We start from the raw sequence: 57,417 nt of genomic DNA, 5'->3' as shown, positions 1-57,417 counted from the left end.
AGCATACTAATGCCTAGGAACAGCGTGTTTCGAAAATCAGCCCAAAACGTTGGATCCGTGAGTACATTGCGATAATTCTCCAGGCCAATGAACGGACGATTTCCAATCAGGTTAAAATCTTGCATACTAATGACGACTGAATGCACGAGCGGGTAGTACGTAAACAACATGAAATAGGCGATTGTAGGCAACAACATCGCATATAGCGGAATGCCGCGTTTCCACTTCAACAAACGACGCTGGCGGACACCTGCGTGTTTTCTTGACGGATGGAGTAGCCCTGTGCTAGCCAAAATGATCGTCCTCGCTTTCAAAAATGGCATTCATTACTGGTCGATATAATGTTTCTGTAGCAATGCCGCATGCATTTGTTGCACTGCAGCCTGTGGCGTCAGCTTGCCAAGAATAGCCTCATCCCCATATTGCCAAACGATATCCTGCGCATTGGTCCAATTCGAGTTGATGAGCGGTTGATAGCCATATTTCTCGCCAATTTCTCTCGCGTTCGCATATCCCTTTTGCAATTGAGGGAATGGGTTTTTCCAGTAAGAACTAATCGGATCTGGGTCACCGTGGTCCATATTTTCACTTGAACCCGCGGAGGTGAGTTTGTATTTCCCGTTTTGCATGGTGTAATCGATTCCCTTCACACCAAGCGACCCAAGCACTTCACCGGGCTGGGTATTCCACCACTCTAAGAATTTGAAAGCCAACGCTTTGTCAGGGGCATTGGAGGGGATGGCGAACAAACTTGTATCGCCCATGGACACGAGTGTCTTGCCATTCGAATCTTCGGCGCCAGGCAATGCTTCTGCATCAAAGGTCGATGCAGCGCCTTGCGTTTTCGCTAAGTTATTCAACATCGGCACCCAAGCATCCCAATACACAAACATGCCAACGCGGTTAGACAGGAAGAGGTTTCGCTCATCTGCCGTGCTATTCGTCACGAAGTTGGGATCCAACAGCTTGTCCTCATATAGTTTGTGCAACCACGCATATACAGGGATTGCAGCAGATGTGGCGTAAGGGACAGTCAATTTCCCATTCTGCATGACATAGCCTTCTTTCAGGCCAACTGCGCTCATAAATGGCTCAATGTCATACAGGGAAGATAGCGTTAAACCATAGGCGTTCTTTTTCTCTTTAAATGTCTGAAAGACATTCAAGTATTGATTGAGTGTTTTGGGTTGTGAGAGTCCCAATTGTTTCAGCCAATCCTCACGTACGATAGGCATGAGTGCGCCTTGATATTTGACTGGCACACCGTAAATGCCTTTCCCGTTTGGACTGGAGAGTTTGATATCGTTCCACTCATACTGCGGTACAACTTTAGGGTCGCCCAACACAGATGAATTTTGAATTTGACTTTGTAAGTTCTCCACTTCACCATTTTTGGCGAGTTCTGCGAGCGTGCTGCCTTCGGTGTATACGACATCAATCTTTTGTCCAGATGAAAGCATGGTCATCAATTGCTGGTCATAGTTGCTTCCCGTTGTGCTGATCAACTGAACTTTACAATGCAGCGCTTGTCCAATCTCATTGGCAAACGCAGTGTTTTCCTGCGGCGTCTTTCCACCAACGACACCTGTCGCAATGGTCAACGTAGGTTCAGTCTTTGTGGAAGCCGCACCAGTCGTTGTTGAAGCGTCACCAGCTGTTGTGTTTCCAGTCTGCGAAGTACCGCACCCGGCGATCATCGTGATCGTTAAAGCGGATGCGGATAGCACAGTATATACGCGACGTTTTGTTTTCATCGGAATCATGCTCCTTTTATAGATGGATGATTGTGGAGTTGAGATTGCGGCACGATTGCCGAACGACTAAATTCGACAAAATAGTTTGATGGACAATCGGCGCAGAATTGTCTTGAATTCGGCGAATCAGTAAATTGGCTGCTTCCCTGCCAAGCTCTTCTGCATTGAGAGACACGCCGGACAATGGAGGATGAAATTCTGGCGAGAAAACTGAATCATCACTAAATGCAAACACCGAGATATCGTTTGGGATAGACAGCCCAAGTTCTGCTGCTGCGCGATATACACCGAGCGCCACTTTGTCCGTATCCGTTACGACTGCGGAAAACGAAACGCCTTTGGTCACGAGTTCGCGAATGCTTCTAAATCCGTAATCAAGTGACGGTGTGGATGGATTTTTGAAGATATGCAGCTTCGGTTTGAGGGCAATTCCAGCTTGTATCAACGCCTTTTCATATCCCCGTTTGCGATCAACCGAAACGGTTCGCTGCTGTGAAGTATTCAAGAACAAAATGTCTCGATGACCGAGTTCAAGCAGATAACTTGTTACTTGTTCCGCCGTTGTTTCATTGTCGTTGTCGACATAGCACAACCGATGCCGCAATGCTTCCGGTGGTCGCCCCACGACAACAGCAGGTGGATCTAATTCCGTTCTTTGCATCAAGCGAGCGTCATTGTGTTCCGGATCGAGAAATATTTCCCCATCCACAGGGTTTGTTGTCATGTACTTTGGCATCTCCTGATAATCGGTGGCCAAGGTATTGACGAGTAACCGATACCCATGCTCAAAACAGGTTTGCAGCACCCCGTTAATCAACGACAAGTGAAATTTACTAAACTTCGTATTCTCCCCCGGCATACGTAAACCAATAATGCTCGTTTGTTTCATGGATAGTGTTCTAGCCCAATAATTGGGTTTGAAATTTAACGCTTGCGCCGCTTTTAGAACCCGCTCCGCGACCTCCTTGCGCACACCACGTTTTTGTGTGAAGACGTTGGATACTGTCCCTTTCGATACGCCAGCTAAACGTGCGACATCATCAATGTTTGCCATGTTCATTCCCCTATTCCGAAAAAGATATTAAACCAGTTTAATTAATAAAAAATGATGATTGCGTTTAGACTCTGTAAAGGATTGCTAAATTGTTTGTTAAACCGGTCTAATCACTGCCACTGTTCTACACGCAGGGATACATGAATATTTTGACTTATGATGTGGCTCACAAAATAAAGGGACGGATACTTCATGGCGGGGGATATCATGAATATCGTTATATTTCACAATGGTTCTATATTGGGTAAATACATCATTGAGGCCTGGTACAAAAAACACGACCAAACAAATGAATTCGATTTGGTGCACAACTGTTCACTTGATGATCTGGAAGCATGCCGCGCAGACCTTGTCATTTTGGCTTCAGATATGCCTTCTAAATTCGAGCACTCGGTATGGGGAAAGTGCAGAGATTTAAAACTCAGCGCCTTATCTGTGCTTGGCAGGGGATCAACGGTTCTCTTAGGGCCGCTGGAGACGCCAGAAGTACCTGGCTGCGCGACTTGTCTACAATTGCGGTGGGAAAATACTTTCCAACGCAGTCTTCTGAATTCCTTTTTTGGGCAATCAGTCAGCAGTATCGAAGAACCCCAACATATGCCTCTGACGCTGTCTCAATCAGATCTATTAACATTGGGGGATATCGTAACCGATGAGATACAATCGCTGATTTCTGCATCCCCTCACGCGCCAAACGCCAAAGGAAAAGGTGGTGTGTACGAACAGGAGGAAGGCATCGAGTGGATACCACTTGTCCCCAGTCACGATTGTCCTCGATGTAACCTTATGCCAGATGACGATCCCGCTCTTGCCCAATTGCAGTTCGCTTCACACATCATGAACGATGTGGAGGCATTGAGAGTGGGAACTGTGGATTTTGCATATCTAGCATCACTGTACGTCAATACCAAAGCAGGCTATATTTCGGCCACAGATGAATTTTGGAGTGACGACCATTATGTCGAGGCAGGCGCATATATTTATACCCCTGCTGGCACCGAAATGGTTGGGCATGGATCTGGCTTGTCCACCAGCGATGCGAAACAATCCGCAATACTTGAAGTGTTGGAGCGCAGTTGCGGATATCAGGCGGTCAATCGACGGCCTACCGTCTTTGGCAAGTATTCGGAGTTCAACGGCATCGCCGTTCATCCGTCACAGTTCGGTTTGCACAGCCATGCGTTGTTTCAGTCGTCCAATGGCAACTATGAACCTTTTGAGGAAGAGAACAAATATTCATGGGTTTGGGCATACTCGACGAAGTTCAATCAATCTGTTCTCATTCCAGAGCAGATCGCCTATTATGGACCAACAGCTGATGAAAAGCGGTTCATCAAGGAGACGTCCAATGGATGCGCCATAGGAGGAACGCTGGAAGAAGCTGTCCTGCATGGCATCTTCGAAGTGCTCGAACGAGATGGATTTCTGAACATGTGGTACGCAAAGATGCCGCTGCCCGAGCTCAAACTGGGCAGTCATTGCCCAGCTAGAATATCTGAAGTCTATCATCGTTTGGTGGATGATGGATTCGAAGTTCGCCTGTTTAATATTTCTCATGATTTAAGCATCCCGGCCATTTGTGCTGTGGCCATTAACGAGGAGAACGACTATCCGAAAGTGGTCAGCGGATCGGCGTGCCATTTAAATCCCTACCAAGCCGTCTATGGCGCACTCCGCGAATTAACTGTTCAAGTGCTCAGCCTGCAGCGCTCGTCAGAAGATCGGCGTAAAGAGGCCGCTGCCATGTTCTTGGATTCGAAAAAAATCAAGCATATTCTCGATCACGTTGTGGTTGCCGCTTTGCCCGAGGCTTACCCGCGTTGGGAATTTCTTTTGGATCAAAAGAATCAAGGGCCGATTCAATCAGTCGAAGAAGTCTACATCGATGTGGCTCAACAATACCAAATCGCTTCACGAGACATTCGCCCGATTCTCAATTCGGTACTTGAAGATTTACACGGGCGAGGATTTGATGTGATTGCGCTGAATCAAACGAGTGTTGAAGTATCTTACGGCGGATTGCATGCAGTGAAAGTTTTCATACCTGGAATGACGCCGATTACGTTTGGCTATGGCTGTCAAAGAGTTCGAGGACTCTCAAGAATTTTCGAATTGCCGTATCGAATGGGTTATTCCTCACGGGTGCTGACGGAAAAAGACCTGAATCCGGATTGCCATCCGCTATCGTAAAACACGGTCCTGCCTCCGATGTCAATAAAAAAGGGCGTCCGCGTAGGACGCCTGTGTTCGACTGTTTGTTGCACGTTTCTACAGGTTAGTACGATCCCGCACAGCTGCAGCTGGATGCTGCACCATAACCAACAGCTGGCACAAGCAAGAAGAACAGAACGAAGATAATCAAGAACACGACAGCCCAACGAGTATACCCGCCAAATGCTCCGTACATAAAGCTTCCCTCCTAATGTTGTTGGTCTCTGTTTAGATTTATGACTGGAGGTCTGTCCCAACGAAGGTCATATGCCCTAGGCCATTCGCCCATTTTGGCTGATGAACGACAAAGCTGCCTGCGGGCAATCTCACTTTATCGCCGCCGTGCAAGCGCCATGTAGCAGACACCTGCGCCTACATCGGCAATGGCGATGACAACGCCCATCGGTGTCGCGGCGTGACTACCGCCAAGACCGACCAGAGGCGCTGCCACTGCCCCCAGAATCAGTTGCGGCACACCCAACAAAGCCGCAGCACTGCCGGCCGCTTTCCCTTGATTTTGCATCGCCAATGAAGAACTGGTTGTCGCGACGACCCCCACACTGGATACAAGCACAAACAATGGCGGCAATATCGCGAATAGCCCCTCCCCAAGGAGAATCATCAGCAACAGTGCAAGCCCGCCGAGCGCCGCCAGCGTCAAACCGATGATCAGCAACTTCGTCTCACCGACGCGCGCTGCCAGCCGGCCGCTGATTTGGCTGGCGATGATGATGCCAAGGCCATTGATGGCGAAGCAGACACTGAACATCTGCGGCGATACACCAAAGATATTCTGCAGGACAAATGGAGAACCGGATATGTAGCCAAACATGGCCGCCATGACCAACCCTTGCGACAAGGCATACCCCATAAATGTACGATCCGCCAAGAGACCGCCAAAGGTAAACAACGTCCCTTTGACGCCGCCGGTCGCCCGTCGCTCCTCTGGCAAACTTTCTGGCAGTCCAAATAGCACGCCGATCAGCATGGCGACGCCAAGAATACCCAAAACGATAAATACGCCGCGCCAAGAGGTCACGCGCAGCAACTGGCCGCCGAAAACAGGCGCCAAAATGGGCGCAACGCCATTGATGAGCATCAGTAGAGAAAAGAAGCGCGTCATCTCAGTGCCGGAGTACATATCGCGCACGACGGCGCGTGAAATCACAATCCCAGCAGCTCCAGCTGTGCCCTGAATCAAGCGCAATACAATCAGCCACCAAATCGAGGGCACAAAAGCGCATAACACTGAAGAAATCGCATAGATGCCCAAGCCGACAATCAATGGGGAACGTCGGCCAAATCGGTCGCTTAACGGCCCCGCGAACAGCTGACCGAGGGCCAACCCGAGCAGGCAGCAAGTCAAGCTCAGCTGCGCCAGAGAGGTGTTTGTCTGCAACGCTGTGGTCAAGGCTGGCAAAGACGGCAAGTACATATCGATGGACAACGGCGCAAGCGCACTCAGCGCCCCAAGAATGATGGCGATGCGAAGGCGACGGGACGAACTGATTTGTTCGGCTTCCGTTTCATCTGTGTATGTCAAAAGAGGCCACCTGCCCTAAAAATAAAGTCGGTATTTTTGCATGTGCCAGCCACGAAGACGCATGCGTGTTCAATCACTCTATTATCAGCTATCTACTGAACCGCTTCAACTTCCACGTCCTTCTTAACGAACTTCGAAAATGAAGTGATGCATCCGTGCAATAAACGTGTATAATGCCAAGGGGACTTGTGAAAATCCATCATGTGGACTTGTTCACATGTCCCCCAGGAGGTGAGTCTCATGCGTAAACGCAAACGACAAATGCGCATCTCATATATCACCGATTGCTCAAGCTAAGGCCTACCGGCTTTAGCTTTTTCATTTTTAACGCAACGGCGTGCAAACACGTAAGGAGGAGTTGGGCAAATGACAAGGTATCGGCGGGTTTTATTGAAATTGAGCGGTGCGGCTGTCGCCGGAGACGGGGAATTCGGCTTCGAACAGCAGCGATTGACGCACATTTCCAACGAGATCAACGCGTTGGTGGAACTTGGCATGGAGATTGTCATCGTCATTGGCGGCGGCAACATCTTCAGGGGAAACACCGCCGAAACCTGGGGCATTGAGCGTGCCGAAGCCGACAGCATTGGCACACTGGCCACCGTGCTCAACAGCCTGATGCTCCGCGGTGTCCTGCGCGCATCGACCAGCCGTGATGTGCGGGTGATGACTGCAGTGCCGATGAACACCATCGCAGAACCGTACATTCGTCTGCGCGCCATTCACCATTTGGAAAAAGGCCATATCGTCATTTTGGCTGGCGGCAATGGGCAACCTTACGTGACCACCGATTATCCATCCGTTCAACGCGCCATCGAGATTCGCTGTGACGCCGTTCTCGCAGCCAAACATGGCGTCGATGGCGTCTATGACCAAGATCCCAGACAAAACCCCGCCGCCAAGCGCTATACGCATTTGAACTATGAGGACGCGATTTCCCAAGGCCTTCGCGTGATGGATCAGTCTTCCATTCTGCTGGCAAGAGACTTTCATCTGCCCGTTCACGTATTTGACTTCAATCAAGCTGGCGCAATGACCAACATCTGTCTCGGCGAAGAAGCAGATGTTGGCACGTTGGTATACGCGGGGAAGACCAATCTGTATGAGGACTAAATGAACGCAGGTGCTAGAAGCGCATCCCTGTGGCTTGTTAGGGATGCGCTTCATCTGCTTGATAAAAGTGGAGTAAATCCGCTGTCACTTTGATGAGCCGCTGGCGCAACAAATCTGGCGCAACCACACGGATACTCCGTCCATACGGAATTAGCATATGTGGCAAATACGCCTCCACCGTGTGCTGTTCCAAGATGAAACGCGCTTGTTTGGCGGTTCTTTCGACGAGATAATGCGCCAGCCACCAATGTTGGCTCAACAAATCAATGCAATCCGCATCCCCAACGATATGTACTTGCATCAATGCTTCTGCTTTGTTGGCTGACGGCAGCATACTTTCCAAAAAAAAATCGCTGGCTGAGAAACCCGCCGGACGTGCGAAGTTCACATCGGTCTGTGCTAATGCGCAAATACGGTCGACACGGAAATTGCGCATCTCTGACCGCAAGTGACAGTAAGCGATCAGATACCACCTGTCCCGCCAGTGCACGAGACCGTACGGATCCACCTGGCGCTTCACAGCCGTTTCTTCCTTGTTCTTTACATACTCGATGACGAGTGTACAGCCATCGGCAACCGCTTGTTCTAACGTTGGCAGCCACGCTTCTGCTGCAGAGTGGTCCGCAGTCGAGATGACCGTCAGTCCCACCGTGTGCCGCGTCAAATCTGCCAGTTGTTCCGGCGTCATCTGATGGTTGATTTTGCCCAGCGCGCGCTCAAGCGCCTGAGTGAACGGATAACCTGCCTGCTTTGCGAACAATGCGGCATGGGACAGCGACTTCTGCTCTTCCAAATCAAAAAACAACGGCGCGCCATGAAACGTCTCTGGCAAACTGTAGCCGCCAGCATGCCCAGCTTCCGCCACAATGGGAACGCCACTGGCGCACAGTGTGTCAATATAGCGATACACCGTGCGCACACTCGTCTCCAGACGATCAGCCAGTTCCTCAGCTGTGATTTTTTGGCGTGATCGCAACAGCCAAATGATGGCCAACAGATTATCCATTTTTGCCATGCAACACCCGCCCCATCTTCCGCACCCTCAAATGACTCGAACGACGTTCGAAGCAGAGTTCGCGGTAAATTGACTGTTGTACAGTTCCGCGTAAAAGCCGCCTTTTGCAAGCAGTGCGTGATGATTCCCCTGTTCTACGACTTTGCCGTGGTTCATCACCAAAATGAGATCCGCTTCGCGAATGGTCGACAGCCGATGGGCAATGACAAAACTGGTTCGCCCGCTCATCAACTCGTTCATCGCTTTCTGAATCAACACTTCCGTTCGGGTATCGACGCTGCTGGTTGCCTCATCGAGAATCAGAATGGACGGATTGCTCAAAATGGCGCGCGCAATGGTCAACAACTGCTTTTGGCCTTGCGAAATATTGGACGCCTCTTCGTTCAAGATGGTGTTGTAACCGTCAGGCAACGTGCGGATAAACCGATCCGCATAGGCGGATTTCGCCGCCTGTATCACTTCTTCCTCACTTGCGCCCTCGCGGCCATATGCGATGTTATCCATGATGGTGCCGTTGAACAGCCATGTATCCTGCAGCACCATGCCAAAGAGGCTGCGCAGGTTACTCCGTTTCAAATGGGTGATGTCCTTGCCGTCAATGGTAATTTTACCGCCATTCAATTCGTAAAAGCGCATCAGCAGATTGACAAGTGTGGTTTTACCAGCGCCCGTCGGCCCGACAATGGCGATGGTCTGGCCCGCTTTGACATCAATGTTCATATCCTCAATCAAAGGCGCATCGCTTTTGTAGCCAAACTGCACATGCTCAAACTGGACTTCGCCCTTTGGCGTTTCAATAACCGTGGCATCTTTTGGCTCAGCAACCTCTTCCATTTCATCGAGCAATTCAAACACCCGTTCTGCGGATGCAATGGTGGATTGCACGATATTGGAAATGCTCGACAACTGGGTGATCGGCTGCGAAAATTGCCGCGCATATTGAATGAACGCTTGAATATCGCCAATTTCAATCGCTCGCTTCATCACGAGCAAACCGCCGATCACGCTCACCAATAGATAGCCGATGTTGCCGATAAAGTTCATCAGCGGCATAATCAACCCAGAAACATATTGCGACTTCCAAGCAAACCCGTAGAGTTGTTCATTGATCTCTTTAAATTGGTTAATGGATTTCTTCTCATGCCCGTACACCTTCACAATCTTGTGGCCAGTGTACATTTCCTCTACATGCGCATTCAATTTCCCCAAGGATCGCTGTTGCCCTTTAAAGAACACCTGTGATTTTTTCGCGATCACTCTTGTCACAATGATGCTGAGCGGCAACGTCAACACGACGACAAGCGTCATCAGTGGACTGATGGTCAGCATCATGACGATGACGCCGACAAATGTCACCACTGCGCTGATGAGTTGCGCCAAACTCTGTTGCAACGTGTTGCTGATATTATCGAAATCATTGATGAAGCGACTCAATATATCCCCGTTGGGACGCCCGTCATAAAACTTCAGTGGCAGGCGTGAGAGCTTATCATTGACTTGTTTGCGCAATTCGTAAACCGTTTTTTGCGCCACACCCGCCATGACATACTGTTGCACATATGTGAACAAAGAACTGAAGATATACAGAATCGCCAGGACGAGGAGAATATGCAAAATCGCGCCGAACTGCATGCCATGCCCTGTCGCGCCATTAAACAGGATTGTGGTGGCTTTGCCCATCAAGTCAGGAGCGACGATGCCGAACACCGTACTCAAAATCGTGGCCAACAAGACCGCCAGCAAGCGATATTTGTGTGGCTTCAAATAATGTGTGAGCCGGTACAACGTCCCCTTGAAGTCCTTCGCCTTTTGCACCGGCATGTTGCCTCTGCCAAAGTTCCCTCTACCCATTGGCATGGCTGGACGCATTTGCGGTTCCTCTTTGCGTTTGTCGCTCATGCCGTCACCTCCTGTGAAAGCTGCGAGGATACGATTTCCTGATACACGCTGCAAGTATCCATCAGCGAGTGATGATTGCCGATGCCTGCGATACGCCCCTCGTCGAGCACAATGATTCGGTCAGCGTCCATGACCGTGCTCACCCGCTGCGCCACGACCAATACTGTGGACTCCCGCACTTCCGGTCTCAACGCAGCTTGCAATTTTGCCTCTGTCTTAAAATCAAGCGCGGAAAAGCTGTCGTCAAAAATGTAGATCTCGGGTCTTCGCACCAATGCGCGGGCAATGGAAAGGCGCTGCTTTTGCCCACCGGAGACGTTCATGCCGCCTTGCTCGATGACAGAATCAAACCCGTCCTTCATCTCCATGATAAACTCCGTAGCCTGCGCAATGTCCGCAGCATGCGCCACTTCTTCATCCGACGCAAATTCCTTGCCATAGCGGATGTTCTCGGCAACCGTCCCGGAAAAAAGGACTGCCTTTTGCGGCACATAACCGATTTTCGCCCGCAAATCCGCCTGCGACATCTCGCGAATATCGACGCCATCCACCAAAATCTGGCCAGAATCCACCTCATAAAACCGTGGGATGAGACTGGTCAATGTGGTCTTGCCCGAACCCGTTCCGCCAATGATGGCGGTCATTTCGCCAGGATTGACGCTGAACGAGATGTTCGACAGCGCAGGGTGCTCCGCACCAGGATAACTGAACGTGACATTTTGGAACTCGATGCAGCCCCTCATTTCGTCCGCCTCTCTCAACACTGCAGCGTCTTGAATCTCCGGCGTCATCTCCAGCACTTCGTTAATTCTGGTTGCTGAAGCCATTGCGCGTGGAATCATGAAGAACATCATGGACACCATCATGATGGCAAACAAAATCTGCGAGACATATTGAATGAATGCCATCAGCGTACCCACTTGCATGTCGTGAGCATTGATGCGCATGCCGCCAAACCAAATGATGGCGATGGTCGAAAAGTTGATGATAAGCATCATGATTGGCGTGAGCGACGCCATCGTCTTGTTGACCTTTGTCGCTGTGCCAGTGAGATCGAAATTGGCTTCATCAAAGCGCTGTTGCTCGTAATCCACGCGGTTGAAAGAGCGAATCACGCGTATACCGGTCAAATTTTCGCGCAGTACGCGGTTCAATTTGTCGATTTTCTGCTGCATCGTTTTAAACAGCCTGAATGCCTTGCGGTACACGACAAAGATGGAAAAACCAAGCACAGGCATGACGATGACGACGATGATGGAGAGGCGCAAATCCGTATAAAATGCCATGATGATGCCGCCAATCGCCGTCAATGGCGCGCGAATCATCATCCGCAACATCATGTTGACCAATTGCTGCACCTGAGTGATGTCATTGGTCGTTCTGGTGATGAGCGAGGAGGTCCCCACTTTGTCAAATTCGTGCAACGTAAAGTTCTCCACGTGGATGAACACTTCATTGCGCAGCGTTTTGCCAAAACGAGCAGAGACGATGGAAGACAACAGTCCGGCGATGACCGAACAAAGCACCGCCCCTAATGACACAGCCAGCATAACAGCCCCAATTTTCAGAATATAGGGGATGTTGCCCTTGATAATACCAATGTCCACGATGTCTGACATGAGGCGAGGCAAATACACGGTGGACATACACTGCAGGAAAATCAGCACCAAAATCATCGTGATGGAAAATCCATAAGGTCGGAGAAATCTAAACAATTTTCTCATGCATCAATCATCTCCAAAAGAACGTAACTGGCGTTCACTGTAGTACTGGCACACCTTGGCAAGCAATTCGGCCAGTTGATTGCTGTCTTCCTCTCCCAAATACGAGATCAACCCGTCGAGCGTGTCAGAAAGCTCCTTGTGCGCCTGCTGAATGGTCTTTTCGCCTTCGTCCGTCAGTTTCACGCGAATCACACGTCTGTCTGCTTCATCCATTTTGCGTTCCACCAGGCCGCTTTCCTCAAGCCCCTTGATGAGCTGTGTAATCGTCGGCGCGGCGACATTGAGATGGTGACTGATGTCTGAAACCTTGACGCCGGTCACGTCTGCCTCTTCGCCTCTTTTGATGCAAAAAAGCACCCTCACATCGCTGGGTTTCCGTCCAGATGACGCACCTCCGTGCAATTTTACGCGCTTAAAGCGCATAAACGAGTGAAACAGCTTCTGCACAGTTGGATTTTCGCTTGTAAATATGTTCCTCACCTCATTACGAAGTACGCCGCAAGGGCCTACACTCCTGATTTCTCCATCTAGCAGCCAAGCCATGAAAATGCCGGTCCATCAAGGCGCCACATGGTTCGACGCAAAGGGGATCAATTCATTTTCAGGCCAGGATAGTTATGTTCTTTATTTATTAGGCAAACTAAATATTATGCAGTTTTCGTGCGATTGTCAATCAGGTATAAACGGTAGAGATCGATCCGGCGGTTTTTACTGCCCAAGAGGAGGTCAAAGAGAACTCGCATGATGGGGAAAACAGGGGCGGCCTCCAGGATAAAGCTGAGGCTGCCCATCTTTACATCAGGGACGCACAGATGTGCCATCGGGCGCACGCAGCATGGTCCATTCCGGCAATCGCAGATGACACGGATACTTCGCCGCTTTTTCTTCGTCAATATCGACACCGATGCCCGGTTCGTCATTCAGATACACATAGCCATTCCGGACTTCCGGACTCCCTGGGAAAACTTCCCGCATTTCGTCAGAGTACGGCGACCATTCTTGAATGCCGAAATTGGGCGAACTGAGATCCAAATGGACATTGGCGGCATGCCCGATGGGCGAGAGATCGCCAGGTCCATGCCAAGCCGTGCGCACACCAAAGGTTTCCCCCAGCGCAGCCAATTTGATGGCTGGCGTGATGCCGCCAATCTGACTTAGGTGCACGCGGATAAAGTCGATCAACCGCTCGGACATCAGCGGTTTCCACTCCAGCGGATGGACAAACAGCTCACCCATCGCAATGGGAATGGCGCATTGCTGACGAATGATGCGGAACCACTCTATTTGCTCTGGCGGCAAAGGATCTTCCAGGAAGAACAGACGATATGGCTCCAACTGCTTTGCGAGGCGCACTGCCTCAATCGGCGCGACGCGTTCATGGATATCGTGGAGCAACTCCAGGTCGAAACCCAGTTTGTCGCGCAGGTGATCAAACAGGCGCGGCACGCTGCGAGCGTAGGCGTCGGGATCGAAATAAACGCCTGGCAGCGCGTTTTCAGGCGATTGCCTCGTATGCTTTACCCCGGTTGCGCCATAACCGCCCATCTGACAGCGGATATACTGGTATCCTTGCTCGGCGAAACGGCGCACATTCTCTTCGACTTCCGCCACATCGCGGCCGTCTGCATGGCGATACACGGGCGCGGCTTCGCGACATTTGCCGCCCAGCAATTGATAGACCGGCATGTTGGCCAATTTCCCTTTGATGTCCCACAAAGCCATGTCCACACCGGACAGCGCGTTGTTGAGAACGGGCCCGTTGCGCCAATAGGAACTGGACATCGACGATTGCCAGATGTCTTCAATTCTTTGTGGATCCCGACCGACGAGCAGCGGCTTCATGTACTCCTCCACTACAGTCTTCACGGCCAAAGGCCGCTGGGTAAACGTGGCGCAGCCAACGCCGTACAGTCCAGGCTCCGAGGTCTCCACTTTGACAACGACCAAGTCGATGCCGTCCGGCGCTGTCAGGATTGGTTTTACGTCTCGTATTGTCAGATTTGCCATGTCGCTTATCCCCGCTTTTCTCATTGAATGGATTCGTGTTTATCCAAATGACAGTCTAGAAAAAGACTTGGCGGCCATCGACCAACGCCCGCGTCAGCGGCAGATTCATGCCGCCGTCCACACGCAGGTTGGCCCCCGTGATATATTCGGCTTCATCACTGGCCAGCCACGCCACCGCCTTCGCCACATCGAAAACGCGACCGGCGCGGCGCAGCGGAATGCAGGCTTCCACTTGCTCAACGCGTTTGGCGTATTCCCCCGTCGGCTCGGCTCGAAGCGTCAATCCCGGTGAAACCGCATTGACGCGAATGCCGTACGGCGCCAATTCATAGGCCATGCTTTCTGTGGTGCGCACCAAAGCAGCTTTCATCGGTCCATATACGCTGTCGCCATCATTCGCCCGCTCATGATGGACAGAGGCTATATTGACAATACTACCCTTGGTGCCGTTTTGAATCATCACTTGCGCCGCGCGTTGGGCGCAAAGATATGGCGCCAGAAAATCCGTCTGATACACGCGCGTCAGTTGATCGAACGTCGTGGTTTGAAATGGTTGAAAAATCGTGATACCCGCATTGTTGACGACCACATCCAGACGCCCCATTTGCGCAAAGGCGTTATCGACCAACTGTGCTGGCACATCTTTGTCCATCAAATCGCCAATGAGTACGCTTACACGCCGCCCCGATTGACGAACCTGTTGTTCGATTGCATCCAAGCCCTCATGCGTCTGGCGGTCATGCAAAACAATATCATACCCCCGCTCTGCAAATGCGAGCGCGATGCCACTGCCGATGCCGCGGCCAGAACCCGTGATGAAAACCACTTTTGTCTGTTCCTGCAAGTCACTTTCCCTCCCCTGTGTCACAAGCCTCTATCATTCCTATGCTGCTTGTCAGACAAGTCTGCCATAAACATGGCTGCGTTAAATTGAGGATTGGGATCGAACGTTCATTTTCACAATGCTGCTGGCGCAAGACGCATTACGTATGGCGGTCTAAGTATGCTTGAATTTCGCGTTTGCCCTTCAACTTGAGTGCGATTTCACATCATTGGGCAGCCAAACCGTGAAGGTCGTCCCTCTCCCCAATTCGCTTTCGCAGGCGATGGTTCCTCCATGCTGTGCGACGATGGATTTGGTGATGGCCAGTCCCAAGCCCGCACCGCCTTGTTGGCGCGACCGAGCAGCATCCGCGCGATAAAACCGCTCAAACAATTTATCCTTGTGTTCCGGCGCAATGCCATGTCCGTTGTCGCGGACGGTCAAATACACACCTTCGGCTTGCACCAGCGATACACCAATCCGTCCAGTCTCTGGACTGGTGTGTTGCACGGCATTTTGAAACAGGTTGAACAACACCTGCTTCATTTTATCCCGGTCAAACCGCGCGTGAACCACGTCCAACACAAGGACCACCTCCCGGTCACCCGCGAGCAAACGGAGCTGATCTTCCATTTGCGCAATCACGAGGTCCATCCGCGCCTCCGTCAATTCCAACGCCTGTTCCCTGTCCAACTTGGCCAGCAACAGCAGATCTTCTACCAATTTCGTCAGCCGTTCCGATTCGCCAAGCATGCTTTTTAAAGCGCTTTGCAGTTGATCCGCGGGCACATTGTCCTGACGCAGCAGCACTTCAATGAATCCACGGATAGAAGTCAAGGGCGTGCGCAGTTCGTGTGAGGCGTCCGCCACAAATTGCCGTAGCCGATGCTTGGCAGCGCGTTCTGCTGCAAAAGATACCGACAGTCTTTCCAGCATGGAATTGAACGAATTGGCAAGCAAGGCGATTTCACTTTGCGCTTTGTCCGGCACGACACGCTCATCCATATTGCCTGCGTCCACCCTTCTGACCGAGTCATACATCTGCGAAAGGGGAACGAGTGTGCGCCGCAGCGTGGATGAAAACGTGAGCAGACCAACCATCAATGCGATGAGTGCCAGCACCACAAAGATGAGCAACTGCCGCATGAGCACGTGCTGCAACTGGCGGAGATCTGTACTGACTTGCACAATGCCAGCGGGCTGGCCATGCGGTCCGACAGGGGCGAGCACCACAAGTTCCTTGTGCCCATTGTCCCCGCGCACAATCTGATATTGCCCGCCATGCTGACCATACGTCAGCGCCGCCTCGTAGGTCTGTTGCGATAGGTGGGGAACCGCTTCGTCGCCCTGCGGCTGAATGAGGACATGTAAGTTGCCTTGCTGATCGATAAAAGATACGGTCGATCCGGGCGTGGCAAAGACAAACGGCGGCAAGCGGTTGGGACCAGATTGTGTCCACATCTGAAACGGCATCGTCCCCACCTGATTCCGGATGGTTTGCGCTGTGTTTTGATAGAGAAACCGACTCATCAAGACGTACTGAAATACGCCAATCAACAGGAACAGGCCTGCGAGAATCAGCAGGGATCTGGACAAGAGCTGATAGCGCAGCGACTTTGGCGCCATCCAACTGCGGAGCGTGCGGAAATGGAATCGGCTCATGGCAGATCTATCCGATACCCAGCGCCGCGAATGGTGCGAATCAACACATGGTCGTCATCTTCCAGCTTGTCGCGCAATGTGCTGACGTACACCTCAACCACGTTCTCCTGGCCGCCAAAGTCGTATCCCCAAACTTCATCTAGGATTTTGCTTTTACTCAAGACGATCCCATGATTGATAACCAAGTATCGCAGTAAATCATACTCAGTATTCGACAATGACAGCATGCTGTCATTGAAGAGAATTTCCTTGCGCTGGTCATTGATGCGAAAAGGGCCAATGGTGACTTCGTTCAACAAGTGCGGAAATTGATTCCGCAATCTCGCTTCAATCCGCGCCAACAGTTCCTGAAAGCTGAACGGCTTGACGACGTAGTCGTCCGCCCCCAGCTTGAGGCCTTTCACGCGGTCGTCAATCTCATCCCTCGCCGTCAGCATAATGACGGACGTATGCGCCATTTTCTTGATCATGCTGCACACTTCAAATCCGTCCATGCCAGGCATCATCACGTCCAAAATCGCGATATGATGATGGAATTCCCGCACCAGATTCACTGCCGTAAGCCCATCTGAAGCCGTCATGACTTGATAGCCTTCATTGCGCAGCCCTAACTCCAGAAACTGCAGGATGCTTGCCTCATCATCCACAAGTAGAATTTTAATATCGCCGGGCCGCATTGCTTCACGTCCATTTCAAGGTTTCAAGATTCTGCAGATCCGTCAGGGCATCTGGCTTTGATCAGTGGTCCAGTCAACCAGGCATGTCGAGTCGCTAACCGCTTAAATGTACTGTGTCTTGGTGTCAAAAATCGCTGGGTCTAGCCGATTCCAAGGTTCAAATGTCGTCGTGAGCGCATACCGTTGGCCAGTTTTGGCCGATTCATACGCGCCAAACATGATTTCGTGCACATGCAACTGCTGTTGCGCCGAACACTTGGGCTGATGCCCTGTCCGCAAACAGTTTACAAAGTGACCCATGATGTCATCTTCCGGTCCGAAGTCTGGCCGTTTGTGCGGAACATAGCACTGTGAAACGCCGCGCCAGGTCACTTCGTCCGCATCGTCGATGGGGCGTTCTGGAGAATGGACAACCAGATCAAATCCAGCGTCGTTCATCGCGACTGCGCCTTTGCGTCCATACACAATCGTGTTGTTTTGCGCGAAGGAAATGCCCCATAAGGATCGAACGACCGCATGTTGTCCCCCAGCGAATTCCACAATCAATGTCACATTGTCATCGACATCACTCTGAATTTTCTTTCCCTCACCTACAATCCGGTTGGGAATCAACGTGTTGATTTCTGCAGTGACGCTGGTTGCCGGGCCAAGTAAGGCAATCAAGCGGCTGACGGGATAGACAAGACAATCCAACACAGCCCCGCCATGTGAGACAGCTCGGTTGTAATACCAATTGTCGCGCGGCGGTCCAGGAATCGACAGTTGCGCTTCCGCGCCAGTGATTTTGCCGATGACGTCCTCTTTTACATATTCTGTCGCCGCGAGAAACGTCGGATTCAAATCATACGGCAAATTCATCAGGATCAGGCCTTTTTCTGCTGCGAGTTCCACCATCCGCCGACAATCTTCAAAACTGGTCGCCATCGGCTTTTCGTTCAGTACGTGCAGTCCGCGTTCCAAAGCGGCAATGACGACTTCCGCATGGACGGAATGCGGCGTCGTGACGACCACACCGTCCAATTGTTCTTCGTCCATCATCACCTTGTAGTCATCGTACCAACGGGGTACGTCGTATTGACGAGCCTTTTTCTCCGCATTTTCCAGATGACGCGCACACGTCGCGACAAATTTCACATCTTCCAAACGAGACGCCTGTTCAAAAAAACGCTTGCTGATATCTCCGCTGCCTACCATACCAAGACGCAATTGCGATTGCCCCATGTGAAACCGCCTCCATGCCTGTGATTGGATTTGTCCAGACAGTTTAAATATAGCACGCTTTCACACATTACTTCTGAAAATAAAGTCGATGAATTTGCGCGCCGCCCCGATTGGCGCTTTGAGCGCGCGCATTCCTATCCTCTGCCATCCACAGGCTGTTCAAAGCCCAATCGGTCATCCAGAATATAAAGCGGTCTATCCCGCGCCTCGTCGTGCACACGCGCCACATATTGGCCGAGAATGCCGATGGCCACGAGCACCAAACTATTGAAAAACACACAGATGCCGCCAAAGAGCAACATGCCGGAACCCGCGTGGTTAGTGAGCAGCACCATCCCCAGCGCGATCAAAATGAAAGCGGCGCTGGCCAGTGTCAACAGGCTGCCCATGTACATTGCAAATTTGAGCGGTTTTTCCGAGAAGGAAGTCATGGCGTCCGCTGACAGCCGCAACATCCTTTTTAATGGATATTTTGTTTCACCTGCATAGCGGGGTTCACGCACATACTCCACCCCGGTTTGCCGAAAGCCCGCCCATGCCACCATTCCCCGCACAAATCGGCTTTTTTCCCGCAGGCTGTTCATCACATCGCAAACCTTCCGGTCAATGAGGCGAAAGTCGCCCACATCGACGGGAATATCCACATCTGTCATCCAACGCAAAGCGCGGTAAAACAGCAGCGCGCTCCAGCGCTTGAACCATGTCTCCCCACGCCGCACCAGCCGTTTGGCATACACCACTTCATAGCCCTGCCGCCAACGGGCGATCATCTCGATGATCAATTCAGGCGGATCTTGCAAATCCGCATCAATGACAATAACCGCATCGCCGCAGGCGTATTCCATGCCTGCGCTGATGGCGATTTGATGGCCAAAGTTCCGGGAGAAGTTGAGCACTTTGACGTTCGGTTCGTCTTGAATCAACCGCTCCAACAATTCGCGTGATCCGTCCAAACTGCCATCGTTCACAAATATCAACTCGTAAGCTTCACCCAAGGTTTCCATGACGGCCTTGAGGCGCGCATGCGTCACCATCAGCACTTCCGCTTCATTGTACACAGGCACAATCACCGAATACCGAACATCCATCCGGCCGCGCGCAGACTGACCGGACGATGGCTGGGCGCTCAACTGTGGCGGATGATTACGATCCGACGTATTCATACAGCGTTCCTCCTCCTCCCATGTTGTGGCCGCTGGAAGACGTGGTGGCGGTCGTTGATTCCCACGCGCTGGAAGACACCACCTTGCAATGCGCGGTGATCCACTTTGTGATGGCCGACTGTGATCCACCCATACCGCCAGCACCGCCAAAGGCGCTGAACGCTTCGCCCGCATTGCCGTCACCCAGCATGGTTGGCATACCCGTCACAGCTGATTTCTTGCCATTTGCGCTACTTGAATTGCCTTGCGCTGCACTTGTGCGCGCTGACGCGTCAGTCGCCGTGTTTTGGCCCGCCTGTCCGCCGCCGCCAAAGCCGCCGCCGGTTTGCAACAAGAAATATTTGAGTTTGCCGGACTTCGTCAACTGCTCCAACTTTTTCACCGTAATGGCTGGGTCCGATCCGTTAAAGCCGCCCATTGCCATCACGGGCAATCCTGTTGCAATGATGATGGGCGCAGCCGTATCGGCGTTTTGGGTGGCCACCAAGTACGAACCCTGCGAAGCCTTGTAATGCTTCTCCAAATACGCGATAAGCGCGCTGTCACTCGTTCCCGTAGTCTGGTTGGACATGGTCATATTCCCCATGCCGCCTCCGAACGAACTGCTCTGCGGTCCAGCCGCAGGCATCGACGCATTCACGCCATCCAAAATCGGCGTCAGCGCCCAATAACCAGGCGCGACGAGCAGTGACAAAACGCCGAAAATGACGCCTATCCTTTTGAAGTGTTTGCGCTGTCCACGCCAGATGAAAAGCGCGGCCAGCGCCGCAGCGCCAATACTGCCAATCAGCAAGCCCGTGCGCACCGTCGGATAGTTCTTGACAATGCCCCATTCAAATCCCAAATCAACCAGCATCACAACGAGCAAAGCGTAACGCCAAATGCCCTTGCCGCGGAGATCCTTCCACATTTTCACGAGGCCAGCCCCTGTCAAAGCAGCAATCGCTGGCGCCAGCGTGATCAAGTAATACTGGTGGAAGAATCCCGCAATGCTGAAGAACACGACCATCGGCAAGAGCCAAGCGATCCAGAACAACGTCCCCAGTTCTCGCCTTGTCCATGGCCGACGCCAACGAACCCGTCTGAGCAGCGGAATGACGGCCAAAAGCGCGATGGGCAACAACCAACTGATTTGGTCGCTCAACGAACTCTGGAACAACCTAAGGACACCCGGCGTGCCTGTATCGAACATGCCCGAGCTCCCGCCCGAGCTTTGACCGTTGGCAGGGAAACCGCCTTTTCCTTGGCCGAATCTGCCCTGCCACTGGCTGGCGCCACTGCTGCTTTGTCCCTGCCCTTGCCCCAAGCTGCCTTGACCTTTGCCACCGAAGTTCCCTGACGGCCCACCAGTAAAACCGCCTGAACCTTGGCTGTTTGCAGTACCTTTCGCTTTAGAAGCAGTGGACGACTGCGTCTGTGTGCCTCCAGTTGCGCCTTGTGGAGCCGAATTTCCACCTGCGCCAGATTGGAAATTGGGCATTTGCGTTTTTTTCGATCCCGTCTGTGCACTTGGTCCAATGGACATGTTGCCCGTCAATCTGTGCAAGCCGTTATAGCCAAATGCCAGAGAGATCTCACTGTTGTTTTCCGTGCTCCCCACATACGGACGCTCACTGGCGGGGGTGAGATCGACCGCGGCTGCCCAGGAGAAAGACAGCACGACCAACACGGCTGTCATTGCCGCCAAATGACCAATTTTCTTTTTCCAGTTCACTTTCGCGCCGACAATATACACCAGATAGATGGCTGGCAGAATCAAATAGGCCTCCAGCATTTTGATGTTGAAGCCGACGCCTTCAAATACGCCCACCCAAATCAGCCACCGCAACTTGCGCGTCTCCATCGCCTTCAACAGCGACCACGCCGCCAACAGCATGACAAACACAAGCAAGCCGTCTACTTCATTCGTTCTTTGCACGGCGACCGCGATGGGTGTGAGCGCCAGCACCGCCGCGGCAATGATGGCGGCAACCACGCCAAAGATGCGCCGCACCAGATGGTAAAGCAGCGCTACGCTGCACACGCCGGCAATCGCCTGCGGCAAAAGCATCGCCCAGCCATGAAAGCCGAACACTTTGACAAAGAGCGCCTGAATCCAGAAATCGACCGGCGGCTTATCAATGGTGATAAATCCATTGGGATCGAACGAGTTGAAAAAGAAATTATGCCAGTTCATCACCATGCTCTTGATGGCGGCGGCATAGTAGTCGTTGCCGTATCCTTCGCGATTCAACGCATAGACATTGAGAAATGCGGAAACCAGCAAAATGAGGCCGAGCACCACTTGGTTCCACTTCATTTTGAAACGTGCCACACCATTTCCTCCACTCTTCGCACATTGGCCGCCTTGCGCGATGGTTTCGCGGCAGCGGCCTCATTCAGTCAATCAAGTTCATCATCCGTTGCCCATATCATGGGGCAACAACCTGAGACGCGGATGAGACGAAGCTTAGAGATTGCTGAAAATATGTGCGTGGGGGGAATAGGATAGGAGACGAGGGGCTTGGAGCGAGAAGTTGGTTATGCTTGGCGCAGAAATCTCTTAATCAATTCTCTCATTTTGGCCGAGATCGATGGAGAACGCCTTTCTGAAGATGATCTACTCTCGTTTTGTAAGTTGCTGTCGTTGGTAGGACATGTGACCATTGTAAAATTAATCGGCAATTCAATTTGGAACCTGCTTGAGAATCGCCCCGCACTGGAGTCCCTTCGCCTTCATCCGAAACGAGTTCCACATGTCATCGAAGAAGTGTTGCGCTATCGTTGCCCCGTTCACATGGTTGTACGTGTGGCAGCAGAAGATACGGTTTTGGGTGGTCAAAGCGTCAACCTCTTTGCCATCCGAACCGACAAAGGATTCACTGGATCCAACTTGTTTCAGATGGTGAACGTATTACGATTTATGGATTTGTAGAAAAGTCGTAGTGACGTCCTGATATATACAATGTATAGCAATGATCAATTTCGCCCATTGCGTGTCTATTCAAGACGGACACGAAGCGTTATTGGGGCTACGATCCCTATGGCTTTATAAGATGAGTGGAAAGTTCTATCCCGTCGCTTTTTAGGACAGCACGCATATGAGTCGGTTTATTCTGAGAAGCGTCCGCTATCTAAAATGCTTTGGAGTAACTTCCTGCTTTCAAAGTCTTTTGGACGAGGGATTCTACCGTCTTCTTCGTAGTCATCCTTCTCTTGAAGTAATTGGCGAGGGTTCATCACACGGGCAGAAATGCCGTTCAATACAAACATATGCTCTAGTAACGAATCGAACCTCCACTCCCATTCCGGTAAATCGTTCAGTATGATGCTGCCATTCTTCAGACGGCTGACATAAGCAATCTGCAAATCAACAGTCTCTTTTCGAAAATCAGACTGCCGACCGTTGAATGGTTCTCTGACTGGAATCTGTTCATAGCCCGCTTCCTTAAGGGCTTGCTCTATTTTGGCTCGGTGATGTATCCAAGTAACCAGGTCAATATCATCATGAAGCCGAGTAACTCTCCCAAACAGAAAATCTATTGCCCATCCTCCACGCAGCCAGAAATCGTATTGTAGAGAAGAAAAGACAAGACTGATCTCCCTCAACACTTCTAGCTGGGTCATGGTTTGAACATGTAAGTCATGCTCTGACATATAAAAACCTCCTTCACACGCGCTGTCATGAGCTTTGATCATAACAATTTCCTGCATATTCCTCTCTCAATCATCTATTCAGATTTCTATAAGTGGCACTATTGCACACTTTGCTTCCATAGCGCCATAATGGCTTTGAACATCGAACTGAATATTCATACACACGAGGGTTCAATCTTTTTTTCAGTTAATGCCCCCGTTAACTGAAGAAGCTCCTTAGCTTCTAGGTGCTGTAAAAACACGTAATCTGTGCATGTAGAATACCGCAATGGTAATTATTATCAGACCAACACACCAACACTCAAAATGTGTTAAAACTGCTGTGGATTGCAGCCAGCTAAGTGGAGGTCCTGCCCATGCCCTGTCTTTTTGTTTTTCCAACTCAACATAGGTGTTATACCGTAAGCATAAGTAATAGACCCCCTAAAACGCCGTAACACAGGCGACTCAAGCCCATAAACTTTTTGCCACAATCGAAAGTTTATTGTTCAAAAATGCCCCTCCCTAATAAGGTTTCTTTACGTCGGCTTCTTGAATTAACGTCCCATAACTGCAATAACATCTAATAGCAATTTACTGATTTTCATTGAGAGCGGAGACCGCTTGAATGAGCTCCTTCATATCCGTAATGACAGTATCTGCACTAGTGTTCTTACTTTGGACAACTTTGGATTCACAAAACCAAATGGTACGCATCCCAACATTCTTAGCACCGACAATATCTTTGTAATAATCGTTTCCGATCATTACACATTCACAAGGTTGTAATTCCAACTCACGAACAACTCCGCGAAAAAATTCAGGACTTGGCTTGGATGCTCCCAATTCTTTCGATGTAAACAGATGGTGAAAGTATTGCCTGATTCCAACCCGTTCCAACGCTTTTCCCATCAACACCGAATTGGAATCTCCCGCATTAGACGCTAGAAAACAATAAAAATATTTCGAAAAATGACCCAATGCTACGTCCGCACCTGGAATGGCTTCAACCTTTGCCCATGTTACCATGGCTCCGGCTTCATCGGGATAGTCACGCATTACCGTGTCGCCCCAATCCAATACAAGTGCCTTTATTTGCATATACTCACGCCCCCACCTGTCCCATGTGTTCAAGAAAGCTGCAAAACTACAAATTAATGATTATTCAGGAATCACAACTCACTTATTTGATTTCCGATCCCGTTAGCAGATCACCTGTCATATGCCGCAGTGATACACATACATATCGCTCTGATTTAAACGTTCAGACATTGCGATGATTTGTTCAAATACCTTTATGACCTCATCTCTGTCCAGGGATAGGGTTTCATAGCGTCCCGCTGACTCTAACCCAGATTCAGTAATAAATTCGCCAGTCAGTTCCATTTGATTGGGTGCATTTGCGAATAAATCTCGCCAAGCGGTAAAAATGGCCTTCAATGAATGCGAGGATTTCTTATCAAAAAGCGTGACACCATGATAATTGATACCCCGTCCATTCGGATTTCCGTCTAACGCAGGATTCTTACTCGGTATCCAATCCAACGTGTCCAAGATGTATTGAATAACATCATCCTTGATGGTAACCGAGTCGATTACGTTATGGGCGTCCGCCCGATGCCTCCAATAATCTTGTATGTCTGCCGTTCCTTTGATGAGATAAAAATCGTGTTTCAAGCTCAAGACAAATCCCCCTACATCTCATCAATTCATTCTTCAGCTATCCTGTCCGCTACTGCCATAAGGAGTCAGGCTGACACAGTGAATATCTATACACAAATTAATGCCAGAACAATCGACATTAAAACATCCTCATGATATCCCGTCTATAATGGCGATCCTAGTCCCAGTGTTTAAGAGTTTCCGCAAAGTAAACGTCAAAATTTTTGCATCACCATTACCTGCATTTCATCCCTCATTCCGTGTCGCAGCCTGCTCTTGCATTGCGATGCGCAAGTCCGAGTCCAAATCAGTCATGTTCTGCAGCGCCCACGAGAAATAACTCGATGGAACCTCGTCCAACCGAGCTCCTTTGTGCTTTCCAAACGGCATTACCTGAATCGGTATCGGCGATTCCGCGTACTCGATGAGCTTCTCTACCTGGTCTGATTGGCAATGTGTTTCCGATAGTATCCCAACTCCCGATAAAACAGGTGTGCTGTCACTAATGTGTCTCCTGCCGCACTGTGCGCAGCCTCCGCGTCTACGTCAATCCCAAGCCAGTACCTCAGTACCTGATTGCTGTGCCCAGGTGCATCAGGCCACAAATGACGAGCGAGCCGATACGAGCATATCCACGGTCGTCCCGTTTCTGGAGTCATTGAGCGGTCGAATTGTGCGTTGTGTGCGACGATGACGGCATCTTGGGGGTGCTCCATTATCGTTGGCCAAACCTCTTCAAACAATGGCTTATCTGCCACATGTTTGAGGGTTATATGATGCACGGCCGATCCGGTTGGTGGTATATCTCGATTGGGATGAATCAATGTATTGTAAAGTGGCTTAATTCCATTGCGTGATACCTCCACAAGTGAGATATCGACGACTTTATCCGAATTAGGACGATACCTGTGGTTTCTGTATCAAGTGCAACAAACTTCGTGTCTTGAATACGCATGATAAAACCTCATTCCAGTGCTGGATTGCAATTGTTACATTCGGTACATTGAACGAAACTCCTATTCATGGGGCCCTACGAATGGTGCACTCCCAAATATACAAATCATATTTAATTTTACCCCAGAATTAAATAGCCCATATTCGATAAAGTTGTTGAAGAACTCCGTAATATAGATAGGTTGGATGGAAGATTACTCATTACGAATGTATTCTTGGCAGTATTCGCGAGGGAAATATGGTGTATTCCCGGAAGAAAACCCGCAATTTCAGGCCTGATTCATCTGAGAATGATAATTCTAAGAGCAGTTTAAAAGAACGACAAAACAACCACAGAAGAGGACGACTCCTAAGAAACATATCCATGCATTGAATTCAGTTATGTTTCGTTCAAGCTAATCCCCTGAAAACTCGGACAAACATAAAATGCCGAAACCCGTTGCAGCACAAGGGTTTCGGCATTTTCATGAATGAAACACAATAGACTTGTGTTTCATTCAAAGACCTCGTGTAGAGAAGGTAAATCGCATCTTTCCGCAAAGTATACTGTTAACGAAGCACTCCATATCGGAACGTGTTATGGAGCTAACGGGACAGGTTAGCGGCAGAAGACAACGAATTTTATGTTTTTATAGGAGGGGTGATGTGTAGTGGGTAATGTTCGAGTCTATCATTACAATGCTTTCAGCACTGAAAAAGATAAGGGTAATCCCGCTGGCGTGGTTTTTGACGGGCATACACTGTCAGAAGAACAGAAGGTCGCAGTAGCTAAGCAAGTAGGATTTAATGAAACTGCATTTGTTCTGGAATCAGACGTCGCTGATTTACGTTTACAATACTTCACGCCTAGTCATGAGATAAATCTATGCGGTCATGCAACGGTGGCAAGTTTGTTTGGGTTACGGTCGAGAAAACTTATAAACGGTCAATACTTAACAGTTGAAACGAATGTAGGAATTTTACCTATGCAGGTGACGTCGACTTCTGATGAATCATTCATGGTGTTAATGAAACAGGCATCACCAGAATTTGTTGAGTTTCAAGGTTCTCTCGATAAGCTTGCTGATTCAATCGGGATTACAAGGGAAGACATCGACGAGAACTTACCCGTCGTCTTTGGCAGTACAGGTATTTGGACTTTATTGATTCCTATAAAGAAGCTCGAATCATTCTCAAGAATGACTCCGCATAATGAACAGTTTCCAAGTGTACTTGTACAAATGCCACGAATGTCAGTTCATCCGTTTTGCTTGGAAACGCACGACCCAAAAGCCCACATGCATGCACGCCACTTTTCATCTCCGTATTCAGGAACAGTTGAAGACCCTGTTACTGGTACAGCCTCAGGAGTCATGGGAGCTTACTATAGCAGATATATAAAAAGTGATTCTGAACAAGTGAATCTTGTAGTTGAACAAGGTCACGAAATCGGGAGAAATGGATATGTTTTTGTAAGCATCGGTTCTCAAGGAAATGACATACAGATTTCTGGGTCAGGCGTTTACGTTACCGAATATGATATTGAAATTTGAATGCGTTCTCGTTAAACAAACGGGGGCGTTAAATTCAAGAAGTCGACGTAAAACACGTTAATGGACCGTTAATTCAAGTCAGCTTAGTTAGAGGTGATTTGACTGTGGGGATTCGCTTTGGCAGGAATACCATCGCATTATTGGCAGTGATCTGTATCATTGTTGGGTATTTTATTTGGGGAAAACTCTCTCAGGATGTCATAGAAACAACTAACAATAAGCTGCAAACGGGTTTGTATAAAGCAATGGTCTATGTTGATTTACACGGCAAGAGGACTTATCAATCACAAGGCCGGTATTATTATCTTGACATTAATGAGCCTTCAAACTTATCTATGCTTAATGAGCGCTTTTCAAACTACATAAAGTCACACGACGCATCAGTTAAAGAGCTCAAAAGTGTATCATTCCGTATCACCAATTCAGAGTCCTTAAATGGGTTTGCTACCGTGACAGTGAAAATGTTACCAGGAGTCGTAAAGACTGTAGAATTAAATGATGGCATTACGTTATTCCACTTTAAAAAGGCTACGTAAAAAAGGTTAACGGACTGGAAAATAACCAACGAACATAGACAAGTATTAGGGTTTTGGGCATACCATGGAATTAAACCAGTTGATTGTACTAGGGCAAAAGGCCGAGGAATTTTCCCCTCGGCCTTTTGCTTACGAATGAAACTAAATATCCTTGAGTTTCTTTCAGAGACTTCGTTTAGAACAGGTAAATCGCATCTTTCCGCAAAGTTATACTGTTAACGAAGCACTCCATATCGGAACGTGTTATGGGGGTAACGGAGAGGAATGTTGAAGAAAGAAGGCGTGTTTAAAATGCAAAAGGGAACACAACCTGCGTGGCGTTTGATGACAGATGCTCCAATAGACTTAAATTTCGCAATTTATGTAGCGTGCTCCTTTGACCTCATAACAGACACCCTTCCTTTTAGCAGAGAACAGATGTGGTCAGCATACTGCCTTGAAGCTTTAGATGTCGAGGAACATAAGACACTAGTCGAGCAATGGAATCAATGGTGGAATGACTTAGTGCTTGACCGAGCAAAGTTAGCCCATGATAGTCATCAAGGACGATGGAGTAGGCATTTTGCACCAAATGGTCACTTTGGTGACCTTGAAGTGCCCCTTCGAACCCGATGCGGAGAGGTTTTCCAGTCATTTAGAGATTGGTGGGGACATACTGCAGGTGGTCAACAAGGCGTGAATTACTGGATTCAATTATTGGGCTTTCATCCCATAGTAAACCAAGTGGAGAATGAGTTTGGGAGAACAGTTCGCCCCTTTGGCTTAACTGTAGATTTCGTTTATACGGGTCTTGCCAACGTGGTAGAGGTCAATTCAACTTACGCCATTATGAGCGTACATCAACCGAATTTATCCGTACATAACAAGGAATGGTGGTTAGCAAAGGTTCGAGAATTAGCATAAGCAACAACTCGCGTTCTGTCGCTAACTGGAGTGTTAAATTCAAGAAGTCGACGGAACATCTCGATATCGGACTCAAAAAATGACTACTGGATTGCCCCGTAGGGTTTTTCGAGCCATTATAGAATTTATTCTCATATTCGTTGAAAAAGAGGGTGTAACATATGTCCGACGAGGAGTTAAATGTGGAGCGTATCATTGACCGAGCATACAGATTTAATGAGGAACAACAGAGAGCTTTAGAGCAGGGGGAAATTTCAGAGGAAGAGTGGTACGAAATAAACAAACAGTATTTTACACGCAATTATTTAGAAAGTGATAATCCAAGAGGACAATCGGGACATAGTGAAGATGAGTATCATTACTCTCTCTCGCACCTAATGATACTCGAAGCGATAAATAAAGATGGTTCATTCATTGATGTCGGTTGTGCAAATGGTTACTTACTGGAATCATTAGAGAAATGGACGAAGGGCTTAAGATATTACAACATTGAATTTCATGGATTAGATATTTCAGAGGGTCTTATTGATCTAGCAATAAAAAGACTTCCCGACTGGAAAGATAGGCTATTTATTGGTAACGCATTATATTGGGCACCAGAGGAAAAAAAGTATGACTTTGTCTGTGTAAAAGAGCTTAGTTACGTACCAATAAACAAACAACAGAGTTTTCTTGACCATTTATTTAATAACTATGTTGCACCTAAGGGCAGACTGCTACTGGGTTCCTATGTAGAAAAACGCAACACAAATGCCCTAGAAAATAAGCTGTCTGAATGGGATTACAAACCAACTGGTTATATCGAAAAATCACATCATAAGCATCAACTCCTTTCAAGGAGAATTCTGTGGTTTGATAAGGAATAGAACACTTAAACACAAAAATATGTGCCACATTGAACGGTTACCGTAACTCCCCTTAACTGACATTAGCCGCTTTACGGTTATCTGGGTATATTTCTCAGTACAACCGGACCTAACTTTTGTGTTTTCGAATTACACAGCCGTACTTGAATAACGACATCCTTCGGCACAGTAACAGAAATCAAGTCAAATCTTCCTGCCCAAGTTGGAGGGCTGTCTCCCCAGGTTGGTTTGTAAGTGTGCTGTTCTCCAGGTAACAATGTAAAACTCCAACTTATTTCTTTAGGGATTTGGGCAAAACCAGCATACGCATCGTAATTTCCAAGTGACGATGGAGTGGGTAAGAAATTGGCATGGATACTGATGTTTCTCCTCGGCAAACACCCGTATACAGGCTTGTCATATGGTAAGCACACGTCGTAAATAAGTGCAGTACCCATAGCATTTTTATATTTATTTACAGGATAGAGAATTTCAGTGTGAGGTAATGGCAAAACGTTGGACGGCTGTTTAACCAAAGATGATTTTGTTTCTGCCTTAGCCAATGGGGTAAACAGTGTACACATGGAAAGAATGGTTATCCCAGTTAACGAATAAATCCATCTCATTGAGTCAGTTCCTCCAAAACATCATAATGGAGATTCGTTCTAGGGTCTGCATTATGAACTTCACTATTCAAAACCAGATATTCAACGAAACACAAATGAAATATGTCTCTTTCACAAAAACAATGAAGTCCCTTGTACCACAGTGAATTTCGTCGTTTTTGTGTGATTGACGTTTTGAATTCGAATGAAACATATACAACGGTGTTCGAACGTTAGACCAGACGATGGGGATGGTGTGTGTTATTGATTTCATGAGGTTGTATTCCTTGGTGATAGGGCATCTATATCCTCAAGCATCGGCAATCATCTCAAGAAATCCGTAAACACCGCCGTTCGTGTTATTCATAAACGTTTTGATCGATCCTGCTCCCATCCGTTTATACACCTTGATCGCTGGTTCGTTAAATGCCGCCACAGGCAATCGAAATTGCTTTGGACAAAATTTATCTCTTGCGAAGTTAAGTCGCTGTTTTATTAGCTGCCGGGGAATTGGAATGCAACATTTTTACGATTAGCGACCTCTGCGCCGTTCCCGAACCATTCTGCTTATTCGCGATTAGAACGGGGGCAAATGAACAAAAATTAAGCAAGTCCGAATCCACGTTACACACTTACAAACAGCCTGGTTCACGACACGTAAATAATAATATTAATTTTTTAGGGCATCGTACGGCATGATACCGCTCATTATACTGAAAAATACATATAGCAGGAGTGAACCGAGATGCCACATTGGAACCCCCACAACAGTCAAATGAAGTTGCCTCACGAATTATCTCTAAATCCCATGTTTGCTCGCGAAGTAGAAGACGCAATTCCGCGATTCCGCTTGCGTGACCAAGGAATGTTGCCCGATACAGCATATCAGATTATCCATGATGAATTGATTCTCGATGGCAACGCCAGACAAAACCTGGCAACATTCGTGACCACATGGATGGAACCAGCCGCTGATCGTTTATACGCCGAATCGTTTGACAAAAACATGATTGATAAAGATGAATATCCGCAAACAGCGGCGATAGAAGAGCGATGTATCCATGTTTTAGCTGATCTCTGGCATTCACCTCACCCAGACAGCACAATGGGCGTTTCGACCACGGGATCATCGGAAGCATGTATGCTGGCAGGTCTTGCGTTAAAGCGACGCTGGCAAAATTCGCGTAAGAAACAGGGGAAATCGATTGACCATCCCAATATCGTGTTTAGTTCTGCTGTTCAGGTCGTTTGGGAAAAGTTCGCGAACTATTGGGATGTTGAAGCGCGTTATGTGAACATCACCCCTGATCACCCTTATATGGACCCCGAAGGTGTTCTCGCTGCCGTGGATGAAAACACAATTGCTGTAGTGCCAATTCTCGGGGTGACCTACACAGGGCTTTACGAACCGATTGATGCGATTGCCAAAGCCCTCGATAATTTACAGGCACGGACTGGCCTCGACATTCCGATGCATATAGACGCTGCTTCGGGTGGATTCGTAGCCCCTTTTCTTCAACCAGACTTGGTCTGGGATTTTCAATTACCTAGGGTGAAATCCATCAATGTATCTGGGCACAAATATGGACTGGTTTACCCCGGACTGGGTTGGGTGGTATGGCGTGAAGCTGAAGATCTCCCAGAGGATCTTATCTTTCGCGTGTCCTACTTAGGTGGAAACATGCCGACCTTTGCATTAAACTTCTCTCGCCCCGGCGCACAAGTACTGCTGCAATATTATAATTTTCTCCGCTTAGGAAAAGACGGGTACTATAAAGTGCAAAAAACTTGTCAGTCAGTGGCACAATTTCTTAGTGCGGAGATTGATAAGATGGGGCCGTTTGAACTATTTACTGACGGTTCGGATATTCCTGTTTTCGCATGGCGACTGAAAGATGGGTACACATCAAAGTGGAATCTCTATAACTTGTCTCGACTCTTGCGGACGTATGGTTGGCAAGTGCCCGCTTATCCTATGCCGCCAAATATGGAGAATGTAACGATTATGCGCGTTGTGGTGCGAAATGGCTTTTCAATGGACCTGGCTCATCTATTCTTGATGAATCTAAATCAAGCTGTTAAATATCTGGATTCTTTGGATGGGCCCATGCCGCATGAGACAAAGAAAGACAATGGTTTTCATCATTAACACCCTCATAAGTCTCCCCTCAATTGAGTGGAGGCAAATAACGGCATGTTCCTACTTGCTCTCCTGACACTCATAGTCGTAATCATAGTCACTTTTCGTTCCCATAAATAAAAGTCACCCCGTTCGGTTTAGACGCCGATCGGGGTGACTTTTTGATTTGCTACAAATGTGGCGATTCACATGAATCGTCTGAGTGCGGGAAATCTCGTCACCGGTTCATACGTTTGGCCAATTCGAGATAGGATTCAATTGCAGGTTTGTCGAGCGGGTTGATGCGTGCTGGCATCTCTTCAGGATGAAACCAGGCGACAGCTAAACTTTCATCGCGATCCGTCCGCAATTCGCCGCAATAGTCAGTGGTCGTATAGACCACACCGGCAAGATAGATTTGATCCCCATTGGGATACTCATAGAAATTTTGGCGACCAGAGCTCAAGTAAAAGAGGTGGAGGTCGCCCACCACAAGGCCCGTTTCTTCTAGCACTTCCCGCCGCGCGGTTTCTTCGAAGCTCTCCCCTAGTTCCATCGAACCGCCAGGAATCCCCCAGCATTCGTTGTCACTTCTGTGCTGCAGCAGGATTCGCCCCACTTCATCCACCACAATGACCCCCGCCCCCGTCATGATGATGGGTCTTGGGCCAATCTCCTTACGCAGATCCATGATATAGCCAGACATGCGCCATCACTCCTTCCAAACAAGAGGAACTCCACACAAAAAGCCGTGCTCTTCCCGCGCGCGTAAAAAAAACGGCTATGGGTGTGACCCATAGCCGCGTTCCAGCGCTTATCCCAACCAGTTGGTGTGAAATACGCCTTCTTTGTCGATCCGCTGATATGTGTGGGCGCCGAAGTAGTCTCTCTGCGCCTGGAGCAAATTCGCCGGCAGCGTCTCTGTGCGATAGCTATCGAAATAAGCGAGCCCAGCTGAAAATCCAGGTACAGGAATCCCTTGCGCGACGGCCACCGAGACAACTTGCCGCCATGCGTCTTGATAGTTTTGCACAATCTCTTGGAAGTATGGATCCAACAACAAGTTCTTCAAGCCCGGATTGCGATCATATGCATCCTTGATGTTTTGCAGGAACCTTGCGCGAATGATGCAGCCGCCGCGGAAAATCATGGAGATGTTTCCGTAGTTCAAGTCCCAACCAAACTCTTCAGACGCGTATCTCATTTGAGCGAAGCCTTGAGCATAAGAACAGATTTTGCTGGCGTACAACGCTTTGCGCACAGCCTCGATAAACGCTGCCTTATCTTGCGTAAATGGAGCAGGTTCAGGTCCTTTGAGCGTTTTGCTCGCCTCTATGCGCTCTGTCTTCATGGCGGACAAGAAACGCGAGAATACGGACTCGGTGATAATGGACAACGGCACACCCAAATCGAGCGAGCTTTGGCTTGTCCACTTGCCCGTTCCTTTTTGGCCAGCTGTGTCCAAAATCACGTCGACCAGCGGCTTGCCGCTCTCTTCATCGATTTTGGTGAAGATGTCCGCCGTGATTTCGATCAAATAGCTGTCCAGTTCTCCTTGATTCCACTCATTAAACACATCGTGCAACTCTGCTGCGGAGAGACCCAAGACATCTTTGAGCAAATGATAGGCTTCGCCGATCAACTGCATATCGCCATATTCAATCCCGTTATGCACCATCTTCACATAGTGACCGGCGCCGTCCGGACCAATATATGTACAGCAGGGATCCCCGTTCACTTTCGCAGAAATGGCCGTCAGAATAGGCTCTACCAGCGCATATGCGTCCGGCTGTCCACCAGGCATGATGGCCGGTCCCTTCAAAGCGCCTTCTTCACCGCCGGAAACCCCTGTGCCAATAAAGCGGAAGCCTTCGGCTTCCAACGCCTGATTGCGACGACGAGTGTCTTGGAAAAAGGCGTTGCCGCCATCAATCAAGATGTCACCCTTGTCGAGATGCGGTTTCAATTGTTCGATGGTCTCATCTGTCGGCTTGCCCGCTTGCACCATAATCAAGATCTTCCGCGGCGTTTCCAAGGAGTTGACAAACTCTTCGATAGAATAAGTGCCAACCAGGTTCTTGTCGCCGGCCTCTTTGATCAACTCTTCCGTGCGATAGGAAGATCTATTGTAAACAGAGACGGAAAATCCTCTGCTTTCAATATTGAGCGCCAAGTTTTTGCCCATGACAGCCAAACCAATGACACCGATTTGTTGTTTTGCCATCTTTCATCCACTTCCTTTTCAAAATCGTGATCGATATACATAGATTTGCGCCCAATGTTGGATTGTGTCAACCGCTCAGGCGCGTTTGTGATGTATTTACGAAGGGGATTTGCATGTTACCTTATCGGAACATTCTGCTTTCACATCACATTAAGATTGAATATATCATAAGATCGCCGCCCGTGGTGCATCAGGGTTGATATGCGACAGAATCAATGGTGTGACAATGCGTCATATCCCCACCAGGTCGCCATGTCATCTCCCAATCCTTCTAGTTGAAGCAAGCGCGTTTTCAACGGCAAACCACCGCCATAGCCAGTCAATGTGCCATTTTTGCCGACAACCCGATGGCATGGCACGACAATCGCAATCGGATTTGCGCCAACGGCCCCGCCCACCGCGCGAACGGCGCGTGGATTCTCGATATATGCGGCTACCTCGGCATATGATGTGGTTTGACCGTAAGGAATTTTCAACAGGGCCTCCCACACCGCCTTCTGGAAATCTGTTCCGCGCAAATCCAGCGGCAGGGTAAAATCGCTGCGCTCCCCCCGGAAATACTCCTCCAACTGAAGCACATACGGCGCCATCACCGCTTCGTTCTGCACCAGCACTGCGCCCGGCTCCAGTTTCGTCAAAAGGCGCGTGAACGCTTCGAAAGACATGTTCGGCAACGCGACACAGCAAAGTCCTTTTTCCGTTGCAGCGACAAAAAAGACCTGCCCATCGAACATCATCGAGTTCCAATAGATTTGCTTTGCCTCTTGCATCCGATTCCCTCCGATCTCTATGATTTACGACAGATATCTCATGCGATTGCGAAATGCAGACGGCGCAATGCCAAAATGTTTTTGAAACACAGTCGAAAAATGAGCCGCATTGGGCATGCCGACCTTCAACGCAATCTCGGCCATGCTCGAATCCGTTCCTTCAAGCAACTTTTGCGCCGCATCCATCCTCGTGTCCCGCAGGTAATCATTTGGGGTCCGTCCCGCCATCCGTTTGAAGACACGGTGGAGGTGATATGGACTGATATGAAGTTCAAGCGCCAGGCTGGACAAGGTAAGCGGTTCATGATAACGCCGCTCAATGATGCGCTTCACCCCCGCCGTCACCTCCTCATCTGGCCATTTGACTGCATCAGGGCGGCAGCGTTTGCAAGGGCGAAACCCAGATGCCGCTGCCTCGTTTGCCGTTGCAAAAATACGCGCGTTTTCTCGTTTCGGATTTTTCGATTTGCACGAGGGACGGCAGTAGACCCCCGTTGTTCGCACGCCATAGAAAAATGATCCATCATAGGATGCGTCACAAGCAAGGATGGCTTGCCAAAATTCGTCGTTCATCATCATCACCTCGCCATTTCAGTATAGCGCTGAAGCACCTTCTTCGGTAAGCGGAGAAAGATGACAGCGCAAGAATAGAAAAGCGCTGCGACAAGGAAGCCGCATCCATAGAGCGAAAGTTTAAACCAAGCGCCGCCGTGTTTTGCCTTATGGCGGTTATACGCGATGGCAATCTTATTGACGATATCTTGCAAGCAGAAAGGCGGTGAAACAGACATGGCAAAGCAAGAACTGAACAGCGCACAGCAAGACAAAATCATCCTCACCGCGCCCAAGCCATTTCACTTTGCACAGACGTTGCGCTATCTCACTCGATCCCCGCATGAGTGTATGTTCCATGTGGAACATGACAAAATCTATCGTCTGCTGAACGTCGAGGGACAAAGCGTGATCGTCGAAATCAGCGGAGACGACGACGCGCTGACTGTGCGCTTGGTCAAACATGGCGCAATGACGGCAGCCCTGCAGGTGGCCATCGTTCGCTATGTGCGGGATTGGTTTGATTTTGATCGCGACTTGAAACCGTTCTATGCGCAAGTGGCGCAATGTCCCCTGCTCGGGCCTCTGGCGCGGCAATATGCTGGCTTGCGCATCATCGGCGTGCCAGACTTGTTTGAAGCGCTGTGTTGGGCCATCAGCGGGCAACAGATCAACCTAGCATTCGCTTATACCCTGAAACGGCGTTTGGTTGAATCCTTCGGCGCACAAGAAACGTGGAATCAACGAAGCTACTGGCTGTTTCCAACCGCAAAGACGGTTTCACAACTGGATGTCCGCGATTTGACAGCGCTGCAATTCACACAGCGGAAAGCGGAATATTTGCTCGAAATCGCCGCCCAGATCCGTGATGGCGCCTTGTCCAAAGATGGATTGCTCGCATTGGGCGACTTCAAAAAAGCGGAACAGAGGCTGCTGCAAATCCGAGGAATCGGACCATGGACGGCCAATTATGTCATGATGCGCTGTCTGCGCAATCCCGCAGCGTTCCCCGTGGCAGATGTCGGCTTGCAAAACGCCGTCAAAGCGCGATTGGGCACAGATGAAAAACCAACGCCAGAAACGTTGCAAATACTGGCGCGCGCCTGGAGTGGCTGGGAGGCGTATGCGACGTTTTATCTGTGGCAAAGCCTCTATCACACTGCATAGCGGCCCATCCGAAAAATCCAGAGCCCAATGCTCGTGATGAAGCGGAAATACGTGGATAAGCGCACGGCTAAGCGACCGCAGAGGATACCAATCACCATGCCAGCGATGGCATCCGTTGGCCAATGCATGCCCACGTATATCCGAGCAATCATGACAATGGCACTGCAGATGGTGAATATCCAGCTTAACCAAGACGGGCCGCTTCCCCACAAGGCGCTGGACATGCCAAAACCGCCAGACGTGTGATCACTCGGAAATGATGTATCCGCCGCATGGGGGATGATTTTATGCGCGCCAATACCAGGAACTGCGAATGGGCGCGGGCGGTACCAGATAAAACCGATCACCATATTGACGAAAAGCGCCATAAAACCGCCGATCACGGCGACGACGAGCGCATGCCGCCTGTCTTCATCCCGCCTTGGCAGCACAAACCACGCAATGATCAACAATGCCCCGTAAATCTCCATCGCATATTCGGCAAAAAACGACATGATGCCGTCCAACACGTACATATGTCCTGCATGTCGATTCAGCGCGTGAAAAATAGACACGTCAAAGCGATTCAAAATACGTTCATCCTCATCTGTTTTGTACATGTAATTTCTTACGAAACAGCCCTATCACTAAAAGGAATATAGGAATCCCCAGAAAGTTGATGGTAAATACATACGGCACCCAGTACATCTTTCCGTAATATTCCACGGAGACCACTTGCACATCGGGGATACATATCGCCAAGATGACGACCATCGGCGCGAGAATCCAGAGAAACTTCCGCCAATCGCGTATGCCCAACCACTCCGCAGTTCCGTAACAGGAGACGAACAAATAGACGGAGAGTTTGATAAACACACTGGTAAACCAGAGAATGACGACCACCACATCGATGTTTTGAATGAAATTCAGAATAGAAATAAATCTGGCGACATCATAAAACGGATACGTCATTTTCGACACGAGCGCGGGACCAAATGTAAAGAGCACGAACAATGTGGAGACAAAGACGACAAAAGCGGATACACCAATGGCCAACATGACTCTAGACTGCGCTCGTTTTGAATTGTCCATAAAGGCAATCAGCATGAGCATGATCACCGACTCACTGTAAAACGACATCGGAAATAACGCCCCTTGCAAGATGGGGCGCCAGCCGGAATCCGCGTAAATCGGCAAAATTCTGTGCCAATTACAATTTCCCAGATCCAGCACCAAAATTAGTGCGATCATCACCAATACAATCGGCCCAATGATTTCACTGCAGCGACCAATGCTTTCTATGCCCCCAAGGTAGACGATGTAAACCAGCAAAACGGAAATGGTGATGATGATGACCCAAAGCGGCGTTGATCGAAATAAAGAAATGATGATAAATTCCGAGAACTCCCGCGTGACTATGGCCATTTCAGAGTACCACTGAACGAAAAAAGGAATGATTATCAACACGCCAAACCATTTACCGACGATCCGCTTGCTAAATTGAATCAGCGTTTGATTCGGATAGAGCAAACCCAACGTCGTGGCGATGAACGTGATGAGGATTCCACCCAAACCCGCAATGAACATGGAAATCCAAGCATCCTGTTTCGCTTCTTGGGCAGAAGCGGTCATCGTCAGCAAAAGTGTATTGCCAATTTCAAAAGTCATCATGATCCAGAATACCTGCAACCCAGATATCTTCATGTTCCAATTCATACTGGAACCTCCACTTGATGCGCTGTCGTCTCGTCTACTCCCCGTTTTCAAACCAATGAGGCTCCGGTCAGGCCCGCATTCCGCACGGTCAAACTCACCTTTACAGACACATCTAGCTCGGCAAACTTGTCAGGCCAATGATTCTGTAATTTTCTCCATTGATATGGGTATTTTTGATGAATCGCTTCGCCAAATTGAAACACATCTGTTTTGTACTGTTTCTGCACCTTGTCAATCACAGCGATTGCATGGGCCTTTGCGCACTGATCCACCGCTTTTTCGACCTTACTCACATTGGCGCTCTTCTCGAAATCCAATTGCGTGCTGCTTTCACGAATCGTTCCCTGCCCACTCAACGTCACCGCAACGCGAATGTCAGAACCGTCAATCATGGGTTCGATCCTGCCTTTCATATGGCGGAGATCCACACTGACGCGCCCCTTGGTTCCAGGCACCTCTGCGACAATGGTTCGACGTCGCAATTTATCTGTGATCCATCGCACCAAACTGCTGTCCTCGACATTCAAGAAGCCCACCAATTTGAGACGTTCATCGAATATCGCCGCGCCTTCCATCTGCACTTGCGGTTCGCTGGACAAATCGTCTTGCTGTATGGACACCGTGGGCAAAATGGGACTCATGCCTTTGCTGTTCGCCGCAATCAAGAAATCACGCAATGACTTCTCCCCACCGCCCCATATATTGCGCCGCATTTTCAATGCGGCTAAGGCAGGAATGCGCTCAAGCGGATCTTGAATCTTCAATACGTCCATCGCCTGTCCATTCCTGACAATAAACATATCTGATCTCAAGCGCACGGTCGGACTGCGTGTCAGTTCATCCAAGATGTTCTTGAGCCCATCGCGCGCCAATCCTTCACCGACGAACAAGCCTTTACGGTGACTGGCAAACACTTCGCGCGACAACTTCACTTGCATGCGATTCAATCCATCAAGGATGTTGTCTCCTCGCGACGATTCCACCAAATACCCCTTTCCTTTGTTTTCACCGGTTCCATCGCTCGAAGACAACAATCCAGGAATCGCAATCTGGGCTGTTTGAATATACCCCTTGTGCGCATCCTTATCGATACCCCATCCCAGTACAATGGCGCGATCATTCAACTCTGTGGCATCCCAACAGCCAGTTGTAAAAAATAAACACCCACTACATATCAATAAGAGAATGGTTACACGCTTCAATGTCGACGATTCTCCTGTTCCGGACTCGGTTGTTGACCAGCAGGCATTCTTCTGCGCATACGTGAACTAAACATTGGACTGCGCGTCATATTCCACCGTGGTGAGCGGATGAACACATCTCTCCACTCTCCGAACAGTTGCGGCGAAACCGGCGTCATATATGGAACGCCGAACGAACGCAAGTTGACCAAGTGAATCAAGATGAGCAACGCGCCAAAACAGATGCCGTACAATCCCAGCACGCCAGCCAATATCAATAAAGGGAAACGAAGAATCCGATAAGCCGTGCCAAGGTTGTACCGGGGGATGGCAAAAGAAGCGATACCCGTCGCCGCGACCACAATCACCATAGGCGCCGAGATGATGCCCGCTTGCACAGCTGCTTGCCCAATGACCAACGCCCCCACGATACTGACAGCGGAGCCAATTGGTTTAGGCAGACGAACGCCCGCTTCCCGCAGCCCCTCAAACATCGTCTCCATGATCAACGCCTCAATCACCGCTGGAAAAGGAACCCCTTCACGGGCTGCGGCGATGCTGATAAGCAAATTCGTGGGAATGAGCTGGGGGTGGAAGGTCGTGACCGCGACGTACAGCGACGGAAGAAATAGCGCAACATTCACCAACAGCAATCGCAATATTCTTATGAATGACGCGTAAATAAATCTCTCATAATAATCCTCCGAAGCTTGTAGGCCACTCCAAAATGTCATCGGCACAATCAGCACAAACGGAGTGGTGTCCACAAAGATGGCAATTTTCCCTTCTAATAAGCTCGAACAAACCGCGTCAGGCCGCTCGGTATTTTGAATCAAAGGGAAAGGGGTGAATGGGGAATCCTCGATCATTTCCTCGATATATGAAGACTCCAGAATCCCGTCAATTTTGATCCGGCGAATGCGCGTGCGCACCTCATCCAAAATGGCGGATGGCGCAATGCCGTCGATATAGCTGATGACAATGTCCGTGTCTGACAATTCTCCTAGCGTAAATGACTCCATTTTCAATCTTGGCGTGCGAATTCGCCGACGTATGAGACTGGTATTCACCCGCAGCGTCTCAGTAAACCCATCGCGTGGTCCACGCACGGTCAATTCAGCGCTAGGCTCCTCCACAGCGCGTTTTTCGAATCCTTGTAAATCTGCGATGAGCGCCTGGTTCTCTCCATCGATGAGGACGACGACCTTTGACCTGAAGAGCTCTTTCAGCGCCCCACTGACTGTAGAAACAGCATGCACCTGTGAGACCGTTGCCAATTGCCGTTGAATCGACGCTTTGGACAATTTGACCGATGAATGCGCGTTTACATCCGTTGCAAGCGGCTGTAACACCACTTGATCCAGCAACTTTATATCAATCAGACCATCTACATAAATGAGCACGATGGCTGTACCACAATCCGTATGTAATGAGCGAAAACAAATATCGGAGCAATGTGCCAACTCAGCTCGAAACGCCGCTTCATTCTTTAAAACATCTGTCTGAAATTCATCGACTTCGACCGAATACGAGACGGATTCCAACAATTTTGTCCGACGCCGCAATCTCACTCGCTTTCCGCTCTGCATAGACACCTCCACTAGACACCTTTGAAATGTATATTGGTCTTATCTCCCGAATCTATACGCACGGTCTGCAGCCATTGACTTACCTGATTTGTGAGATAATTATGCGAGGACATTGGCGCAGAAAAACTTGCAGGATTGTGGTATATCCGTCTTGGGATGGTCTTATGACACCTTTGAAGTTTCACCGTCATGACGAGGAATGACACGTCACCTAGCGTTCTAACATGAAAAAAGTCGCCCACATACACCATGGACGACCTCATGTACACATCCCCACGAGAATCCACTTTAATCACGTCTATAACCAACCTGTCATTGTACACTTCATACAGTATCAGCATCTAACGCCCTGCGGATAAGAAAGATCAAGGCCTGATGGTTTAAGTTATTTCGTCGTATTTGAGCCTTTCAATTTGTCTTCGACTCTTCGAAGCGCTGCCGTCACGTGATCTGTCAACCATCCGCGCTTCTCTAACCAGTCCTGAACCAATTTCCATTCGCTCACACATTCCTCAAACCGATGCCCCTCTTCCAGTAAATGCGCTCGGCTGAATCGTGGGTCGATAAATTCCGGGTCCAATTGTGACGCGTGTTCCCAGAGTGTTAAGGCTTGGTCTGTATTTCCTTCCCGAGCCGCAACCGAGCCAGCAATGAAATTCAAAGTCGGATGGCGAGAATGAAGTTTTAGCCCTGCCTCCACGACCTTTTTAGCTTCCAGCACTTGGTCCGCACGTAAGTAGCACTGAGCCAAAAACGAATATATTCTTGGATCATCCGGAAACTCACTGAGCTTTTTCTTGTAAAATTCCACAGATATGTGGTTCTGTTTTAGTGAATCGCGGACAGAAATGAGTTGAGCGTTAAGTTTTCCGTAAACCCAGGAATCGCGGTCCGCATTTTCCAGCCCTTGGGTCAAAAAATCCGCAGCCCTTCGAAGATACACCATTCCTTTGCATTGATTAAGCCAACCGTAACTGTGTAGGATATCCGGGTTTGTAGGATCTTTCTCAAGCGCTTCGCAGGTTAACTTCAATGCTTCGTCTAAATATCGTTCATCTCCGGTGACTTCCCATTTCTCGGCTAATTCGGTCCGCCTGTCTTTAGCCACTTATATCACGCCCCTATGTTTTTTTCGCATCAGACTGTGCAACTCTGCGTTCATTTCGGTTAACATGCGTCCTTGCGGAGAAGGTGGCCCACTTAATTCTTGAATTAGTGAGGATGCAATATCTTTGGCAATCCTCGCACGAATTGTTTCCCAAACATTAGGGCAATGGTTGGTAAGCTCATTTTTCAAATTAAATCTCGACATCGCTTCGTCCAGGCTCATCGCATGTCCCCCCAACTAAGTAGGATAATCGTTTCAACGCCTGCCTGTATTTCCAACGAACTGTTCCCTCTGGAATATCAAATTCTTTGCTGATTTCGGCATGCTTAAAACCCGCAACAACATGTAATACCACAATTTCCCGCTCAACATCATCAAGTTGTGATAACACTTCCGTGATGGTGATTCTTTGTACGATAGCGGTTTCACCTGTATAGTTCGGATGTGGTGAGACCGTATCAAAGTCGACATGCTTTTCATTCCGAAACTTGCTGCTGCGCCATAAATCGAGCGCAATGTTACGAGCGATAGAGATTACCCACGCTTTTGGGTTACTTCCAGAATGATAACGCTCCACTCTATCGTAAACGCGAACAAAGGTCTCCTGCAGTACTTCATCAGCCAAGGCGTGGTTTCGCACGATTGACAAGGCTACGGAATACACCGGCACACGGAGAATGGTGTATAAAGTATGCAGCGCTTCAACATCGCCTTGCCTAATTCGTAACAGGGACTGATCTAAATTCTCATCCAACGCTTCATCCACAACCTCTCCCCCTTCTATATATACAACATTTGAAGAGGTGCATTTTGTTGGTGATGATTTGAAAAATGTTCGTGGCCCCGCTCAAAGGGGATACGCCCATCCAATCGCCATAAATATACAATGGTTATCAGTGGGTCCATGTTTTACTTGCAAACAAACCGTGCTCAGAAAAAAACCGGCTCCTTTGCGGCGCCGGTTTTACTCAAACAAGTGCGACCATCCACTTACATCCGATTTACAATGAAATCCCAAGAAGCCCGCGTGTGAATTGAAAATCAACGTTACCTTGTTGATAGAGACGAGGCGTATAGCGATGCTCAATGATCTCCTTGCAACGATTGAGCATCTGATCGATCCAATTGGCGGGATCGCCTGTGAGAGACAGATCCAAATCGTTCGCGTAAGCTTGTTGCATGGTCGGCTCCGAAGCCATTTGCAACATTGGCACAAAGGGATGCGTCTGCATCGGCTGGCGATTAACCAGCGCGATCATGAGCTCTACACCCGTTGCTGCCAACCCCGTGACGGTCTCCACCCAATGCTCGGTCGGCGTTTCCATCACGTGGAAACCGTCGCGACGGGCATGTTCACCATAGGACAATGACGGCAGGATATCGGAGGAAGTCAATACATCCTCCCGATAGGCAGGTGTCGAAAGCAAGCCACTGTTCTCTGGCACAACCACCGTGCCGCCTGCGCCGACAATCATTTTTGTCAGCGTCGCAAGTTGATGACCACATGCGTCTGTAACGGAGCCGTCGCTTAAGAGTCCAATGCGTAATCCCTCGAGCCCAACCGTTTCCTTCGTGGTTGGCGAAGTTGCTGATAATTGATTGACAAACCACGCTTCTACCTTCTGAGTCACCTTTTCAATGCCACCGTCAAGTTGAATACTAGCGAATCCAAGACGGCTGTGATCGACACCCAGTTCCTCCATCTTGTGACGCATATAATCGTTGTGTGTTTTCTCACATCCATGTTCCAACAGAAGACAGTGTTTGACCAGTGGATGCGTGATATAGCCAACCATTGTGCGAGCATACATCTCCTCTGGCTGACCACCATTATTGCCGCACCCTTCCGTGTGCGGCAAAGCTACGATGCGCAATGGATGCTCTGGTTGACCTAGACCCAGATTGTTCAGACGCTGCGTAATCTGATTTGCCACTTGACCAGAACAAAGACTGGTGGGCAAGATCAATCCGATGCCATCACTGCTTAGATGGTCTTGTTGACGAGTCAAAGTGAAGCGAATTGGCTTGGGGTCTGCGGATACATCCGTTCGAATCGCAATCGGTTCCCCTGTCGGCAAGGGTTTATGGAGCAATGTATCAAGTTGGCTCGCGTCGGTTTGGCGCCAGTTGCGCCAGATCTGCACCTGCGCATGGCCAGCTTTCTCACCGGCGCTCTGCTGACCTGAGGCGATTTGTAACGTCAGATCAAAAGCTTGCTTGCCTAATTCGTCCATAGACATGCCATCTTGATACTGACCGGCGTTGATATCCATATCATTGGCTAGCAATTGAAAGCGACGTGTCGTCGTCACGACTTTTATCGTCGGCACAAAAGGGAAATTGGTGATTGAGCCGTTGCCAGTGGTAAAGAAAATCAGGTTGCACCCAGAAGCCACCTGCCCCGCAATGCCCTCGAGATCGTTACCAGGGCTGTCCATGAAATAGAAGCCGGATTCCTTCATGAGATCCGCGTAGTGAATGGCGTAGTCAAGGCGAGTGGCTGGGTCTTTCTTGCGAGCGGCGCCAATGGACTTGAGATAAATGTTATAAAGGCCCCGATATTTATTGCCACCAGATGGATTTCCTTCAGCGTTCGCGCCATGCCATGCCGCTCGCTCTTTGAAATCCTGCACAAGCGATAGGAACTTGCGGGCGGTTTCCAGGTCGCGCACCTTGTGTAAGACATAGGACTCGGCGCCGATTAATTCATCGGTTTCGGCCAGATTGGCGCTACCGCCATAACGAACTAACTCCCTTGAAATCCAACCTAGCAGCGGATTGGCAGAGATGCCAGAAAAAGCATCTGAACCGCCGCATTGTAGCGCTATCTTTAGATTGCTAATGCATTCAGGGGTCCGTTCCATCGCATTGACCGTTGGTAACCATTCACGTACAATGGCTTCCCCTCTCGTCAAACTCTCTTGAAATCCGCCTCTGATGGAAAGGAACTGATGCAAAACATCATCTAATGGATACTCGTGTTTACGTAAATACGCTTCGAGCATTCGATTGGTCACTGGTTCCGTGCCATGGTCTACGATCAACACAGCACCCACGTTCGGATTGACGATGAAGCCGGCTAACGTCCGAAGCAATAGTTCCAGGTTATTGGAGTCATCGACGTCCCCTTCGGTATGCGCTACAGGAACAATACCATCTACGCCGGGGTATTGCTTTAGTTGGCGCTGGAGGCGAATGGCAAGTCGCTTGACATAGCTCCCAGTGCGAGAGGTGGTACCCAACAAGACAACCATGTTGCGCGTGCCCACGCCTCGCGCTTGGTTGCGCCGATATCCCATAAAGGTGCGTGTCTCCGGGTAAATGGGCAACGCTTCCGCTGGATGAAAGTTTGCCTCATCAAGAACGTAAGGCGGAATTTGGTCATCAAAATTAGGCGCTGCTGGCAACGTGAATTCCAGCGAACGGAGACTGAGCGCATCTAACACACCCTTGTTGATTACATAATTGCCTGGCTGAATGCTTTGCAGCGCCACACCGAACGGCAATTCCCAAGAGAGTAAGGCTTCACCAGAAGCAATCGCTTTCACAGCAAAGCGATGTCCTTCCATGACAGTGTAATCCAAGGTCAAGGCTTGACCTTGATAATCAATGATGGTGCCGGCCGCCAGTTGTTGAGTGGCGATGGCGACATTGTCTCCAGGTAACGGGAGTCTAGCGACTTCGTCAAAATGGTAAGATGGGTTCATCGATGTTAACCCCTCTCTTCAGAATTGATTTAAAAACCCCGCAGCCACACTTATTCAAAGAGGTTGTCAATCACGTCAGGAAAATATCGGATTGATCAACACATCAAGGCGAATGCTTGTCTTCAGCGTATATTCATCAATATGTAGTAGCATACATAAAAACTGAACGTTGCGGTGAGTTCTCGTGTAAAAATATTTTGAATACATACTATGCAGCGTAGCGTTAGTTGCGATCCACCACTGCACATGTTGTTCCACGAATTTTGTATCAGAGCTGCAGGTTAGACTGCGATGGAATCATCAAAAAATTTCTTGGAAACAGACATGCGAGACACGACGTAAATCCATATCAGATTTATTGCAAAAAGTGATGATGTTCCATAGAAAATCGTCTGCACTCCGAATTGATTGTCGATCACGGCGCCCAGCAATGGGCCGACCACATTTCCCATCGACATGGCGGTCTGATTTAAGCCAAACGTCATTCCCTGATTTTCCTTGCTCGTCGTTCGTCTTAAAAGGGCGTTGATGGAAGGGATCAATCCCCCAATGGATATTCCTGTCATGAAACGCAGGATGGAGAAAACATACGGATTCGTCACGAACGCTTGCGGTATATAGAACAAGGTCGTGAGCAGGAGGCAGATCAACAGAACTCGATGGGCTCCCACGCGGTCCCCCAAGTTACCGAGGTAAGATGCGGCCAACACGGTTCCGAGGGCACTCGTAGAAAAAATGAGACCGCTGACGGTTTCAACATGACGATGTATGCCCATGGAATTCTCCACGTACAGCGTTAGAATCGGCTCAATCGTTTGAATTCCGGCTGACAGGAGAAATGATGAAAAGTAGAGCGCCATGATGAGGGGTGTGTTTTTCAACACGGCACCAAAGCTGGTCGAAGACGACGACTGTTTTGGCACCAGCACCGGGCTCGGCCGCTTGACACTGAACAAAACAATCAAAGTGGAAACGATAATTGAACCTGATGTGACCAAAAATGTATGCTGCATGCCTATCGACTCGGCGACTACACCGCCAAGCAAAGGACCAAGCAACCCCCCGGCGACTGCCGCGGCCTGCAACTTACCGAGTGCTTCTCCGGCGCGTTCTTTTGGTGTGACAATGGCCTGAAGAGCTACAGATGCGGCACCAAAGCCGCCGACCATGCCGAACACACAGCGTAGCATCAGCAGATGAATAGGCGAGGCTGCAAACGCCATGCCTGCGTACACAATCCCCATCGCCAATCCTGAAGGAATCATGACCGTCTTAGGGCCCAATCGATCCGCCAGCTTGCCCCAAAAGGGAGAGGACAGCGAGATAAACAGATGATTTGCGCCAAAGATCATACCCGACCAGAGCACCGCCTGAGATTGATTGGTGATTCCCATCTGCACCACATATAGAGAAAGGAATGGAACAATCATGCTCATGCCCGCATTACTCACAAAGGTAACCAACAACAATATGGTGAGCGTCTTTCTCCAACTGTCATCCGGAACCATGCTACGAAGTCTCCTCACACTGCCTCCATTCCCTCATAGAGAGAGACAGCGCAATCATTATAACAGTTCAGATAATATGGCAACCCACCGAAATATACTACAATAGATTTCATCACAGAAAGGAGATTTCCAAGTGAGTAATCGTAAAAGCGTTCTTATTCCCTATGTACTTTTCGCATTTGTCCTTGGTTTCGCGTGGTTTATGCTGGCATCGATGGTACCAGCCATTATGACGGAGCTCCACGCATCGTTGTCATCCACACTCTTGTTCATTTCGTTTTACGGCTATGCCATGGTGATTGGTGCAATTCCAGCCGGGATATGGACAGCTCGAAAAGGACCGAGACCTGTCCTGACCTGCGCGGTCATTCTGTCGATCATTGGATTGTTCCTACGCCTATTTGCTCATACGTATGTCGTCTTTTTTATCGCGCAAGCCATCGCAGCACTCGCGTACCCGTTTCTTATCGCTCCAATAGGATCAGTTCTTCGTATGTCGAACATTCGCAGTTTGAAAATGGCGACTGGCCTTACAATTGGAATGCTATTTTTCGGCATGGGATTAAGTGCTATCATCGCTTCCCATTTCACCGTGATGACCGGCCTCTGGGTTGGGTTCATCCTAAATCTTATCGTGGGAATTTGGCTTTTGATAGCACTTCGCGGCATTCCTCAATTCGATGGTCCCATGCTTGTCCGCATCCGAGTGACGTATTCGAATTGGTGGATTATCGGGCTTGTTGTTTCGTCAACCAGTGTGATGATCGGCGGTGTAACCGCATCGGCCCTCGGACATTTGCAAATCGCTGACGCAGATGCTTTCGGGGGATTATTATCGGGGCTTACATTTCTCGGTTCAGCCGTCGGAGCTGGATTGTTTGGCGCTGTCGCAGAAGGACTACGCAATGCGAAGCAACTCATCCGAACATTGGCGATTCTCACGCTCCTCTCGGTATTGCTTGTCACACTGCTCATGACTGGGCACTTAGGCCATTCAAAAGCCATATTCGATATCATGTTCTTCCTTGCAGGCGTGTTCGGGAACGGCTGGTACACACTAACACTTGAAGAAGCCGCGCGACGTGCTGCTGACAATGGAAGTGCCGGGCTCAATACAGCAGGCTACAGCATGGCATCAAATTTGGGCGTGGCCATTATACCGGTCATTCTCGGCCCGCTTGTCATTTCGCAGCCGACACAATGGATTACTATTACACTCATTCTGTTTGTGATTGCCGTCATCCTCTCATTCGTGACGCGGGTACAGGCGGATTAACACAGCAATTACATCACGGCTTCACCCGTTATCTAGACCTGCTCTACTTCAAAGCGAAGTGAATGCCACCGGCCTGCTCGGAGCAATGTATCATACCCCTTGATCTTCCACTACCGAAGTGACATTGGTCGCTTATAAAAACCGTCTCCCCTGACAAATGTCGATGTCAGAGGAGACGGTTCTTTTTGTTAGCCTTAAAGGCTCGCTCAATAATCGGCGGCGAGTGTGCTGTCTTTTCCGTTGTTCATCTTTGCCGTGTTGAATGCAACGGTCAAAACGACTGTGACGATCACGTTCAAAATCAATGCCCATATGGCCGCGTACGCTGCCACGGAATGCCCGAACAGATTCAGGACATAAGTGGTCGATTTATAGCCTGTGGTCGACCACATGTAAATGCCGTAGACGATGCCAGCGAGCCAACCAATCAATAGCGCTCGGCGATGGAACCAACGCGTATACAGGCCAAAAATCAGCGCCGGAAGCGTCTGCAACACGAGGATACCGCCGACTTGCTGCATGCTGATCGCGTATTGTTGGGGAAATCCGATGATGAAGATCAGTGCGCCAACTTTGACAAGAAGTGAAACGAGTTTCGCAACTTTTGCCTCGTGTTGTGTACTGGCACTTTTATAAAAAAATGATTTGTAGATATTGCGTGTAAAGAGATTTGAAGCAGCAATGGACATAATTGCCGCAGGAACCAGCGCGCCGATGGCGATGGCCGCAAACCCGAAGCCTGCGAACCATCCAGGGAACTCCTTTATGAATAAGAGCGGCACAGCGGATGACGTTGACTTGGTGTTGATCCCGGCTGCGAGTGCCATGAACCCGAGCAATGCAATAATGCCGAGCGCGAATGAATAAGCCGGAAGCAACGCCATATTGCGCTTCACGACTTTGCGGCTGCTCGCGCTGAACACGCCAGTCATCGCGTGCGGGTACAAGAACAAGGCAAGCGCAGAACCAAAGGCGAGTGTGCCATAGACAGATGCTGTCTGCGGCGATGTGATGAAGGCGCCCGGCGGTGTGTGCGTTGCGAGTGCCGTTTGTGCGGCGTGAAAAATGTGACTGAATCCACCGAGTTTAATCGGAATGACGATGATGGCGACAATCACAGTGATGTAAATCATCAAGTCCTTCACGACGGCGATCATCGCCGGCGCCCGAAGACCACTCGTGTAGGTGTACAGCGCAAGAATGACAAATGCCACGATCAGCGGCCAATCGCCACCGATGCCCATGGCCCCAATCACAGCCTGCATGCCCGTCAACTGTAGTGCGATGTAGGGCATGGTCGCAACGATACCTGTGATGGCGATGGCCAAAGACAACAGTTTATCGTCGAAGCGTCCCTCGATGAAATCGGCTGCCGTGACATAGCCGTGCTTCTTGGCGACAGACCAGAACCGAGGCAGGATGATGAAAAAGATAGGATAGACCACGATGGTGTACGGCACTGCATAAAATCCCATTGCACCGGCTCCGTACATCAGCGCGGGGACGGCGATAAACGTATAGGCCGTATAGAGATCCCCTCCGACGAGGAACCAAGTGATGACGGTGCCAAACCGTCGCCCCGCCAGGCCCCATTCTTCAATTTGAGAGAGGTCTCCCTTGCGCCATCTAGCGGCTAGAAAACCAAGAATCGTGACAAGTGCGAATAGAATGATAAAAACGACGAGCGCTGCCCACTGCATAAGAAATTTATCCCTCCTTTGCGGCTTCTACATTAATTCTCTTTTAAAATAAGGTACATGATGAATGTCACAAGTGAACTAATCATGACCCAAAGCATTTGATACCAATAGAAGAATGGAATGCCCCATAGCGTTGGCGTTACCGACGAGTAGAACTCCGGAAACAAGGTCCCAATCAGTGGGATCAGGGCAAGCAAGTACCACCAAGGACTGCCTTTTCTCTTCGATGTTGCTTTGTCCACATGACAACCTTCCTTCCAGAAATAATGGCGCGGCAAGTCCAAACCTACTGATGAAGTTTATGTAACCGCATTCACAGACACTTCTACTCGACCTCGGGTCGAGTATGCCATGTCTTATTGTAAATAATCAGGTGTCTTTGTCAAAAATCAGTACAGCGAGCAAGCTAGCGCGTTTCATTGACGCTGTGCGCAACAAATTCCTCGATGATGTGATGGATAATCTTCAGGCTGTCGATGAGCATCGGTCCGCACTGAAGGATCTCACTGTTCATCTCATAGACAAAACTCCCTTTCACGGCTGGGATATTTGCGAAATCTGGCCGCGATAGAAAACTGTCTCGGTCAAACGGTTTACCACACCAGGATGCCAGCACAATGTCGGGTTCCGCTGAAATGATATCGCGCTTGTCCACTACCCGATCAGACGCATAGCGCCCCCTTATAGATTTCTCGCGAAATACATCTTGGCCACCAGCGATCTCGATGAGGTCACTCACCCAACCCGTTCCGACGATGATCGGATCCATCCATTCCTCAAAGTAGATTTTTGGCCGAAAAGGTAGCTTACTCGCCTTTTGCCGGACATCCTCTACTGCTTGTCGCAGTTGCGCTTCATACGCCACTGCTTTTTCGGGCGCTCCAACTACATTCCCAATCAGCAAAATGGTGTTGTACATGTCTTCCAAGCGATGGGGATTGAGGTGAATGGTCGTAACACCCTGGGCAGATAACTCGCTGGCTAAATCTTTTTGGACACCCGAAGTTAAGATGGCGACATCCGGTCGATTTGAAAGGATGCGCTTCGTACTCCCATGCTGAAATCCAGACACTTTTGGGATATCGAGCGCCTCAGGTGGACGCGTGGTATAGGCCGAAATGCCGACCACACGCTGCAATGCGCCTAGCCGATGGAGAATCTCTGGTATTTCTGCAGCTAGGCAAACAATACGTTCTGGATACATATCAAGCCACCTCCATTTTCAAATGCTGTGTCCTTGATTGGCCTACGCTCTGGCGTCTCGAAATCGGGCACATCGTTCTACAAACCGCTTTGCGACGTTTGGATTCGAGCCAAAGTGAAGATGAGTATAACCCGCAATGACGTTATCTAGGAAATACCCTTCTTCAAGGAAAGCTACAGGCTTGTTTCCTGTCGTGCGATACGCAGGCTTTGTTTGCGTGTGAAACGCAATAGACGAGTAATGAAATTCATGACCACGTGCCTTCTCACCAGATGGGACTAACCAGTTGCCGTCCGTCCCAGTCACTTCGCGATATCCAAAGCCAGACAACCTTTTTTGTATACTGACACGCGCCGGAATGACGCCGACCATGGCGTGCGTCTTTCCCCCTACATCCGTCAGTTCTTCGGTGAGATACATGTACCCGCCGCACTCGGCATATGTGGGCAGTCCACTTTGGATATGTCGGAAAAGCGACGCTCGAGTTTGATGATGGGCCGAAAGCTGCGCCGCGAACTCTTCAGGAAATCCCCCGCCAATATAGAGCCCGTGTGCTGCGCTTGGGATTTCATCGCCTGCCAGTGGGCTGAAGAATACGAGTTCCGCACCGTAACTGTTGAGAAACTCCAAGTTCTCCTCATAGTAAAAGTTAAAAGCTGCATCTCGAGCGACTGCAATGCTCACAGGCGGCTGATTAGGTACAGCGCGTTGCGCAGTCGGTTGCAAAATTGAAGGTTCTTCGCCGAGATCGGGCGATGCTGTTGCAATGGATAAAATGGCGTCCAAATCGATTGTGGCAGTTGCAAGGTCCCCTAGTTTTTTGAACATAAGCGTATGTTCGCCGCGCTCAATCGCTGGAACGAGACCCAAATGCCGTTCAGGAATTTTGATTTCATCGTGTTGCGTGAGATATCCCACTACAGGCACACCGCAAGCATCTTCTACGGCCTCTTGAATCAGCCGATAATGCCCTTCCCCACCCACGCGGTTGGCAATGACACCCGCGATATGGACGCGCTCGTCGAGCGACTGATAACCTTTGACCATGGCGGCAGCACTGCGAGCCATACCAGAGGCGTCAATGACGAGAATAACGGGGCACGCTAGCAACAGGCTCATTTCCGCCGTACTTCCTTCATTCGATGATGGACTTTTTCCATCGTAAAATCCCATGACACCCTCAATGATAGACAAATCAGCATCCATTGCTGCCTTGGCAAATACGGTTTGTACCATATCGTGCGTCAGCATCCAACTGTCTAAATTTCTAGACGTCCGACCGGTGATTGCGGAATGGTAGCTACCATCAATATAATCTGGCCCCACTTTGAACCCTTGTGTGGTTAGCCCCCTCTGCTGAAAACCAGCCATAAGCGCTAGTGACACGGTGGACTTCCCGACGCCACTATTCGTGCCAGCCACGACAATTCTTGGTAATTTCATTCGTTCAACTCGCTTTCTACAAAATCTTCGCATACGAGGATCATGCCGGGCAGATTGATGGAAACGAGGGACGCAAACTTCTGTCCAGGAATTTCAGGACAATACCATCACGACGTGAGAAAGGGGCGTGTCCCACCGGCCAATGCACAGTGCTGGCCCCAGAATACGCCCCTTATCCCTCTTCCTCAAACAGAGTTCACATTCGTCAGCGGTCGCGCAGAAACGCCTTCGAAGGAAATTTCGACTGGCGCGATGGTTCCATCCGGATTGAAGTGCAGCGGATCTATACATACCACCCTGTGATTTGCATCTGTTTCCGAGAGCGGCCGACGGTGATACACGATATACCATTCATCCGTGCCCGGAATTTGAATCATGCCGTGGTGTCCAGCACCTGTGGCGACTTGCGGATTTTGCGCCAAGATCTTTTGCTCCCGCAAAAACGGACCCAAAGGTGAATCGGACCTAGCATAAGCCACCGAATAATGCGGACCGCCCCAGCCACCTTCCGCCCACATAAAGTAGTAGGTGCCATTTCTCTTAATCATGCATGGGCCTTCCACATATCCTTCAGGCGTAATTTCTTTATACACTTCCCCGTCAACGAAAGTGCCAAGACTGATCATATCCTCGTTCAGTTTGACGACATTGCAATGCTTCCAGCCGCCATAATACAAATAGGCGCTGCCATCATCGTCAATGTACACGTGTGGATCTATCGGCTGCGCGCCATGATGAAACTGGTCAATCAAAGGATGCCCAAGCGCATCGATAAACGGCCCACTTGGCCCATCCGCCACCGCAACGCCAATGCCGCCATACTCATCGTTGTTTTGGATATCGTTCGCTGAGAAGTAGATGTAGTATTTCCCGTTCCGTTCAATGGGAGATGGCGCCCAGACAGCGCGCTGCGCCCAAGTGATGTCTTTTTTGTCGAGAATGCGCTCCACTTTCGTCCATTCCACCAAATTGTCCGAATGGAACGCGTCGAAGAATGTCTGCTCATCGTAGGACGCTGAAAATGTGGGATAGACCCAGTATTGCCCCTCGAATATTCTTGCTTCCGGGTCGGCGTACCAGCCCGAAAAAATTGGATTGCCAGATTTCGCACCGTTATTTTCCATGATTTCTGATTCCCCTATCCTGAAAGTAAAGTCGATACCTTGGTGTGCGCCACCCACGATGCCTCGATTGACTGGTATTTTCATGGTTCTGCTGGTGCGGGACGCATCACGCATGGGCGGTCCATCAATCAATTTCACCAAGACAAATCGCGCAACGAATGCGTGCCATACTTCACGCGCACATTCTTTCCTTGATTTCGCAGGCGAGTCGTCACTCTATTCAGCGCCACTTGTGCAGCGTGATCCCAAACGTGCGCGCCGGTCAGATCCAGGCAGATGTTTTGCACACTTTCATTAAAGTTGATCGCGTTTTCAAAGTGTGTAGTCGAGCCGAAAAACAGCTGGCCTCGGATGAAATATACCTGCTCGTCTCCATCAAACCGCGGCCTCACTTGTACTTTCGAGATCTTGTACACAAACACAATCGCGCTCAAGGCCACACCTGTGATGACACCGATGGCCAAATTCTGTGTAGGAACCACCACGGCCACCGTGACAATCATGACAAAGGCTTCGCTTTTGGGAATGCGATGGATGTTGCGCAGGTACCCCCAGTCAAATATCTGCGAGCAAATCATGAACATCACGCCGACCAACGCGGCCATGGGGATGCTGCTGACCACACCGCCAAACACCTGCACCAGCAAAAACAGCACGATGCCCGCCGTCAATGTGGACAACCGCCCGCGACCGCCCAATAATTTCGTATTCATCACCGACTCGGCCACCAGTGCGCAACCAGCCATGCCGCCAAACAAACCCGAAACCACGTTCGCGATGCCTTGTCCTGTCATCTCACGATTTTTATCGGTTTTGGTCTCCGTGATTTCGTCAATCATCACTTGTGTCAACAAGGTTTCTGAATAGCCCACGACCGCCAGCGAGAGCGCGGTGGGCAAGACGATGAGCAATGTATGCAGCGTGAAAGGGACATCTGGAATTCGCAGCGTAGGCAATGCCCTTGTGATGGTGGCAATGTCGCCGACCGTGCGCGTATGCAGTCCCAACGTAACGGTCACAATGGTCATCACCACCACTGCGACTAAAGGCGCAGGGATCACTTTCGTAAATTTAGGCAGGAGATAGATGATAAGTAATGTACCTGCCACAACCACATACATCGGCCATGATTCGCCGCGGAAATTTTTTAGTTGCGCCAAGAACACAAGAATCGCCAGCGCATTGACAAACCCCGTCACGACCGCATGCGGCACATAGCTCATCCATTGACCAAGTTTCAGACGCCCCATGAGAAATTGAATTATACCCGTCAAAATGGTGGTTGCGAACAGATACTGCAGTCCGTAGTGCGCGACAAGGGCCGACATCAACACAGACATGGAACCAGCCGATGAAGATAGCATCGCTGGCCGCCCGCCAAAAAAAGAGATGACAATGAGAATCGAGATGGTACTATAAACCCCAATCATTGGATTGACACCGGCGATGAAGGAAAAAGCCAGCGCATCAGGAATCAAAGCCAACGTTGACGTCGCCCCGGCTAAGATGTCCGCTTTGGTATTGAAAAACCAATTTTGCTTCAAATACGCTATCAACAGAAGACACCTCGTACTTTTCATTTCAAACATTCAATGTCTTGATTCGGTTCGATCCGCCAAATCCATCGGCGTGTTCAACTCATTTCGCACCGTTTGAATGATACTTTGCAATTTTACTTGTTCTGGCTCTAAATTCATCAATTTCACGGATAAATGATCAAGCAGCGCCCGTTTGACGATGCGCTTTTCATTCAAGGCCCACTCTCCCCGTGCAGCCAGCCGAGCATGGGATTCTTCCACAATGGCCCGCGCCACTGCGCCAGCCACACCGATGATATCCCCCGCAGCGGCATACGCCCCTTCGGCATAGGCTAAGTGAAGCAGCGCGGTTTCATGCCAAAAGGCATAGGCTTTTTCGCAGAGCAATGTCGGGTACTGCGGCTTTGGCAGACTGCCGACAAGCACCCGCGCCAACGCAAGCTCGCCAACGACGACGTATGTCGGAATACCAGCAAGATAAAATGGCAGTCTTTCCACCGCAAAACGTCCTTGCTCCGCTTCCGCCATGTGGTGCTCCACTTCATCGAGATCGCGATAATGGACATCCACATGATAACCATCGACAGTGAGCCACGCCCCCCCATTCATGACACCGCCGCCCCAGCCGCCTATCTTGGAAATCGTGCCAGGCCAGCCCAGCGCTTTGATATCATCGGGATCGAAATGCCCCCGATAGTAAATGGCAAAATCAAAATCACTGTCCGGCCTGTGCTCGCCTGTGGCGCGGGAGCCCCCTAAAGCCACAGCCTGCACGCCCGGCACAGAGGCTAAGCGATGCGCAACATCGTCAATAGACAGAGGATTCGTCTCCATCAGCTACGCGCCTCCAGCACAATTTATACGTAGACATGCATCAATCAACACTGAATTCGGGTGACCACTCCCCATGCCTAAAGGCAGGGGCTTCTCAGAACACGCATGGCGCAACCCGCCTACGTTATGTCCTGAAGGCTCAGTCCAAGCCAACCAGTAA

Annotated in this window: 51 protein-coding genes; 10 read left to right on the top strand and 41 right to left on the bottom strand. The window is 49.5% G+C overall.

Annotation, left to right across the window (positions count from 1 at the left end):
• The 3 genes from ACFSB2_RS17115 to ACFSB2_RS17105 all read right to left on the bottom strand — a co-directional run.
• On the bottom strand, positions 1 to 293 hold a 293-nt coding region (locus ACFSB2_RS17115; protein WP_377944323.1), incomplete at its 3' end, for a carbohydrate ABC transporter permease.
• 33 nt (positions 294 to 326) lie between these two features.
• On the bottom strand, positions 327 to 1,754 hold the full coding sequence (locus ACFSB2_RS17110) for an ABC transporter substrate-binding protein (protein ID WP_377944322.1): 1,428 nt from the start codon (positions 1,752 to 1,754) through the stop codon (positions 327 to 329).
• Positions 1,755 to 1,770: 16 nt separating this feature from the next.
• Positions 1,771 to 2,808: a LacI family DNA-binding transcriptional regulator gene (locus ACFSB2_RS17105; protein WP_377944321.1), complete on the bottom strand. Its 1,038-nt coding sequence runs from the start codon at positions 2,806 to 2,808 to the stop codon at positions 1,771 to 1,773.
• Positions 2,809 to 3,015: 207 nt separating this feature from the next.
• On the opposite strand from ACFSB2_RS17105, the gene ACFSB2_RS17100 reads away from it, so the two are divergent.
• Positions 3,016 to 4,998: a TOMM precursor leader peptide-binding protein gene (locus ACFSB2_RS17100; RefSeq protein WP_377944320.1), complete on the top strand. Its 1,983-nt coding sequence runs from the start codon at positions 3,016 to 3,018 to the stop codon at positions 4,996 to 4,998.
• A gap of 85 nt (positions 4,999 to 5,083) precedes the next feature.
• Here the strand turns inward: ACFSB2_RS17100 and ACFSB2_RS17095 are convergent, their stop codons facing one another.
• Together ACFSB2_RS17095 and ACFSB2_RS17090 are read right to left on the bottom strand one after the other, a co-directional pair.
• On the bottom strand, positions 5,084 to 5,215 hold the full coding sequence (locus ACFSB2_RS17095) for a hypothetical protein (RefSeq protein ID WP_377944319.1): 132 nt from the start codon (positions 5,213 to 5,215) through the stop codon (positions 5,084 to 5,086).
• A 135-nt stretch (positions 5,216 to 5,350) separates the two neighbouring features.
• Positions 5,351 to 6,562, bottom strand: a complete 1,212-nt coding sequence (locus ACFSB2_RS17090; RefSeq protein WP_377944318.1) for a multidrug effflux MFS transporter — start codon at positions 6,560 to 6,562, stop codon at positions 5,351 to 5,353.
• A 366-nt stretch (positions 6,563 to 6,928) separates the two neighbouring features.
• Here ACFSB2_RS17090 and pyrH point away from each other — a divergent pair, with 366 nt between their 5' ends.
• The gene (gene pyrH / locus ACFSB2_RS17085; protein WP_377944316.1) at positions 6,929 to 7,675 is read left to right on the top strand and encodes a UMP kinase; all 747 of its coding nucleotides are present in this window, start codon (positions 6,929 to 6,931) and stop codon (positions 7,673 to 7,675) included.
• Positions 7,676 to 7,712: 37 nt separating this feature from the next.
• Here pyrH and ACFSB2_RS17080 read toward each other — a convergent pair whose 3' ends face one another.
• The 11 genes from ACFSB2_RS17080 to ACFSB2_RS17030 form a co-directional block, all read right to left on the bottom strand.
• Positions 7,713 to 8,690 (bottom strand): helix-turn-helix transcriptional regulator, encoded by a 978-nt coding sequence (locus ACFSB2_RS17080; RefSeq protein WP_377944315.1) that lies wholly within the window; start codon positions 8,688 to 8,690, stop codon positions 7,713 to 7,715.
• A gap of 27 nt (positions 8,691 to 8,717) precedes the next feature.
• Positions 8,718 to 10,589: an ABC transporter ATP-binding protein gene (locus ACFSB2_RS17075; RefSeq protein WP_377944314.1), complete on the bottom strand. Its 1,872-nt coding sequence runs from the start codon at positions 10,587 to 10,589 to the stop codon at positions 8,718 to 8,720.
• Positions 10,586 to 12,313, bottom strand: coding sequence for an ABC transporter ATP-binding protein (locus ACFSB2_RS17070; protein ID WP_377944313.1), 1,728 nt, complete (start codon positions 12,311 to 12,313; stop codon positions 10,586 to 10,588). The genes ACFSB2_RS17075 and ACFSB2_RS17070 overlap by 4 nt, the downstream gene beginning before the upstream one ends.
• Positions 12,314 to 12,316: 3 nt before the next feature.
• Positions 12,317 to 12,856 (bottom strand): MarR family winged helix-turn-helix transcriptional regulator, encoded by a 540-nt coding sequence (locus tag ACFSB2_RS17065; RefSeq protein WP_377944312.1) that lies wholly within the window; start codon positions 12,854 to 12,856, stop codon positions 12,317 to 12,319.
• Positions 12,857 to 13,111: 255 nt separating this feature from the next.
• Positions 13,112 to 14,320, bottom strand: coding sequence for an enolase C-terminal domain-like protein (locus ACFSB2_RS17060; protein WP_377944311.1), 1,209 nt, complete (start codon positions 14,318 to 14,320; stop codon positions 13,112 to 13,114).
• A 55-nt stretch (positions 14,321 to 14,375) separates the two neighbouring features.
• Positions 14,376 to 15,164, bottom strand: a complete 789-nt coding sequence (locus ACFSB2_RS17055) for an SDR family NAD(P)-dependent oxidoreductase (protein WP_377944310.1) — start codon at positions 15,162 to 15,164, stop codon at positions 14,376 to 14,378.
• Positions 15,165 to 15,347: 183 nt separating this feature from the next.
• A complete protein-coding gene (locus tag ACFSB2_RS17050) occupies positions 15,348 to 16,805 on the bottom strand; it encodes a sensor histidine kinase (RefSeq protein ID WP_377944309.1) in 1,458 nt (485 codons plus the stop codon).
• The gene (locus ACFSB2_RS17045; RefSeq protein WP_377944308.1) at positions 16,802 to 17,482 is read right to left on the bottom strand and encodes a response regulator transcription factor; all 681 of its coding nucleotides are present in this window, start codon (positions 17,480 to 17,482) and stop codon (positions 16,802 to 16,804) included. Before ACFSB2_RS17045 ends, ACFSB2_RS17050 begins: the two co-directional genes overlap by 4 nt.
• A gap of 102 nt (positions 17,483 to 17,584) precedes the next feature.
• A complete protein-coding gene (locus ACFSB2_RS17040) occupies positions 17,585 to 18,703 on the bottom strand; it encodes a Gfo/Idh/MocA family protein (RefSeq protein ID WP_377944307.1) in 1,119 nt (372 codons plus the stop codon).
• Positions 18,704 to 18,837: 134 nt separating this feature from the next.
• Positions 18,838 to 19,866, bottom strand: a complete 1,029-nt coding sequence (locus ACFSB2_RS17035) for a glycosyltransferase family 2 protein (protein ID WP_377944306.1) — start codon at positions 19,864 to 19,866, stop codon at positions 18,838 to 18,840.
• Positions 19,847 to 22,180, bottom strand: coding sequence for a glycosyltransferase family 39 protein (locus tag ACFSB2_RS17030; RefSeq protein WP_377944305.1), 2,334 nt, complete (start codon positions 22,178 to 22,180; stop codon positions 19,847 to 19,849). The genes ACFSB2_RS17035 and ACFSB2_RS17030 overlap by 20 nt, the downstream gene beginning before the upstream one ends.
• 189 nt (positions 22,181 to 22,369) lie before the next feature.
• Here ACFSB2_RS17030 and ACFSB2_RS17025 point away from each other — a divergent pair, with 189 nt between their 5' ends.
• Positions 22,370 to 22,780 carry a cytochrome P450 family protein gene (locus ACFSB2_RS17025; RefSeq protein ID WP_377944304.1) on the top strand — a complete coding sequence of 137 codons (411 nt, stop codon included), beginning with the start codon at positions 22,370 to 22,372 and terminating at the stop codon, positions 22,778 to 22,780.
• A 176-nt stretch (positions 22,781 to 22,956) separates the two neighbouring features.
• Here the strand turns inward: ACFSB2_RS17025 and ACFSB2_RS17020 are convergent, their stop codons facing one another.
• The 5 genes from ACFSB2_RS17020 to ACFSB2_RS17000 form a co-directional block, all read right to left on the bottom strand.
• The gene (locus ACFSB2_RS17020) at positions 22,957 to 23,502 is read right to left on the bottom strand and encodes a nucleotidyltransferase domain-containing protein (protein WP_377944303.1); all 546 of its coding nucleotides are present in this window, start codon (positions 23,500 to 23,502) and stop codon (positions 22,957 to 22,959) included.
• A 573-nt stretch (positions 23,503 to 24,075) separates the two neighbouring features.
• Complete coding sequence (locus ACFSB2_RS17015) at positions 24,076 to 24,582, bottom strand: HAD family hydrolase (protein WP_377944302.1); 507 nt, start codon at positions 24,580 to 24,582, stop codon at positions 24,076 to 24,078.
• Between the two features lie 117 nt (positions 24,583 to 24,699).
• Positions 24,700 to 25,164, bottom strand: a complete 465-nt coding sequence (locus ACFSB2_RS17010; RefSeq protein WP_377944301.1) for a hypothetical protein — start codon at positions 25,162 to 25,164, stop codon at positions 24,700 to 24,702.
• A 225-nt stretch (positions 25,165 to 25,389) separates the two neighbouring features.
• A complete protein-coding gene (locus ACFSB2_RS17005; protein WP_377944300.1) occupies positions 25,390 to 25,533 on the bottom strand; it encodes a putative quorum-sensing-regulated virulence factor in 144 nt (47 codons plus the stop codon).
• Between the two features lie 44 nt (positions 25,534 to 25,577).
• Positions 25,578 to 26,009: a 3'-5' exonuclease gene (locus ACFSB2_RS17000; protein WP_377944299.1), complete on the bottom strand. Its 432-nt coding sequence runs from the start codon at positions 26,007 to 26,009 to the stop codon at positions 25,578 to 25,580.
• A gap of 738 nt (positions 26,010 to 26,747) precedes the next feature.
• Between ACFSB2_RS17000 and ACFSB2_RS16995 the strand changes: the two genes are divergently transcribed.
• From ACFSB2_RS16995 to ACFSB2_RS16980, 4 genes are all read left to right on the top strand, one after another.
• A complete protein-coding gene (locus ACFSB2_RS16995; protein WP_377944298.1) occupies positions 26,748 to 27,629 on the top strand; it encodes a PhzF family phenazine biosynthesis protein in 882 nt (293 codons plus the stop codon).
• 104 nt (positions 27,630 to 27,733) lie between these two features.
• Positions 27,734 to 28,165 carry a hypothetical protein gene (locus ACFSB2_RS16990; RefSeq protein WP_377944297.1) on the top strand — a complete coding sequence of 144 codons (432 nt, stop codon included), beginning with the start codon at positions 27,734 to 27,736 and terminating at the stop codon, positions 28,163 to 28,165.
• 264 nt (positions 28,166 to 28,429) lie between these two features.
• A complete protein-coding gene (locus ACFSB2_RS16985) occupies positions 28,430 to 29,068 on the top strand; it encodes a hypothetical protein (RefSeq protein WP_377944296.1) in 639 nt (212 codons plus the stop codon).
• Positions 29,069 to 29,250: 182 nt separating this feature from the next.
• On the top strand, positions 29,251 to 29,934 hold the full coding sequence (locus tag ACFSB2_RS16980; protein WP_377944295.1) for a class I SAM-dependent methyltransferase: 684 nt from the start codon (positions 29,251 to 29,253) through the stop codon (positions 29,932 to 29,934).
• A gap of 77 nt (positions 29,935 to 30,011) precedes the next feature.
• Here the strand turns inward: ACFSB2_RS16980 and ACFSB2_RS16975 are convergent, their stop codons facing one another.
• Positions 30,012 to 30,539 carry a hypothetical protein gene (locus ACFSB2_RS16975; protein ID WP_377944294.1) on the bottom strand — a complete coding sequence of 176 codons (528 nt, stop codon included), beginning with the start codon at positions 30,537 to 30,539 and terminating at the stop codon, positions 30,012 to 30,014.
• Between the two features lie 724 nt (positions 30,540 to 31,263).
• On the opposite strand from ACFSB2_RS16975, the gene ACFSB2_RS16970 reads away from it, so the two are divergent.
• The gene (locus tag ACFSB2_RS16970; protein WP_377944293.1) at positions 31,264 to 32,667 is read left to right on the top strand and encodes a glutamate decarboxylase; all 1,404 of its coding nucleotides are present in this window, start codon (positions 31,264 to 31,266) and stop codon (positions 32,665 to 32,667) included.
• Between the two features lie 208 nt (positions 32,668 to 32,875).
• Here ACFSB2_RS16970 and ACFSB2_RS16965 read toward each other — a convergent pair whose 3' ends face one another.
• The 4 genes from ACFSB2_RS16965 to ACFSB2_RS16950 form a co-directional block, all read right to left on the bottom strand.
• Complete coding sequence (locus ACFSB2_RS16965) at positions 32,876 to 33,343, bottom strand: NUDIX hydrolase (protein ID WP_377944292.1); 468 nt, start codon at positions 33,341 to 33,343, stop codon at positions 32,876 to 32,878.
• 108 nt (positions 33,344 to 33,451) lie between these two features.
• A complete protein-coding gene (gene gndA, locus ACFSB2_RS16960) occupies positions 33,452 to 34,861 on the bottom strand; it encodes an NADP-dependent phosphogluconate dehydrogenase (RefSeq protein ID WP_377944291.1) in 1,410 nt (469 codons plus the stop codon).
• Positions 34,862 to 35,073: 212 nt separating this feature from the next.
• The gene (locus ACFSB2_RS16955) at positions 35,074 to 35,631 is read right to left on the bottom strand and encodes a methylated-DNA--[protein]-cysteine S-methyltransferase (RefSeq protein WP_377944290.1); all 558 of its coding nucleotides are present in this window, start codon (positions 35,629 to 35,631) and stop codon (positions 35,074 to 35,076) included.
• A gap of 24 nt (positions 35,632 to 35,655) precedes the next feature.
• A complete protein-coding gene (locus ACFSB2_RS16950) occupies positions 35,656 to 36,207 on the bottom strand; it encodes a bifunctional transcriptional activator/DNA repair enzyme AdaA (protein ID WP_377944289.1) in 552 nt (183 codons plus the stop codon).
• Between the two features lie 162 nt (positions 36,208 to 36,369).
• Here ACFSB2_RS16950 and ACFSB2_RS16945 point away from each other — a divergent pair, with 162 nt between their 5' ends.
• Positions 36,370 to 37,350: a DNA-3-methyladenine glycosylase family protein gene (locus ACFSB2_RS16945; protein ID WP_377944288.1), complete on the top strand. Its 981-nt coding sequence runs from the start codon at positions 36,370 to 36,372 to the stop codon at positions 37,348 to 37,350.
• Here ACFSB2_RS16945 and ACFSB2_RS16940 read toward each other — a convergent pair.
• From ACFSB2_RS16940 to ACFSB2_RS16905, 8 genes are all read right to left on the bottom strand, one after another.
• Positions 37,338 to 37,919: a phosphatase PAP2 family protein gene (locus tag ACFSB2_RS16940; protein ID WP_377944287.1), complete on the bottom strand. Its 582-nt coding sequence runs from the start codon at positions 37,917 to 37,919 to the stop codon at positions 37,338 to 37,340. The genes ACFSB2_RS16945 and ACFSB2_RS16940 overlap by 13 nt on opposite strands.
• 13 nt (positions 37,920 to 37,932) lie before the next feature.
• Complete coding sequence (locus tag ACFSB2_RS16935) at positions 37,933 to 39,045, bottom strand: GerAB/ArcD/ProY family transporter (protein ID WP_377944286.1); 1,113 nt, start codon at positions 39,043 to 39,045, stop codon at positions 37,933 to 37,935.
• 47 nt (positions 39,046 to 39,092) lie between these two features.
• Positions 39,093 to 40,247 carry a Ger(x)C family spore germination protein gene (locus tag ACFSB2_RS16930; protein ID WP_377944285.1) on the bottom strand — a complete coding sequence of 385 codons (1,155 nt, stop codon included), beginning with the start codon at positions 40,245 to 40,247 and terminating at the stop codon, positions 39,093 to 39,095.
• Entirely contained in the window at positions 40,244 to 41,815 is a 1,572-nt protein-coding gene (locus tag ACFSB2_RS16925) for a spore germination protein (protein ID WP_377944284.1), read from the bottom strand. The genes ACFSB2_RS16930 and ACFSB2_RS16925 overlap by 4 nt, the downstream gene beginning before the upstream one ends.
• A gap of 385 nt (positions 41,816 to 42,200) precedes the next feature.
• Positions 42,201 to 42,923 carry a tetratricopeptide repeat protein gene (locus ACFSB2_RS16920; RefSeq protein ID WP_377944283.1) on the bottom strand — a complete coding sequence of 241 codons (723 nt, stop codon included), beginning with the start codon at positions 42,921 to 42,923 and terminating at the stop codon, positions 42,201 to 42,203.
• A gap of 190 nt (positions 42,924 to 43,113) precedes the next feature.
• Positions 43,114 to 43,689, bottom strand: a complete 576-nt coding sequence (locus tag ACFSB2_RS16915; RefSeq protein ID WP_377944282.1) for an RNA polymerase sigma factor — start codon at positions 43,687 to 43,689, stop codon at positions 43,114 to 43,116.
• A gap of 235 nt (positions 43,690 to 43,924) precedes the next feature.
• A complete protein-coding gene (locus ACFSB2_RS16910; protein ID WP_377944281.1) occupies positions 43,925 to 46,630 on the bottom strand; it encodes a UxaA family hydrolase in 2,706 nt (901 codons plus the stop codon).
• Between the two features lie 281 nt (positions 46,631 to 46,911).
• Complete coding sequence (locus ACFSB2_RS16905) at positions 46,912 to 48,138, bottom strand: MFS transporter (RefSeq protein ID WP_377944280.1); 1,227 nt, start codon at positions 48,136 to 48,138, stop codon at positions 46,912 to 46,914.
• Between the two features lie 133 nt (positions 48,139 to 48,271).
• Here ACFSB2_RS16905 and ACFSB2_RS16900 point away from each other — a divergent pair, with 133 nt between their 5' ends.
• Complete coding sequence (locus ACFSB2_RS16900; protein WP_377944279.1) at positions 48,272 to 49,414, top strand: MFS transporter; 1,143 nt, start codon at positions 48,272 to 48,274, stop codon at positions 49,412 to 49,414.
• 206 nt (positions 49,415 to 49,620) lie between these two features.
• On the opposite strand, the gene mctP is transcribed toward ACFSB2_RS16900, so the two are convergent.
• From mctP to ACFSB2_RS16865, 7 genes are all read right to left on the bottom strand, one after another.
• Positions 49,621 to 51,114, bottom strand: a complete 1,494-nt coding sequence (gene mctP / locus ACFSB2_RS16895; protein WP_377944278.1) for a monocarboxylate uptake permease MctP — start codon at positions 51,112 to 51,114, stop codon at positions 49,621 to 49,623.
• Between the two features lie 32 nt (positions 51,115 to 51,146).
• A complete protein-coding gene (locus ACFSB2_RS16890) occupies positions 51,147 to 51,356 on the bottom strand; it encodes a DUF3311 domain-containing protein (protein ID WP_377944277.1) in 210 nt (69 codons plus the stop codon).
• Between the two features lie 164 nt (positions 51,357 to 51,520).
• The gene (locus ACFSB2_RS16885; RefSeq protein WP_377944276.1) at positions 51,521 to 52,318 is read right to left on the bottom strand and encodes an ABC transporter substrate-binding protein; all 798 of its coding nucleotides are present in this window, start codon (positions 52,316 to 52,318) and stop codon (positions 51,521 to 51,523) included.
• 42 nt (positions 52,319 to 52,360) lie between these two features.
• Positions 52,361 to 53,761 (bottom strand): cobyrinate a,c-diamide synthase, encoded by a 1,401-nt coding sequence (locus ACFSB2_RS16880; RefSeq protein WP_377944275.1) that lies wholly within the window; start codon positions 53,759 to 53,761, stop codon positions 52,361 to 52,363.
• 185 nt (positions 53,762 to 53,946) lie between these two features.
• Positions 53,947 to 54,885, bottom strand: a complete 939-nt coding sequence (locus ACFSB2_RS16875; protein WP_377944274.1) for a glycoside hydrolase family 43 protein — start codon at positions 54,883 to 54,885, stop codon at positions 53,947 to 53,949.
• A 134-nt stretch (positions 54,886 to 55,019) separates the two neighbouring features.
• Complete coding sequence (locus ACFSB2_RS16870) at positions 55,020 to 56,441, bottom strand: SulP family inorganic anion transporter (protein ID WP_377944273.1); 1,422 nt, start codon at positions 56,439 to 56,441, stop codon at positions 55,020 to 55,022.
• A 33-nt stretch (positions 56,442 to 56,474) separates the two neighbouring features.
• Entirely contained in the window at positions 56,475 to 57,257 is a 783-nt protein-coding gene (locus tag ACFSB2_RS16865; RefSeq protein WP_377944272.1) for a nucleotidyltransferase domain-containing protein, read from the bottom strand.
• Positions 57,258 to 57,417 lie beyond the last annotated feature (160 nt).

The sequence above is a fragment of the Alicyclobacillus fodiniaquatilis genome, assembly GCF_042678105.1.
In the GTDB taxonomy this organism is placed as follows: Bacteria; Bacillota; Bacilli; order Alicyclobacillales; family Alicyclobacillaceae; genus Alicyclobacillus; species Alicyclobacillus fodiniaquatilis.
The sequence above is the reverse complement of the archived record's forward strand: the minus strand, read 5'-3'. Positions and strand labels throughout refer to the sequence as shown.

What these genes read in the sequence shown, in the direction of transcription:
- ACFSB2_RS17045 (WP_377944308.1), bottom strand. Translation starts at nt 17,482, where the DNA reads ATGCGGCCCGGCGATATTAAAATTCTACTTGTGGATGATGAGGCAAGC.
- ACFSB2_RS16925 (WP_377944284.1), bottom strand. Translation starts at nt 41,815, where the DNA reads ATGCAGAGCGGAAAGCGAGTGAGATTGCGGCGTCGGACAAAATTGTTG.
- ACFSB2_RS17050 (WP_377944309.1), bottom strand. Translation starts at nt 16,805, where the DNA reads ATGAGCCGATTCCATTTCCGCACGCTCCGCAGTTGGATGGCGCCAAAG.
- ACFSB2_RS16975 (WP_377944294.1), bottom strand. Translation starts at nt 30,539, where the DNA reads ATGAGATGGATTTATTCGTTAACTGGGATAACCATTCTTTCCATGTGT.
- ACFSB2_RS17070 (WP_377944313.1), bottom strand. Translation starts at nt 12,313, where the DNA reads ATGAGAAAATTGTTTAGATTTCTCCGACCTTATGGATTTTCCATCACG.
- ACFSB2_RS16985 (WP_377944296.1), top strand. Translation starts at nt 28,430, where the DNA reads ATGTTGAAGAAAGAAGGCGTGTTTAAAATGCAAAAGGGAACACAACCT.
- ACFSB2_RS17080 (WP_377944315.1), bottom strand. Translation starts at nt 8,690, where the DNA reads ATGGCAAAAATGGATAATCTGTTGGCCATCATTTGGCTGTTGCGATCA.
- ACFSB2_RS16910 (WP_377944281.1), bottom strand. Translation starts at nt 46,630, where the DNA reads ATGAACCCATCTTACCATTTTGACGAAGTCGCTAGACTCCCGTTACCT.
- ACFSB2_RS17060 (WP_377944311.1), bottom strand. Translation starts at nt 14,320, where the DNA reads ATGGCAAATCTGACAATACGAGACGTAAAACCAATCCTGACAGCGCCG.
- ACFSB2_RS16905 (WP_377944280.1), bottom strand. Translation starts at nt 48,138, where the DNA reads ATGGTTCCGGATGACAGTTGGAGAAAGACGCTCACCATATTGTTGTTG.
- ACFSB2_RS16880 (WP_377944275.1), bottom strand. Translation starts at nt 53,761, where the DNA reads ATGAAATTACCAAGAATTGTCGTGGCTGGCACGAATAGTGGCGTCGGG.
- ACFSB2_RS16935 (WP_377944286.1), bottom strand. Translation starts at nt 39,045, where the DNA reads ATGAATTGGAACATGAAGATATCTGGGTTGCAGGTATTCTGGATCATG.
- ACFSB2_RS17065 (WP_377944312.1), bottom strand. Translation starts at nt 12,856, where the DNA reads ATGGCTTGGCTGCTAGATGGAGAAATCAGGAGTGTAGGCCCTTGCGGC.
- ACFSB2_RS16885 (WP_377944276.1), bottom strand. Translation starts at nt 52,318, where the DNA reads ATGTATCCAGAACGTATTGTTTGCCTAGCTGCAGAAATACCAGAGATT.
- pyrH (WP_377944316.1), top strand. Translation starts at nt 6,929, where the DNA reads ATGACAAGGTATCGGCGGGTTTTATTGAAATTGAGCGGTGCGGCTGTC.
- ACFSB2_RS16955 (WP_377944290.1), bottom strand. Translation starts at nt 35,631, where the DNA reads ATGCAAGAGGCAAAGCAAATCTATTGGAACTCGATGATGTTCGATGGG.
- ACFSB2_RS17095 (WP_377944319.1), bottom strand. Translation starts at nt 5,215, where the DNA reads ATGTACGGAGCATTTGGCGGGTATACTCGTTGGGCTGTCGTGTTCTTG.
- ACFSB2_RS16945 (WP_377944288.1), top strand. Translation starts at nt 36,370, where the DNA reads ATGGCAATCTTATTGACGATATCTTGCAAGCAGAAAGGCGGTGAAACA.
- ACFSB2_RS17035 (WP_377944306.1), bottom strand. Translation starts at nt 19,866, where the DNA reads ATGAATACGTCGGATCGTAATCATCCGCCACAGTTGAGCGCCCAGCCA.
- ACFSB2_RS17005 (WP_377944300.1), bottom strand. Translation starts at nt 25,533, where the DNA reads ATGCCGTTTGGAAAGCACAAAGGAGCTCGGTTGGACGAGGTTCCATCG.
- ACFSB2_RS17100 (WP_377944320.1), top strand. Translation starts at nt 3,016, where the DNA reads ATGAATATCGTTATATTTCACAATGGTTCTATATTGGGTAAATACATC.
- ACFSB2_RS16875 (WP_377944274.1), bottom strand. Translation starts at nt 54,885, where the DNA reads ATGGAAAATAACGGTGCGAAATCTGGCAATCCAATTTTTTCGGGCTGG.
- ACFSB2_RS17020 (WP_377944303.1), bottom strand. Translation starts at nt 23,502, where the DNA reads ATGTCAGAGCATGACTTACATGTTCAAACCATGACCCAGCTAGAAGTG.
- ACFSB2_RS17075 (WP_377944314.1), bottom strand. Translation starts at nt 10,589, where the DNA reads ATGAGCGACAAACGCAAAGAGGAACCGCAAATGCGTCCAGCCATGCCA.
- ACFSB2_RS16970 (WP_377944293.1), top strand. Translation starts at nt 31,264, where the DNA reads ATGCCACATTGGAACCCCCACAACAGTCAAATGAAGTTGCCTCACGAA.
- ACFSB2_RS17015 (WP_377944302.1), bottom strand. Translation starts at nt 24,582, where the DNA reads ATGCAAATAAAGGCACTTGTATTGGATTGGGGCGACACGGTAATGCGT.
- gndA (WP_377944291.1), bottom strand. Translation starts at nt 34,861, where the DNA reads ATGGCAAAACAACAAATCGGTGTCATTGGTTTGGCTGTCATGGGCAAA.
- ACFSB2_RS17110 (WP_377944322.1), bottom strand. Translation starts at nt 1,754, where the DNA reads ATGAAAACAAAACGTCGCGTATATACTGTGCTATCCGCATCCGCTTTA.
- ACFSB2_RS16865 (WP_377944272.1), bottom strand. Translation starts at nt 57,257, where the DNA reads ATGGAGACGAATCCTCTGTCTATTGACGATGTTGCGCATCGCTTAGCC.
- mctP (WP_377944278.1), bottom strand. Translation starts at nt 51,114, where the DNA reads ATGCAGTGGGCAGCGCTCGTCGTTTTTATCATTCTATTCGCACTTGTC.
- ACFSB2_RS16965 (WP_377944292.1), bottom strand. Translation starts at nt 33,343, where the DNA reads ATGTCTGGCTATATCATGGATCTGCGTAAGGAGATTGGCCCAAGACCC.
- ACFSB2_RS17105 (WP_377944321.1), bottom strand. Translation starts at nt 2,808, where the DNA reads ATGGCAAACATTGATGATGTCGCACGTTTAGCTGGCGTATCGAAAGGG.
- ACFSB2_RS16950 (WP_377944289.1), bottom strand. Translation starts at nt 36,207, where the DNA reads ATGATGAACGACGAATTTTGGCAAGCCATCCTTGCTTGTGACGCATCC.
- ACFSB2_RS17040 (WP_377944307.1), bottom strand. Translation starts at nt 18,703, where the DNA reads ATGGGGCAATCGCAATTGCGTCTTGGTATGGTAGGCAGCGGAGATATC.